General features: G+C 69.2%; 62 protein-coding genes, 1 tRNA gene and 1 pseudogene (2 of these 64 only partly in view). 44 read left to right on the top strand and 20 right to left on the bottom strand.

Annotated features, from left to right (window positions below; all coding sequences use genetic code 11):
- Positions 1-362: the 3' portion of an HNH endonuclease gene (locus tag BLQ61_RS12000; protein ID WP_091570489.1), read on the top strand. Its footprint begins 196 nt before the window's first position; the window shows 362 of its 558 coding nt (coding positions 197-558); its start codon lies beyond the left edge, outside the window; the stop codon is at positions 360-362.
- 28 nt (positions 363-390) lie between these two features.
- On the opposite strand, the gene BLQ61_RS11995 is transcribed toward BLQ61_RS12000, so the two are convergent.
- The 3 genes from BLQ61_RS11995 to BLQ61_RS11985 form a co-directional block, all read right to left on the bottom strand.
- Positions 391-1506: an acyl-CoA dehydrogenase family protein gene (locus tag BLQ61_RS11995; protein ID WP_091570487.1), complete on the bottom strand. Its 1116-nt coding sequence runs from the start codon at positions 1504-1506 to the stop codon at positions 391-393.
- Positions 1507-1525: 19 nt separating this feature from the next.
- Complete coding sequence (locus tag BLQ61_RS11990) at positions 1526-2731, bottom strand: acyl-CoA dehydrogenase family protein (RefSeq protein WP_091570484.1); 1206 nt, start codon at positions 2729-2731, stop codon at positions 1526-1528.
- Between the two features lie 88 nt (positions 2732-2819).
- The gene (locus tag BLQ61_RS11985) at positions 2820-3500 is read right to left on the bottom strand and encodes a YceH family protein (RefSeq protein WP_091570481.1); all 681 of its coding nucleotides are present in this window, start codon (positions 3498-3500) and stop codon (positions 2820-2822) included.
- A 30-nt stretch (positions 3501-3530) separates the two neighbouring features.
- On the opposite strand from BLQ61_RS11985, the gene purN reads away from it, so the two are divergent.
- Positions 3531-4127, top strand: coding sequence for a phosphoribosylglycinamide formyltransferase (gene purN, locus BLQ61_RS11980; RefSeq protein ID WP_091570479.1), 597 nt, complete (start codon positions 3531-3533; stop codon positions 4125-4127).
- A 61-nt stretch (positions 4128-4188) separates the two neighbouring features.
- Here purN and BLQ61_RS11975 read toward each other — a convergent pair whose 3' ends face one another.
- Positions 4189-4743, bottom strand: a complete 555-nt coding sequence (locus BLQ61_RS11975; protein WP_091570476.1) for a hypothetical protein — start codon at positions 4741-4743, stop codon at positions 4189-4191.
- Positions 4744-4785: 42 nt separating this feature from the next.
- The gene (locus tag BLQ61_RS17380; RefSeq protein ID WP_175488279.1) at positions 4786-4941 is read right to left on the bottom strand and encodes a hypothetical protein; all 156 of its coding nucleotides are present in this window, start codon (positions 4939-4941) and stop codon (positions 4786-4788) included.
- A 71-nt stretch (positions 4942-5012) separates the two neighbouring features.
- On the opposite strand from BLQ61_RS17380, the gene BLQ61_RS11970 reads away from it, so the two are divergent.
- Entirely contained in the window at positions 5013-6338 is a 1326-nt protein-coding gene (locus BLQ61_RS11970) for an RsmB/NOP family class I SAM-dependent RNA methyltransferase (RefSeq protein WP_091570473.1), read from the top strand.
- A 121-nt stretch (positions 6339-6459) separates the two neighbouring features.
- Here BLQ61_RS11970 and rpmG read toward each other — a convergent pair whose 3' ends face one another.
- The 3 genes from rpmG to trxB all read right to left on the bottom strand — a co-directional run bounded on the left by rpmG (position 6460) and on the right by trxB (position 8063).
- Positions 6460-6630: a 50S ribosomal protein L33 gene (gene rpmG, locus BLQ61_RS11965; protein ID WP_091570471.1), complete on the bottom strand. Its 171-nt coding sequence runs from the start codon at positions 6628-6630 to the stop codon at positions 6460-6462.
- A gap of 30 nt (positions 6631-6660) precedes the next feature.
- A complete protein-coding gene (gene rpmB / locus BLQ61_RS11960) occupies positions 6661-6894 on the bottom strand; it encodes a 50S ribosomal protein L28 (RefSeq protein WP_091570468.1) in 234 nt (77 codons plus the stop codon).
- Between the two features lie 206 nt (positions 6895-7100).
- On the bottom strand, positions 7101-8063 hold the full coding sequence (gene trxB, locus BLQ61_RS11955; RefSeq protein WP_091570466.1) for a thioredoxin-disulfide reductase: 963 nt from the start codon (positions 8061-8063) through the stop codon (positions 7101-7103).
- Positions 8064-8213: 150 nt separating this feature from the next.
- On the opposite strand from trxB, the gene BLQ61_RS11950 reads away from it, so the two are divergent.
- Together BLQ61_RS11950 and lolA are read left to right on the top strand one after the other, a co-directional pair.
- Positions 8214-10658 carry a DNA translocase FtsK gene (locus BLQ61_RS11950; protein WP_091570463.1) on the top strand — a complete coding sequence of 815 codons (2445 nt, stop codon included), beginning with the start codon at positions 8214-8216 and terminating at the stop codon, positions 10656-10658.
- 12 nt (positions 10659-10670) lie between these two features.
- Complete coding sequence (lolA, locus tag BLQ61_RS11945; RefSeq protein ID WP_091570462.1) at positions 10671-11303, top strand: outer membrane lipoprotein periplasmic chaperone LolA; 633 nt, start codon at positions 10671-10673, stop codon at positions 11301-11303.
- A gap of 43 nt (positions 11304-11346) precedes the next feature.
- On the opposite strand, the gene BLQ61_RS11940 is transcribed toward lolA, so the two are convergent.
- Complete coding sequence (locus BLQ61_RS11940) at positions 11347-11988, bottom strand: uracil-DNA glycosylase family protein (RefSeq protein WP_175488278.1); 642 nt, start codon at positions 11986-11988, stop codon at positions 11347-11349.
- A gap of 84 nt (positions 11989-12072) precedes the next feature.
- On the opposite strand from BLQ61_RS11940, the gene BLQ61_RS11935 reads away from it, so the two are divergent.
- The 8 genes from BLQ61_RS11935 (at position 12073) to BLQ61_RS11900 (ending at position 19604) form a co-directional block, all read left to right on the top strand.
- Positions 12073-13413 carry a replication-associated recombination protein A gene (locus BLQ61_RS11935; protein WP_091570457.1) on the top strand — a complete coding sequence of 447 codons (1341 nt, stop codon included), beginning with the start codon at positions 12073-12075 and terminating at the stop codon, positions 13411-13413.
- Between the two features lie 304 nt (positions 13414-13717).
- Positions 13718-14647, top strand: coding sequence for a branched-chain amino acid ABC transporter permease (locus BLQ61_RS11930; RefSeq protein WP_091570454.1), 930 nt, complete (start codon positions 13718-13720; stop codon positions 14645-14647).
- A 14-nt stretch (positions 14648-14661) separates the two neighbouring features.
- Positions 14662-15741 carry an ABC transporter permease subunit gene (locus tag BLQ61_RS11925; protein WP_091570594.1) on the top strand — a complete coding sequence of 360 codons (1080 nt, stop codon included), beginning with the start codon at positions 14662-14664 and terminating at the stop codon, positions 15739-15741.
- A 24-nt stretch (positions 15742-15765) separates the two neighbouring features.
- The gene (locus BLQ61_RS11920) at positions 15766-16551 is read left to right on the top strand and encodes an ABC transporter ATP-binding protein (protein ID WP_091570452.1); all 786 of its coding nucleotides are present in this window, start codon (positions 15766-15768) and stop codon (positions 16549-16551) included.
- A gap of 18 nt (positions 16552-16569) precedes the next feature.
- Positions 16570-17325, top strand: a complete 756-nt coding sequence (locus tag BLQ61_RS11915; RefSeq protein ID WP_091570591.1) for an ABC transporter ATP-binding protein — start codon at positions 16570-16572, stop codon at positions 17323-17325.
- A 102-nt stretch (positions 17326-17427) separates the two neighbouring features.
- Positions 17428-17790 (top strand): DMT family protein, encoded by a 363-nt coding sequence (locus tag BLQ61_RS11910; protein ID WP_091570449.1) that lies wholly within the window; start codon positions 17428-17430, stop codon positions 17788-17790.
- Between the two features lie 114 nt (positions 17791-17904).
- Positions 17905-18552: a DUF47 domain-containing protein gene (locus BLQ61_RS11905; RefSeq protein WP_091570447.1), complete on the top strand. Its 648-nt coding sequence runs from the start codon at positions 17905-17907 to the stop codon at positions 18550-18552.
- A 41-nt stretch (positions 18553-18593) separates the two neighbouring features.
- A complete protein-coding gene (locus tag BLQ61_RS11900) occupies positions 18594-19604 on the top strand; it encodes an inorganic phosphate transporter (protein WP_091570444.1) in 1011 nt (336 codons plus the stop codon).
- A 203-nt stretch (positions 19605-19807) separates the two neighbouring features.
- On the opposite strand, the gene BLQ61_RS11890 is transcribed toward BLQ61_RS11900, so the two are convergent.
- Complete coding sequence (locus BLQ61_RS11890; RefSeq protein WP_091570439.1) at positions 19808-20254, bottom strand: NINE protein; 447 nt, start codon at positions 20252-20254, stop codon at positions 19808-19810.
- Between the two features lie 9 nt (positions 20255-20263).
- Positions 20264-20803: a GNAT family N-acetyltransferase gene (locus BLQ61_RS11885; RefSeq protein WP_091570422.1), complete on the bottom strand. Its 540-nt coding sequence runs from the start codon at positions 20801-20803 to the stop codon at positions 20264-20266.
- A 150-nt stretch (positions 20804-20953) separates the two neighbouring features.
- Between BLQ61_RS11885 and rpsP the strand changes: the two genes are divergently transcribed.
- The 6 genes from rpsP (at position 20954) to BLQ61_RS11855 (ending at position 25132) form a co-directional block, all read left to right on the top strand.
- On the top strand, positions 20954-21235 hold the full coding sequence (gene rpsP / locus BLQ61_RS11880; protein ID WP_091570421.1) for a 30S ribosomal protein S16: 282 nt from the start codon (positions 20954-20956) through the stop codon (positions 21233-21235).
- Between the two features lie 118 nt (positions 21236-21353).
- Complete coding sequence (gene rimM, locus BLQ61_RS11875) at positions 21354-21929, top strand: ribosome maturation factor RimM (protein WP_091570420.1); 576 nt, start codon at positions 21354-21356, stop codon at positions 21927-21929.
- A 21-nt stretch (positions 21930-21950) separates the two neighbouring features.
- Positions 21951-22727 carry a tRNA (guanosine(37)-N1)-methyltransferase TrmD gene (gene trmD, locus BLQ61_RS11870; protein ID WP_091570418.1) on the top strand — a complete coding sequence of 259 codons (777 nt, stop codon included), beginning with the start codon at positions 21951-21953 and terminating at the stop codon, positions 22725-22727.
- A gap of 161 nt (positions 22728-22888) precedes the next feature.
- Positions 22889-23275: a 50S ribosomal protein L19 gene (gene rplS, locus BLQ61_RS11865; protein ID WP_091570588.1), complete on the top strand. Its 387-nt coding sequence runs from the start codon at positions 22889-22891 to the stop codon at positions 23273-23275.
- A 121-nt stretch (positions 23276-23396) separates the two neighbouring features.
- Entirely contained in the window at positions 23397-24086 is a 690-nt protein-coding gene (locus tag BLQ61_RS11860) for a CoA pyrophosphatase (protein ID WP_091570416.1), read from the top strand.
- Positions 24087-24142: 56 nt separating this feature from the next.
- Positions 24143-25132, top strand: coding sequence for a CobD/CbiB family protein (locus BLQ61_RS11855; RefSeq protein ID WP_091570586.1), 990 nt, complete (start codon positions 24143-24145; stop codon positions 25130-25132).
- Between the two features lie 88 nt (positions 25133-25220).
- Here the strand turns inward: BLQ61_RS11855 and rsgA are convergent, their stop codons facing one another.
- From rsgA to BLQ61_RS11840, 3 genes are read right to left on the bottom strand one after another with little or no spacing between them, the layout of a single operon-like run.
- Positions 25221-26171, bottom strand: coding sequence for a ribosome small subunit-dependent GTPase A (gene rsgA, locus BLQ61_RS11850; RefSeq protein ID WP_091570414.1), 951 nt, complete (start codon positions 26169-26171; stop codon positions 25221-25223).
- Positions 26168-26530, bottom strand: coding sequence for a 4a-hydroxytetrahydrobiopterin dehydratase (locus BLQ61_RS11845; RefSeq protein WP_091570411.1), 363 nt, complete (start codon positions 26528-26530; stop codon positions 26168-26170). The genes rsgA and BLQ61_RS11845 overlap by 4 nt, the downstream gene beginning before the upstream one ends.
- On the bottom strand, positions 26527-27840 hold the full coding sequence (locus BLQ61_RS11840) for a M48 family metallopeptidase (RefSeq protein ID WP_175488277.1): 1314 nt from the start codon (positions 27838-27840) through the stop codon (positions 26527-26529). Before BLQ61_RS11840 ends, BLQ61_RS11845 begins: the two co-directional genes overlap by 4 nt.
- A 68-nt stretch (positions 27841-27908) precedes the next feature.
- Here BLQ61_RS11840 and orn point away from each other — a divergent pair, with 68 nt between their 5' ends.
- From orn to BLQ61_RS11820, 4 genes are all read left to right on the top strand, one after another.
- Positions 27909-28514: an oligoribonuclease gene (gene orn / locus BLQ61_RS11835; protein ID WP_091570408.1), complete on the top strand. Its 606-nt coding sequence runs from the start codon at positions 27909-27911 to the stop codon at positions 28512-28514.
- An 88-nt stretch (positions 28515-28602) separates the two neighbouring features.
- Positions 28603-29736 carry a branched-chain amino acid ABC transporter substrate-binding protein gene (locus BLQ61_RS11830; protein WP_091570406.1) on the top strand — a complete coding sequence of 378 codons (1134 nt, stop codon included), beginning with the start codon at positions 28603-28605 and terminating at the stop codon, positions 29734-29736.
- Between the two features lie 286 nt (positions 29737-30022).
- Entirely contained in the window at positions 30023-31924 is a 1902-nt protein-coding gene (locus BLQ61_RS11825) for a DEAD/DEAH box helicase (protein ID WP_091570404.1), read from the top strand.
- A gap of 135 nt (positions 31925-32059) precedes the next feature.
- A complete protein-coding gene (locus BLQ61_RS11820) occupies positions 32060-33535 on the top strand; it encodes a sensor domain-containing diguanylate cyclase (protein ID WP_245704017.1) in 1476 nt (491 codons plus the stop codon).
- A 31-nt stretch (positions 33536-33566) separates the two neighbouring features.
- Here BLQ61_RS11820 and BLQ61_RS11815 read toward each other — a convergent pair whose 3' ends face one another.
- The 4 genes from BLQ61_RS11815 to BLQ61_RS11800 form a co-directional block, all read right to left on the bottom strand.
- On the bottom strand, positions 33567-34799 hold the full coding sequence (locus BLQ61_RS11815) for a multidrug effflux MFS transporter (protein WP_091570401.1): 1233 nt from the start codon (positions 34797-34799) through the stop codon (positions 33567-33569).
- A gap of 141 nt (positions 34800-34940) precedes the next feature.
- On the bottom strand, positions 34941-35438 hold the full coding sequence (locus tag BLQ61_RS11810) for a copper chaperone PCu(A)C (protein WP_091570398.1): 498 nt from the start codon (positions 35436-35438) through the stop codon (positions 34941-34943).
- Positions 35439-35551: 113 nt separating this feature from the next.
- On the bottom strand, positions 35552-35902 hold the full coding sequence (locus tag BLQ61_RS11805; protein ID WP_091570397.1) for a hypothetical protein: 351 nt from the start codon (positions 35900-35902) through the stop codon (positions 35552-35554).
- Between the two features lie 93 nt (positions 35903-35995).
- Positions 35996-36760: a Crp/Fnr family transcriptional regulator gene (locus BLQ61_RS11800; RefSeq protein ID WP_091570396.1), complete on the bottom strand. Its 765-nt coding sequence runs from the start codon at positions 36758-36760 to the stop codon at positions 35996-35998.
- Between the two features lie 73 nt (positions 36761-36833).
- Here BLQ61_RS11800 and BLQ61_RS11795 point away from each other — a divergent pair, with 73 nt between their 5' ends.
- From BLQ61_RS11795 to BLQ61_RS17230, 21 genes and pseudogenes are all read left to right on the top strand, one after another.
- Positions 36834-38990, top strand: coding sequence for a TonB-dependent receptor family protein (locus tag BLQ61_RS11795; RefSeq protein WP_091570395.1), 2157 nt, complete (start codon positions 36834-36836; stop codon positions 38988-38990).
- 14 nt (positions 38991-39004) lie between these two features.
- Entirely contained in the window at positions 39005-40027 is a 1023-nt protein-coding gene (locus BLQ61_RS11790) for an ABC transporter substrate-binding protein (RefSeq protein WP_245704015.1), read from the top strand.
- A complete protein-coding gene (locus BLQ61_RS11785) occupies positions 40024-40833 on the top strand; it encodes an ABC transporter permease (RefSeq protein WP_091570393.1) in 810 nt (269 codons plus the stop codon). The genes BLQ61_RS11790 and BLQ61_RS11785 overlap by 4 nt, the downstream gene beginning before the upstream one ends.
- A gap of 9 nt (positions 40834-40842) precedes the next feature.
- On the top strand, positions 40843-41721 hold the full coding sequence (locus BLQ61_RS11780; RefSeq protein WP_091570392.1) for an ABC transporter ATP-binding protein: 879 nt from the start codon (positions 40843-40845) through the stop codon (positions 41719-41721).
- Positions 41722-42130: 409 nt separating this feature from the next.
- Positions 42131-43348 (top strand): NnrS family protein, encoded by a 1218-nt coding sequence (locus tag BLQ61_RS11775; RefSeq protein WP_245704013.1) that lies wholly within the window; start codon positions 42131-42133, stop codon positions 43346-43348.
- A gap of 665 nt (positions 43349-44013) precedes the next feature.
- Positions 44014-44232: a hypothetical protein gene (locus tag BLQ61_RS11770; protein ID WP_091570379.1), complete on the top strand. Its 219-nt coding sequence runs from the start codon at positions 44014-44016 to the stop codon at positions 44230-44232.
- A 35-nt stretch (positions 44233-44267) separates the two neighbouring features.
- A complete protein-coding gene (infA, locus tag BLQ61_RS11765) occupies positions 44268-44531 on the top strand; it encodes a translation initiation factor IF-1 (RefSeq protein WP_091570377.1) in 264 nt (87 codons plus the stop codon).
- Between the two features lie 90 nt (positions 44532-44621).
- Positions 44622-44912, top strand: a pseudogene (locus BLQ61_RS11760) (RNA recognition motif domain-containing protein); the annotation flags it as partial.
- A gap of 381 nt (positions 44913-45293) precedes the next feature.
- The gene (locus tag BLQ61_RS11755; protein ID WP_091570372.1) at positions 45294-46613 is read left to right on the top strand and encodes a tyrosine-type recombinase/integrase; all 1320 of its coding nucleotides are present in this window, start codon (positions 45294-45296) and stop codon (positions 46611-46613) included.
- 27 nt (positions 46614-46640) lie between these two features.
- Entirely contained in the window at positions 46641-46970 is a 330-nt protein-coding gene (locus BLQ61_RS11750; protein WP_091570369.1) for a type II toxin-antitoxin system RelE/ParE family toxin, read from the top strand.
- Complete coding sequence (locus tag BLQ61_RS11745; RefSeq protein ID WP_091570367.1) at positions 46967-47296, top strand: helix-turn-helix domain-containing protein; 330 nt, start codon at positions 46967-46969, stop codon at positions 47294-47296. Before BLQ61_RS11750 ends, BLQ61_RS11745 begins: the two co-directional genes overlap by 4 nt.
- 36 nt (positions 47297-47332) lie before the next feature.
- The gene (locus BLQ61_RS11740) at positions 47333-47632 is read left to right on the top strand and encodes an addiction module antidote protein (protein WP_091570364.1); all 300 of its coding nucleotides are present in this window, start codon (positions 47333-47335) and stop codon (positions 47630-47632) included.
- A 109-nt stretch (positions 47633-47741) separates the two neighbouring features.
- The gene (locus tag BLQ61_RS17235) at positions 47742-48374 is read left to right on the top strand and encodes a hypothetical protein (protein WP_139182746.1); all 633 of its coding nucleotides are present in this window, start codon (positions 47742-47744) and stop codon (positions 48372-48374) included.
- 94 nt (positions 48375-48468) lie between these two features.
- A complete protein-coding gene (locus BLQ61_RS11735) occupies positions 48469-48678 on the top strand; it encodes a hypothetical protein (protein ID WP_091570578.1) in 210 nt (69 codons plus the stop codon).
- Positions 48675-48866 (top strand): hypothetical protein, encoded by a 192-nt coding sequence (locus tag BLQ61_RS11730; protein ID WP_091570362.1) that lies wholly within the window; start codon positions 48675-48677, stop codon positions 48864-48866. Before BLQ61_RS11735 ends, BLQ61_RS11730 begins: the two co-directional genes overlap by 4 nt.
- A 52-nt stretch (positions 48867-48918) precedes the next feature.
- Positions 48919-49251: a hypothetical protein gene (locus BLQ61_RS11725; protein ID WP_091570359.1), complete on the top strand. Its 333-nt coding sequence runs from the start codon at positions 48919-48921 to the stop codon at positions 49249-49251.
- Positions 49248-51368, top strand: coding sequence for a bifunctional DNA primase/polymerase (locus BLQ61_RS11720; RefSeq protein WP_091570357.1), 2121 nt, complete (start codon positions 49248-49250; stop codon positions 51366-51368). The genes BLQ61_RS11725 and BLQ61_RS11720 overlap by 4 nt, the downstream gene beginning before the upstream one ends.
- Positions 51369-51571: 203 nt before the next feature.
- Positions 51572-52000, top strand: coding sequence for a DUF5681 domain-containing protein (locus BLQ61_RS11715; protein WP_091570354.1), 429 nt, complete (start codon positions 51572-51574; stop codon positions 51998-52000).
- Positions 51987-52211 carry a hypothetical protein gene (locus tag BLQ61_RS11710; RefSeq protein ID WP_091570352.1) on the top strand — a complete coding sequence of 75 codons (225 nt, stop codon included), beginning with the start codon at positions 51987-51989 and terminating at the stop codon, positions 52209-52211. The genes BLQ61_RS11715 and BLQ61_RS11710 overlap by 14 nt, the downstream gene beginning before the upstream one ends.
- Positions 52208-52429 carry a hypothetical protein gene (locus tag BLQ61_RS11705; protein WP_091570349.1) on the top strand — a complete coding sequence of 74 codons (222 nt, stop codon included), beginning with the start codon at positions 52208-52210 and terminating at the stop codon, positions 52427-52429. The genes BLQ61_RS11710 and BLQ61_RS11705 overlap by 4 nt, the downstream gene beginning before the upstream one ends.
- A gap of 124 nt (positions 52430-52553) precedes the next feature.
- Positions 52554-52868, top strand: a complete 315-nt coding sequence (locus BLQ61_RS17230; protein ID WP_139182745.1) for a hypothetical protein — start codon at positions 52554-52556, stop codon at positions 52866-52868.
- Between the two features lie 560 nt (positions 52869-53428).
- On the opposite strand, the gene BLQ61_RS11700 is transcribed toward BLQ61_RS17230, so the two are convergent.
- Positions 53429-53504: transfer RNA gene (locus BLQ61_RS11700), tRNA-Lys, on the bottom strand.
- A 92-nt stretch (positions 53505-53596) separates the two neighbouring features.
- Positions 53597-53621, bottom strand: partial view of a GMP reductase gene (locus BLQ61_RS11695; RefSeq protein WP_091570346.1) — the 3' end only. It continues 953 nt past the right edge of the window; 25 of the gene's 978 nt are visible here — the last part of the coding sequence; the start codon falls outside the window, past its right edge; the stop codon is at positions 53597-53599.

Genomic DNA, 53621 nt, shown 5'->3' with positions numbered 1-53621 from the left:
CGCCGGGCATCAACCCGTTCGAGATGACGCCCAGCCTCACCAACCCCAAGCTGTTCGCGCGCGACCGCAACCTGTGCGCCTACTGCGGCGGGCAGTTCCACGAGTCGCTGTTGACGCGCGAGCACATCGCCCCGGTGGCGCGCGGAGGTCTGAACCACTGGATGAACGTGGTGACGGCCTGCCGCGCCTGCAACCACCGCAAGGGCGCGCGCACGCCCGAGCAGGCGCGCATGCCGCTTTTGTACACGCCGTATCAGCCCAGCCTGTGGGAGGACTTCATCCTGCGCAACCGGCGCATCCTGGCCGATCAGATGGAATTTCTGCTGGCGCATGTGCCCCGGTCGTCGCGCCTGTTGAGCTGATCGCCCGGCGGCGCGGCCCGCGAGGCCGTCAGTCGAACACCCCAGCCTTGTCCTGCATGCGCGCCGACACCTCGCCCAGGTGGTGCAGTGTGTCGCCAAACGTCATCTCCAGCTGCGTCAGCGCCTTGAAGTAGTGGCTGCCGACGTACTCGTCGGTCACCCCGATGCCGCCGTGCAGCTGCACCGACTGCTGGCCGACGAAGCGCATCGACCGGCCCAGCTGTACCTTGGCGCGCGCCAGGGCCTGGCGGCGCTCCTCGGGCGGTGCATGAAGCTTCAGACTGGCGTAGTAGCTCATCGAGCGCGCCAGTTCCAGCTGCATCTTCATGTCCGCCACACGGTGGCGCAGCGCCTGGAAGCTGGCGATCGGCACGCCGAACTGCCGGCGCTGGTTCATGTAGTCGGTGGTCAGGCGCAGGGTTTCTTCCATGGCGCCCACGCCATAAGCGCAGGTGGCGGCGATGCCGACGTCCAGCGCCAGCTCCAGCGCCGCCAGGCCGTCAGCGGTGACCAGCTGCGCCGGCGCATCCTGCAGCTGCAGCTCGGCGGCGCGGCTGCCGTCCTGCGTCAGATAGCCGCGCGTGGCCACGCCGGGGGCGCTGGCCTCGACCAGGAACAGGGCGATGCGACCGTCCAGCTGCGCCGGCACCAGGAAGGCGGCGGCCCGGTCACCGGCGGGCACTATGCTTTTGATAGCTGCAAGCCGGTATTCCCCCTGGGCTGGAGCCGCTTTTGCATCGCAAACATCAGGGCGGTAGCGCGCGCCGCGTTCCTGCCAGGCCAGCACCACCAGCGCCGCGCCGCTGGCGATGCGCGGCAGCCAGGCCTGCTGCAGCGGCGCGGGCGCATGTTCGGCCAGCACGCGCGTGGCGATGAAGGTCTGCGCCAGCGGCTCCAGCACGATGCCGCGCCCGAGTTCTTCCAGCGCCACCATGGCGTCCACCGCACTCAGGCCCAGGCCGCCGTGCGCCTGGGGCACCGTCAGGGCGGTGAGGCCCAGTCCGGCCAGTTCGTCCCAGGCCGCGCGGTCGAAGCCGCCGGCGGCGACGATGGCGCGGCGCCGCTCGAAGCCGTAGCCCTTGTCCACCCAGCGGCGCACCGCGTCACGCAGCTGCTGCTGGTCGTCGGAGAAGTCGAAGTCCATGGCGTTTCCTTCGCTGGCGTCAGCCCAGCACGGTCTGCGCGACGATGTTGCGCTGCACCTCGTTGCTGCCGCCATAGATGGTCGTCTTGCGCAGGTTGAAATAGCTGGCGGCCAGCGGCGCGTTGGCCACCTCGCCACCGGGGAAGCCGCCGAGCGCCCCTGCGCTAGCGTCACCCTGCCAGCCGGCCTCCATGGCCTCTTCGATGAACGGCAGGGCGAATGGGCCGGCGGCCAGCATCATCAGCTCGGCGTAGCGCTGCTGGATCTCGCTGCCGCGGATCTTCAGCAGGCCGGCGATGTCCAGCGAATTCTTGCCGCTCTTTTGCGCCGACAGCACGCGCAGCACCAGCATCTCCAGCGCCACGATGTCCACCTCCAGCAGCGCGATCTGATCGCGAAAGCGGGTGTCCTGCCACACGCCCTCGGTGCGGGCGATGCGCTTGAGGCGCTCCAGCTCGCGCTTGGCGCGGTTGACCTCGGCGATGTTGCTGCGCTCGTGCGCCAGCAGGTACTTGGCGTAGGTCCAGCCCTGGTTTTCCTCGCCGACGAGCTGGTCGGCCGGCACCTTGACGTTGTCGAAGAAGACCTCGTTGACTTCGCACTCGCCGTCCAGCAGCCGGATCGGCCGCACGCTGATGCCGGGGCTCTTCATGTCCATCAGCAGAAAGCTGATGCCCGCCTGCGGCTTGCCCTCTGTGCTGGTGCGCACCAGGTTGAACATCCAGTCGCCGTGCTGGCCCAGCGTGGTCCAGGTCTTCTGGCCATTGACGATGTAGTGGTCGCCGACGCGCTCGGCTCGGGTCTTCAGGCTGGCCAGGTCGGAGCCGGCGCCGGGCTCGCTGTAGCCCTGGCTCCACCAGACCTCGCCACTGGCGATGCCGGGCAGGAAGCGCCGCTGCTGCTCGGGCGTGCCGAAGGCCATGATGACCGGCGCCACCATCACCGGCCCGAAGGGCAGGATGCGCGGCGCGCCGGCCAGCGCCAGCTCTTCCTCGAACAGGTGCCGCTGCACCGCGCTCCAGCCCGGGCCGCCGAACTCCGTCGGCCAGGCATAGGCCAGCCAGCCCTGGCGGCCGAGCACCTTTGCCCAGCCCTGCAAATCATCCTTCGTCAGGCGCAGGCCCTGGTGCACCTTGTGCGCCAGCTCAGGCGCCAGGTGGCTGCGGACCCACGCGCGCACCTCGGCGCGAAAGGCCTGCTCCTCGGGGGTGAATGCCAGATCCATCGGGTGTCTCCTGTGCAGCGCAGGCGGTTGTAGCACGGGCGTTCGCGCCGGTGCTGTCAGGCCTGGGACACGCCCGCGGTCGGGTGAGTCAGCCGGCGGGCAAATCCACGCCCAGTTGCGCGCACAGCTGGGCCAGGGCGGAGCGTAGCGCGGCGACCTCTGCCTCCAGCGCCTGCACGCGCTCGTGCAGCACCGCATCGCCAGTTGCCGGCGCGCTGCGCGGCGCGGCCGCGGCCAGGGCCTGCACATCCACCGGGCCACACAGCAGCTGCGCCCAGCGGCTTTCGCGCGCGCCGGGCGCGCGCGGCAGCAGCACCGCCAGCGGGCCGCCGCGCTCGTCGCTGCGCTCGGCCAGTTCGTGCAGGAAGGCCTCGACCGAGGAGATGTCGGCGAAGCGGTGCCAGCGCTCGGCGTTGATGCGCAACTCGCCGGCGGTCTGCGGCCCACGCAGCGCCAGCAGCGCCAGCAGCACCGCCGACTGGTCCGGCACGCCCGCGCCGCGCGGGAAGTTGTGCTCCCAGCGCGCCGTGCGGGCGCCGCCGATCTCGACCACCAGCGCGCGGCTGCGCAGCGCGTCCAGGGCGTCCTGCGCCTCGCCCTCAGTCAGCTGCATCACCGGCTCGCGGCTGGACTTCTGGTTGCAGCCGGCCAGCAGGCTGTTCAGGGTGAGCGGGTAGCTGTCGGGCACGGTGCGCGACTTCTCCATCAGCGTGGCGAGCACGCGCGCCTGGATGGCGGTCAGGGGCTGGGTACGGGTGTCGAAGGGCATGGCAAAAGGCGACGCGGATAATCCGCGCCGATGAACAACAGGAACGTGGTGATTTTGATCTCGGGCGGCGGCTCGAACATGGCGGCCATCGTGCGCGCGGCCGAACAGCAGCGCTGGCAGGCGCGCCACGGCATCCGCATCGCGGCAGTGGTCAGCAACCGTGCCGACGCCGGCGGCCTGGCCTTCGCGCGCGAACATGGCATCGCCACCGAGGTGCTGGACCACCGGGCCCACAGCTCGCGCGAGGACTTCGACGCCGCCCTGGCGCGCACCATTGACGGCCACCAGCCGGCGCTGGTGGTGCTGGCCGGCTTCATGCGCATCCTGACGCCGGCCTTCGTCACGCACTACGCCGGGCGGCTGGTGAACATCCACCCCTCGCTGTTGCCGGCCTTCACCGGCCTGCACACGCACCAGCGCGCGCTGGACGCGGGCTGCCGCTTCGCCGGCTGCACGGTGCATGAGGTGACGGCCGAGCTGGACGCCGGGCCCATCCTGGAGCAGGCGGTGGTGCCGGTGCTGCCGGGCGACGATGCGCAGACCCTGGCCGCGCGCGTGCTGAGCCAGGAACACCTGATCTACCCGCGCGCCGTGCTGGCGCACCTGCTGCGCCAGCCAGCCGGGTGAGCGACGCAAAAAAGCGCCGCGTGCGCAGGGCACGGGCGCTTGTGTCGGAGCCAGGGGCCGGTCAGAGCGTGCGCAGCACCTTGGCGCCGCTGCCCTCCAGCAACTCCTGCGCCTGCTGCGTCTGGTGCGAATCGGTGGGGTGCACCACCAGGGCCCAGCGGCCCTTGCGCAAGGCCGAGCGCACCTGGGTAATCACGCGCACGTGGTCGGGCCGCAGCGTCACCAGCCCGCCCAGCAGCAGGCCGAAGGTGGTCGAGAAGCCGACGATGGCGATGAAGGCCAGCAGCGGGCTGCTGGTGACCATGACATGGCCGGTGTTCATCCAGTAGGCGTACAGCAGCAGGCCGAGCACGAAGCCGCAGAAACCCGCCACCAGGTGCGCGCGGAAGGCGGTATGGAAGATGCCGCGCTGCTCGGGTTCCATCTTGCGGCCGAACAGGTCGGCGCGGTGTGTCTTGAGGTCAGCCTGGCTGAGCAGGCGCACCTGCGTCGGCTCCATGCCGGGCAGGCGCAGCACGCGGCCGACCATGGCCTCGGCGCTGGCTTTGTCGTCGTACAGGGCCACGACCTTGGTGAGCGATTTCTCACCGAACATGCCTTGCAGAAGATAGTCCATGGGGTGCTCCTTTTCGCGGCGGACCTGGAGCCCGGCCGCCTTTCAGGGGTTGAATGACGGGATGGCGCCACCGTAGCCCCACGCACCCGGGGGTGTCGTAGGACGGTGCTGCGCGGCCTTGACGGCGCAGGTGTGCTGCTCGCGCAGTGCTACAAAAAAAGTAGCCACCAGTGGATAGCCCATAAGGGCTGGGGCCATATTTGATGCGGGTCAAGAATAAGCCGTCCTTGTCGTGGCGGTGCCTTCGCCGCCGATGGGACAATGGGCCCATGCATTCCAAAGCCCTTGTCGACGCCTGCGCCACGCTGCTGGCGCAGGTCCTGACCTTCGAGCATCCCGCCGACGCCGTCGTGGCGCGGCATTTCCGTGAACAGCGCCAGCTCGGCCCGCGCGAGCGCGCCACGCTGGCCGACGTCACCTACGCGGTGCTGCGCCGCAAGCTGCTGCTGGAGCAACTGGCGCGCTCGGGCAGCGGCCCACGCGAGCGGCGCCTGGCCATCCTCGGCCTCGCCGCCGTGCAGGACGAGCAGGCGCGCGCCGCTGACCCGGCCGCCACGCGCGGCCCGCGCGACTTCCTGAACAGCGCGTTGAACGACACTGAACGCCAGTGGCTGGCGCAGTGCGACGCCGTGCGCGCCGAGGACTTGCTGGCCCCGCACCGGTACAACCTGCCCGAGTGGCTGGCGACGGCGCTGCGCGAGCAGCTGGGCGACGAGGCGCAGTTCGGCGCGCTGGCCGAGGCGCTGCTGCAGCCGGCTCCGCTGGATTTGCGGGTCAACGTCATGAAGTCCAAGCGCGACCAGGCCCTGAAGGAGCTGGCGCAAGCAGCTATCAAAACCGAAGCAACGCCGTATTCGCCCTGGGGCCTGCGCGTGGCCGGCAAGCCGGCGCTGGCGCGCGTGCCGGCGTTCGCCAGCGGCGCGGTGGAAATCCAGGACGAGGGCTCGCAGCTGCTGGCGCTGCTGCTGGACGCCAAACGCGGCGAGATGGTGGCCGATTTCTGCGCCGGCGCTGGCGGCAAGACGCTGGCCATCGGCGCGACCATGCGCGGCACCGGACGGCTGTACGCCTTCGACGTGTCGGCGCACCGGCTGGAGGGCCTGAAACCCCGGCTGGCGCGCAGCGGGCTGTCCAACGTGCACCCGGTGGCCATCGCCCACGAGCGCGACGAGCGCATCAAGCGCCTGGCCGGCAAGATGGACCGGGTGCTGGTGGATGCTCCCTGCTCGGGCCTGGGCACGCTGCGGCGCAGCCCGCACCTGAAGTGGCGTGTCAAGCCCCAGGCGATCGCCGAGCTGGCGGCGCTGCAGGCGTCCATCCTGGCCAGCAGCGCGCGGCTGGTCAAACCCGGCGGACGGCTGGTATACGCCACCTGCAGCCTGCTGGCCGAGGAGAACGAGGCCGTCGCCGAGGCCTTCTCGGCCGCGCAGCGCGACTTCGAGCCAGTGCCGGTGGCCGGGCTACTGGCGCAGCTGAAGGTGGAGGGCGCCGACCAGCTGACCAGCGGCGGCGCGGATGGCGGACAGTTCCTGCGCCTGTGGCCGCATCGGCACCAGACCGACGGATTCTTTGCCGCCGTGTGGCAGCGGCGCTAGCCGGGCAGGGCATGCGGGCCGTACGCGGCCCGCTGCGCGACGGGAGCGCGCAACAAAAAACCGCCAGGGCGGCTGCCGCTGGCGGTTTTTTTGCTGTGCCGTCAGGCAGCCTGCAGCCGAATCACTTCAGCTTGGCTTCCTTGTATTCGACGTGCTTGCGCGCCTTGGGGTCGAACTTGATGATGCTCATCTTCTCGGGCATCGTCTTCTTGTTCTTGGTGGTGGTGTAGAAATGCCCGGTCGCAGCCGAGGACACCAGCTTGATCTTTTCGCGTCCGCCTTTGGTAGCCATGGTGGTACTCCTTCAGTTCGATTCTGCGGCTCAGGCCTGGCCGCGGGCGCGCATGTCTGCGAGCACGGACTCGATGCCGTTCTTGTCGATCAGGCGCAGGGCGGCACCGGAGACGCGCAGGCGCACCCAGCGGTTCTCGCTCTCCACCCAGAAACGGCGGTACTGCAGATTGGGCAGGAAGCGGCGCTTGGTCTTGTTGTTGGCGTGGGAAACGTTGTTCCCGCTCATGGGCTTCTTGCCCGTTACTTCACATACGCGTGCCATGGGGACACTCCGGTAGTTGTCGACGGCCTGCCTGCCCTGCGAACCCGGTGCTGCAAGGAGCCCGGGCGGGGCCGGCGGGCCTCACCTCGCCAGTTGGATTCGGGTGGCGGTAGCCCGTTGCCGCCTGCAAAAAGCAGCAAAGCCGCGCATTATAGCGCGGCCTGTCAAATCCTCGGGGGCCGCCCTCGCGCGTGGCCCCGGGCGCCTTATTCCACCTGTTCCAGGAAGCGCTGCGCGTCCAGCGCCGCCATGCAGCCGGTGCCGGCGCTGGTGATGGCCTGGCGGTAGATGTAGTCCTGCACGTCGCCGGCGGCGAACACGCCGGGCACGCTGGTCTGGGTGGCGAAACCCTTGTGCCCGCCCTGGGTGACGAGATAGCCGCCCTCCATCTCCAGCTGGCCCTGGAAGATGTCGGTGTTGGGCGCGTGGCCGATGGCGATGAAGCAGCCCTGCAGGGCGATGTCCTCGGTGCGGCCCGCGTCCTGCGTGCTGCGGATGCGGATGCCGGTGACGCCGGAGTCGTCGCCCAGCACCTCGTCCAGGGTGAAGTGGGTCTTGAGCTCGATCTTGCCCTCGGCGGCCTTTTCCATCAGCTTGTCGATCAGGATGGGTTCGGCGCGGAATTTGTCGCGGCGGTGCACCAGCGTGACCTTGCGGGCGATGTTGGACAGGTACAGCGCCTCCTCGACGGCGGTGTTGCCGCCGCCGATCACGCACACGTCCTGCTCGCGGTAGAAGAAGCCGTCGCAGGTCGCGCAGGCCGACACGCCGCGGCCCATGAAGGCCGCCTCGGACGGCAGGCCCAGGTACTTGGCCGAGGCGCCGGTGGCGATGATCAGCGCGTCGCAGGTGTAGGTGCCGCTGTCGCCGGTCAGGGTGAAGGGGCGCTTGGACAGGTCCACGGCGCCGATGTGGTCGAACACCACCTGGGTCTTGAAGCGCTCGGCGTGCTCCAGCATGCGCTGCATCAGGTCCGGGCCCTGCACGCCCAGCGGGTCGCCGGGCCAGTTGTCCACCTCGGTGGTGGTCATCAGCTGCCCGCCCTGGGCCATGCCGGTGATGAGCAGCGGCTGCAGGTTGGCGCGCGCGGCATAGACGGCGGCGCTGTAGCCGGCCGGGCCGGAGCCAAGGATCAGGACTTTGGCGTGCTGGGTTTGGGTGCTGGACATGGGCAGTTCGTCAGGTTCTTCAGAAGGCGGATGGCACAGTGGCAGGCGGCAGGCGCACGCCGTTGCGCGGCCGGGCCATTGTAGGGATGGCCCGCCGACCCCTGCCGGCGCGCGGGGCATGGGGTAAGCTTGGCGCGCTCGTTTTCCCGTATGACCTATTCTTTGAATACCCTGAACGGATCGCCACCAGCCAAAGGGGCGGTGCGCAGCGGGGTGGCGCGCTTCAGCCACGAACTCGTCCTGGTGGTGGCCCTGCTGCTGCTGCTGCTGTGGCTGCTGGCGCTGGTCAGCTACTCGCCGCAGGATGCGGCCTGGTCGACCACCGGCGCCGCCGGCGGCCGCGTGCAGGTGAACTGGATCGGTCGCCTGGGCGCCTGGACCGCCGATGCCAGCTACTTCCTGCTGGGCTTCTCCGCCTGGTGGGCAGTGGCCGCGGCCGTGCATGCCTGGCTGGCGTCGCTGGCGCGCTGGATGCGCGGCGGCGGGGACGCCGCCGAGCGGCCCTGGCGCCAGCGCGGCCTGTTCTGGGCCGGCTTGGTGCTGCTGCTGGCCGCCAGCTGCGCGCTGGAGTGGTCGCGCCTGTACCGTTTCGAGGACCTGCTGCCCGGCCACGCCGGCGGCATGCTGGGCTATGCCACGGGCCCGCTGGCGGTGCGCTGGCTGGGCTTCACCGGCTCGGGGCTGGCCGGGGTGATGCTGGTGGTGCTGGGTGCGGCGCTGGTGTTCGGCTTTTCCTGGGGGCATCTGGCCGAGCGGCTGGGTGGGCGCATCGACGCCCTGGTGCTGGCCGGGCGGGCGCAGCGCGAGCGCGTGCGCGACGCGGCCGTGGGCAAGCGCGCCGCGCGCGAGCGCGAGGCACGCCAGCGCGAGGCTGCGCAGGAGCGCGAGGAGCCGCGCCACGAGCCGCTCGACCTGCCGGCGTCCCTCCCCACCGCCGCCATGGCGGACGAGCCGGCCTTCGCCGCGCCGCCGCGCGCGCGCAAGGAACCTGCCGGCACCGCCGCCGCGGCGTCCGCGCCGCTGCCAGCCGCCGCCGCACCAGACGCGGCGGCCGCGCCGCGCGCCGCGCGTGCGCAGCAGCAAAAGCCCCTGTTCACCGAAGCCGCCGACAGCACCCTGCCGCAGGTCAGCCTGCTGGACGCGGCGCAGTCGCGCCAGGAAACGGTGACGCCGGAAACGCTGGAGATGACCAGCCGGCTGATCGAGAAGAAGCTCAAGGACTTCGGCGTCGAGGTCGAGGTGGTGGCCGCCGCGCCCGGCCCGGTCATCACGCGCTACGAGATCGAGCCGGCCACGGGCGTCAAGGGCTCGCAGATCGTGAACCTGGCCAAGGACCTGGCGCGCTCGCTGTCGCTGGTGTCCATCCGCGTGGTCGAGACCATCCCGGGCAAGACCACCATGGCGCTGGAGCTGCCCAACGCCCGGCGCCAGACCATCCGCCTGTCGGAAGTGCTGGGCTCGCAGGTCTACCACGACGCACGCAGCCTGCTCACCGTGGGCCTGGGCAAGGACATCGTCGGCCAGCCCATCGTCGCCGACCTGGCGAAGATGCCGCACTGCCTGGTGGCCGGCACCACCGGCTCGGGCAAGTCGGTGGGCATCAACGCGATGATCCTGTCGCTGCTGTACAAGGCCGAGGCGCGCGACGTGCGCCTGCTCATGATCGATCCCAAGATGCTGGAGATGAGCGTCTACGAGGGCATCCCGCACCTACTGGCGCCGGTGGTCACCGACATGAAGCAGGCCGCGCACGGCCTGAACTGGTGCGTCGCCGAGATGGAGCGGCGCTACAAGCTGATGAGCAAGCTGGGCGTGCGCAACCTGGCCGGCTACAACACGAAAATCGACGAAGCGCGCTCGCGCGAGGAGTCCATTCCCAACCCCTTCAGCCTGAACCCCGAGGCGCCCGAGCCCCTGGAGCGGCTGCCGCACATCGTCGTCGTCATCGACGAGCTGGCCGACCTGATGATGGTCGTGGGCAAGAAGATCGAGGAGCTGATCGCACGCCTGGCGCAGAAGGCCCGCGCCGCCGGCATCCACCTGATCCTGGCCACGCAGCGCCCGAGCGTCGACGTGATCACCGGCCTGATCAAGGCCAACATCCCGACGCGCATCGCCTTCCAGGTCAGCAGCAAGATCGACAGCCGCACCATCCTGGACCAGATGGGCGCGGAGGCCCTGCTGGGCATGGGCGACATGCTCTACATGCCCAGCGGCACCGGCCTGCCGGTGCGCGTGCACGGCGCCTTCGTGTCGGACGAGGAAGTGCACCGCGTGGTCGATTACCTCAAGACGCAGGGGGCGCCGGACTACATCGACGGCGTGCTGGAGGGCGGTACCGTCGACGGCGAGGACAGCGGCTTCGGCGCGCTGGACGGCGAGGGCGGCGGGGGTGAGAAGGACCCCATGTACGACCAGGCTGTCGAGGTGGTGCTGAAGGACCGCAAGGCCAGCATCTCCTACGTGCAGCGCAAGCTGCGCATCGGCTACAACCGCTCGGCGCGGCTGCTGGAGGACATGGAGAACGCCGGCCTGGTCAGCGCCCTCACGTCCAACGGCCAGCGCGAGGTGCTGGTGCCCGCACGCAGCGAATAGGAACCCAAGGCTTTGAAAAGACTACTGACGACTCTCGTGATTGCCGCCAGCGCCTCGTGGGCCTGGGCGGATGGCCTGTCCAGCCTGGAAGGCTTCATGAAATCCGCCCAAAGCGGCAGCGCCCAGTTCACACAGACGGTGACCTCGCCCCCGAAGGACGGCCAGACTGCGCGCAGCAAGACCAGCAGCGGCACGTTCGACTTCCAGCGCCCCGGGCACTTCCGCTTCATCTACCAAAAGCCGTTCGAGCAGACCATCGTCGCCGACGGCAAGACGCTGTGGCTGTACGACGCCGACCTGAACCAGGTCACGCGCCGCGCGCAGGACAAGGCGCTGGGCTCCACGCCGGCGGCGCTGCTGGCCTCCGCGCCCAACCTGGCGGCGCTGCGTGCCGACTTCACGCTCGAATCCGCACCCGACGCCGACGGCCTGCAGTGGGTGCTGGCCACCCCGAAGGCGCGCGACGGCCAGCTGAAGAGCGTGCGCGTGGGGTTCGACGGCGAGACACTGGCGGCGCTGGACATCCTGGACAGCTTCGGCCAGCGCTCGCTGATCCGCTTCACCGGCATGCGCCTGAACCCGCAACTGCCCGCGGGCACCTTCACCTTCAAGCCGCCCGCAGGTGCGGACGTGCTCTCGCAGTAATCACCTATTGCTATTTTTTCGATAGCTGAAGGCCCGTGTTCCATCAGGACTGCGGGCCTTTTTTTGCCGAAGGCAGGGCCAGCGCCGCCGCCATGCGCGCGCGCACCACCGGCAGCCATTCCGCCTCGAACCACGGGTGGTGCTTGAGCCAGCCGTTGTTGCGCGGGCTGGGGTGGGGCAGGGCGATCACGGGGCTGTCCGGTGCGCCGCTGGTGCGCACGATGTCCGCCAGGGTCTGGCCGCGGCTGCCCGGCAGGTGCCAGCCGATGGCATGGCGGCCCACGGCTACGGTCAGCGCCACGTTCGGCAGGCGCGCGAGCAGCGGCGCGCGCCAGGTGGGCGCGCACTCCGGGCGTGGCGGCGCATCGCCCGACGCGGCCCGGCCCGGGTAGCAAAAGCCCATCGGCACGATGGCCACCCTTTGATCGTCGTAGAACACCTCGCGCGGCAGCTGCAGCCAGTCGCGCAGGCGCTCGCCGCTGGCGTCGTCGAACGGCACGCCCGAGGCATGCACCTTGGTGCCGGGCGCCTGGCTGGCGATCAGGATGCGCGCGCCGGTGCCCGCCTGCAGCACCGGGCGCGGGCCCAGCGGCAGGAAGGGCGCGCACAGCGTGCAGGCGCGCACGCGCTGCAGCAGCGGATCGAGGGGCAGGGAGGCGAGCGGTGGCGTGTGGGCAGGGGACATGCCTTGCATGTTGGGCGGGCGCGCGCCAGTGCAAGCCGGGCGCTGCGCCAGCCGCTACGATCGACCGTGCCGCCCGCGACCGCCATGAACACCAACACCTCCGCCTCCGCCGCCCACCACCAGCCGCTGGCCGAACGCCTGCGCCCGCGCACCCTGGGCGAGGTCATCGGCCAGCAGCACATCCTGGGGCCGGGCAAGCCGCTGCGTCTGGCGTTCGAATCCGGCCGGCCGCACAGCTGCATCCTGTGGGGCCCGCCAGGCGTGGGCAAGACGACCATCGCCCGCCTGATGGCCGAGGCCTTCGATGCGCAGTTCATCGCCATCAGCGCGGTGCTGGGCGGCGTGAAGGAGATCCGCGAGGCGGTGCAGCTGGCCGAAGGTGCCCGGGACGGACTGGTGCCGCAGCGCACCATCGTCTTCGTCGACGAGGTGCACCGCTTCAACAAGAGCCAGCAGGATGCCTTCCTGCCGCACGTGGAAAGCGGCCTGTTCACCTTCGTCGGCGCGACCACCGAGAACCCGTCGTTTGAGGTCAACTCGGCGCTGCTGTCACGCGCGACGGTGTACGTGCTGCACAGCCTGACCGACGAGGATTTGCAGCAAATTGTGGCCCGGGCCCAGGCGGAGCAAGCGCTGCCAGCTATCGAAAACGAAGCGCTGCAGCGGTTGATCGCCTATGCCGATGGCGATGCACGGCGGCTGTTGAACACGCTGGAGACGCTGTCGCTCACCGCCGCCCAGGCGGGCGTGGAGCGCATCGACGACGCCTGGCTGCTCAATGTGCTGGGTCAGCAGGTGCGCCGCTACGACAAGGGCGGCGAGCAGTTCTACGACACCATCAGCGCGCTGCACAAGTCGGTGCGCGGCTCCGACCCGGATGCGGCGCTGTACTGGCTGGTGCGCATGCTCGACGGCGGCGCCGACCCGAAGTACCTGGCGCGGCGCATCATCCGCATGGCCTGGGAGGACATCGGCCTGGCCGACCCGCGCGCCATGCAGATCACCAACGAGGCGGCGCAGACCTACGAGCGTCTGGGCTCACCCGAGGGCGAGCTGGCGCTGGCCCAGGCCGTGATCTACCTGGCCGTCGCGCCCAAGAGCAATGCCGGCTACGCGGCCTACAACAAGGCGCGCGCCTTCGTCAAGGGCGACGCCACGCGCCCGGTGCCGCTGCACCTGCGCAACGCGCCCACCAAGCTGATGAAACAGCTGGACTATGGCCGCGGCTACCGCTACGCCCATGACGAAGAAAGAGGCTTCGCCGCCGGCGAGAGTTACCTGCCCGACGGCATGGCGCCGCCGGGCTTCTACCAGCCGGTGCCGCGCGGGCTGGAGATCAAGATCGGCCAGAAGCTGGACGAGCTGCGCGCGCGCAATGCGGCAGCAGCGTCGGCGGACGACGTGCCGCCGGGCGACCCGGCCTGACACGCGGCAGCGCTGGCGCGGAGTGTCTGGCGGAGGCCATCGGCACATACCCTGCGGCCGCGACGACATTCCGGCCACGGCTGCCACCGGCGAATCTTTGCCGCTGGCTTGATCAAGGGAAAACCCCGCTGAAGCCGTGCCGTGGCGCGCGCACAAGCCGTGACAGAATTTCGCAGCCGAACCCGCACAGCAACCATCTGGCGGGTTTTTTGTTAGCAATGCGGCGGCCCACAAGGCTGCATCCCCGGGTGCCTGCCGCGGCCGCGGGTCATGCCGACTGCGCCACAGCGAAGGAACGCACGTTATGGACATCCTGCTGCAGCAGATCATCAATGGTCTGGTCCTGGGCAGCATGTACGCCTTGATAGCCCTGGGCTACACCATGGTGTACGGCATCATCCAGTTGATCAACTTCGCCCACGGCGAGGTGCTGATGATCGGCGCGCTCACCAGCTGGAGCTGCATTGGCCTGATGCAGGAGGCGATGCCCGACGCCCCCGGCTGGTCCATCCTGCTGCTGGCCACGCTGATCGCCTGCGTCGTCGCCGCGGTGCTGAATTTCACCATCGAGAAGGTGGCCTACAAGCGGCTGCGCAACAGCCCGCGCCTGGCGCCCTTGATCACCGCCATCGGCATGTCGCTGCTGTTGCAGACGCTGGCGATGATCATCTGGAAGCCCAACTACAAGCCCTATCCGACGCTGCTGCCGACCACCCCGTTCCAGCTCGGCGGCGCCGTGATCACGCCCACGCAGGTGCTGATCCTGACAGTGACGGTGGTGGCGCTGGCGGCCATGGTCTATCTGGTGAACTACACCCGCCTGGGCCGCGCCATGCGCGCCACCGCCGAGAACCCGCGCGTGGCGGCGCTGATGGGCGTCAAGCCGGACATGGTGATCTCGGCCACCTTCATCATCGGCGCGGTGCTGGCGGCCATCGCCGGCATCATGTACGCCTCCAACTACGGCACGGCGCAGCACACCATGGGCTTCCTGCCGGGCCTCAAGGCCTTCACCGCGGCGGTATTCGGCGGCATCGGCAACCTGGCCGGCGCGGTCATCGGCGGCATCCTGCTGGGGCTGATCGAGGCCATCGGCTCGGGCTACATCGGCCAGCTCACGGGCGGCGTGCTGGGCAGCCACTACACCGACATTTTCGCCTTCATCGTGCTCATCATCATCCTCACGCTGCGCCCCTCGGGCCTGCTGGGCGAGCGCGTGGCGGACCGGGCGTGAAGGGGCCGAACACCATGAGAACCAACCGCACGCTGCAATGGATCGTGGGCGGCATCGCGCTGCTGGTGCTGCCGCTGGTGCTGCAGTACTTCGGCAATGCCTGGGTGCGCATTGCCGACCTGGCCCTTTTGTACGTCATACTGGCGCTGGGCCTGAACATCGTGGTCGGCTACGCCGGCCTGCTGGACCTGGGCTACGTGGCGTTCTACGCCGTGGGTGCCTACATGTTCGGCCTGCTGGCCTCGCCGCACCTGGCGGAGAACTTCGCCTGGTTCGCCCAGCACTTCCCGGAAGGGCTGCACCTGTCGCTGTGGGCGGTGATTCCGCTGGCGCTGCTGCTGGCGGCCATCACCGGCGTGCTGCTGGGCATCCCGGTGCTGAAACTGCGCGGCGACTACCTGGCCATCGTCACGTTGGGCTTCGGCGAGATCATCCGCATCTTCATGAACAACCTGGACCACCCGGTCAACATCACCAACGGCCCCAAGGGCCTGGGCCAGATCGATTCGGTCAAGGTGTTCGGGCTGGACCTGGGGCGCCGGCTGGAGCTGTTCGGCTATGACATCAGCTCGGTCACGCTGTACTACTACCTGTTCCTGGCGCTGGTGCTCGTCACCATCGTGATCTGCTACCGGCTGCAGGACTCGCGCATCGGCCGCGCCTGGATGGCGATCCGCGAGGACGAGATCGCCGCCAAGGCCATGGGCATCAACACGCGCAACATGAAGCTGCTGGCCTTCGGCATGGGCGCGTCCTTCGGCGGCGTGGCCGGGGCCATGTTCTCGGCCTTCCAGGGCTTCGTCTCGCCCGAGTCGTTCAGCCTGATGGAGTCGATCATGATCGTCGCCATGGTGGTGCTGGGCGGCATCGGCCACATTCCCGGCGTGATCCTGGGCGCGGTGCTGCTGTCGGCGCTGCCCGAGGTGCTGCGCTATGTCGCCGGGCCGCTGCAGGCCATGACCGACGGGCGGCTCGATGCCTCCATCCTGCGCCAGCTGCTGATCGCGCTGGCCATGATCAGCGTGATGCTGCTGCGCCCGCGTGGCATCTGGCCCGCGCCCGACCACGGCAAGAGCCTGGCCCACAAGGCTTGATTCCCGCCACCAGCGAAGACATCCATGGCAGAGACAAACGACAACGAGGTGGTGCTGCAGGTCGCGGGCATCTCCAAGCGCTTCGGCGGCCTGCAGGCGCTGTCGGACGTGGGCATCACCATCCGCCGCGGCCAGGTCTACGGACTGATCGGCCCCAACGGCGCGGGCAAGACCACGTTCTTCAACGTCATCACCGGCCTGTACACGCCCGACAGCGGCAGCTTCGCGCTGGCCGGCCGGCCCTATGAGCCGCGCGCCGTGCACCTGGTGGCCAAGGCCGGCATCGCCCGCACCTTCCAGAACATCCGCCTGTTCGCCGAGATGACGGCGCTGGAGAACGTCATGGTCGGGCGGCACATCCGCACGCGGTCGGGGCTGGCGGGCGCCATCTTTCGCACAAAGGGCTTTCGCGACGAGGAGGCGCAGATCGCCGCCCGCGCGCGCGAGCTACTGGACTATGTCGGCATCGCCCGCTACGCCGACTTCAAGGCGCGCACACTGTCCTACGGCGACCAGCGCCGCCTGGAGATCGCCCGCGCCCTGGCCACCGACCCGCAGCTGATTGCCCTGGACGAGCCCGCCGCCGGCATGAACGCCACCGAGAAGGTGCAGCTGCGCGAGCTGATCGACCGCATCCGCAACGACAGCCGCACCATCTTGCTGATCGAGCACGACGTGAAGCTGGTCATGGGCCTGTGCGACCGCGTCACGGTGCTGGACTACGGCAAGCAGATCGCCGAGGGCACGCCGGCCGAGGTGCAGAAGAACGAGAAGGTGATCGAGGCCTACCTCGGCACCGGAGGACACTGAGCGATGACGCAGACGCAGATGGCACACACGCCGGCCCCGGCACAGCCAGACCCGCAGACCCGCCCGGTGCTGCTGCAGGTGCAGGGCCTGAAGGTTGCCTACGGCGGCATCCAGGCCGTCAAGGGCGTGGACCTGCAGGTGCGCGAGGGCGAACTGGTCACGCTGATCGGCTCCAACGGCGCCGGCAAGACCACCACCATGAAGGCCATCACCGGCGGCCTGGCGATGAACGACGGCGACATCCAGTACCTGGGGCGCAGCATCCGCGGCCAGGGCGCGTGGGACCTGGTGCGCCGCGGTCTGGTGATGGTGCCCGAGGGGCGCGGCGTGTTCGCGCGCATGACCATCACCGAGAACCTGCTGATGGGTGCCTATACGCGCACCGACAAGGCCGGCATCGCCGCCGATGTCGAGCGCATGTTCGGCATCTTCCCGCGCCTGCGCGAGCGCCGCGACCAGCTGGCCGGCACCATGAGCGGCGGCGAGCAGCAGATGCTGGCCATGGCCCGGGCGCTGATGAGCCAGCCCAAGGTGCTGCTGCTGGACGAGCCGTCGATGGGGCTGTCGCCGATCATGGTCGACAAGATCTTCGAGGTGGTGCGCGACGTGTACCAGCTCGGCGTGACCATCGTGCTGGTCGAGCAGAACGCCAGCCGCGCGCTGGCCATCGCCGACCGCGGCTACGTCATGGAGTCGGGCCTGATCAGCATGTCCGGCGCCGGGCGCGAGCTGCTGGAGGACCCGCGCGTGCGCGCGGCCTACCTGGGCGAGTAGGGCGGCGCACGGCAGCGGCCCCGGAGGCTACGTTTTTGATAGCTTCAGGCCCTTGCATCAAAAGGGCTACAGTGCGATTTCATTGAAATTTTCGCTGTTGCCATGCAATCCCTGCAATCCCTGCCCATACCCTTGCAGACCATCGCGTTGCTGGCCGCCAGCAACGTCTTCATGACGTTCGCCTGGTACGGCCACCTGCGCAACCTGGCCAGCGCGCCGTGGTACGTCGCGGCGCTCGTCAGCTGGGGCATCGCGTTGTTCGAATACCTGCTGCAGGTGCCGGCCAACCGCATCGGCCACAGCCAGTTCAGCGTCGGGCAGTTGAAGATCATGCAGGAGGTCATCACCCTCACGGTGTTCGTGCCGTTCGCCGCGCTGTACCTGGGCGAACCTCTGAAGTGGGACTACCTGTGGGCCGGCCTGTGCCTGGTCGGGGCGGTGTATTTCATCTTTCGCGGCGCCTGAAGGGGCGTTTCGGGCGCGGTTAAACTCGCGCCCATTCCGCGCTCCGGGTCACACGATGGGCCGTGCGGCGCGGCACCGTCCCCGTATTCCCCGACTATTCCACCAGGAAACCTGATGCTGTTTGGCAAGCTGTTGCCGCGCGAAGGCAATTTTTTTGACATGTTCAACCAGCATGCCGAGCGCATCGTCGAGGCCGCGCGCGCGTTCTCGCAGCTGGTGGCCAACTACAACGACCAGCACCTGCGCGACCGTTACAACCTGGACGTGGACAACGCCGAGCGCGCCGCCGACCGCGTCACGCACGAGGTCAACCGCACGCTGCACAAGACCTTCATCACGCCCATCGACCGCGAGCAGATCCACTCGCTGATCAACACCATGGACGACGTGGCCGACCTGATCCAGGACGCGGCCGAGACCATGGCGCTGTACGACGTGCAGCACATGACCGAGGAAATCACCCGCCTGACGGACCTGAGCCTGAAGTGCTGCGAGCGCGTGCAGGACGCCGTCAAGCTGCTGGCGCGCATCGCCGACCCGGCCGTGGCCGAGGCCGCGCTCAAGACCTGCGAGGAGATCGACCGCCTGGAGGGCGACGCCGACCGCGTGCTGCGCAGCGCCATGAGCAAGCTCTTTCGCGAGGAAGTGGACGTGCGCGAGCTGATCAAGCTCAAGGCGATCTACGAACTGCTCGAAGGTGTGACCGACCGCTGCGAGGACGTGGCCAACCACATCGAGGGCATCATCCTCGAGAACTCCTGAGCCCGGTCGGCGCCACCGCCGCCCGGTTCAGCCCCCTTCCCATGGAAACCATGCAAACCGCCCTGTGGGTCGTCGCACTGCTGGTGGCGCTGGCCATCCTGTTCGACTTCATGAACGGGTTCCACGACGCCGCCAACTCGATCGCCACCGTGGTCTCCACGGGCGTGCTCAAACCCACGCAGGCCGTGGTGTTCGCGGCGTTTTTCAACTTCGTCGCCATCTTCGTCTTCCACCTGAGCGTGGCGGCGACGATAGGCAAGGGCATCGTCGACCCGGGCGTGGTCGACACGCACGTCATCTTCGGCGCGCTGGTCGGCGCCATCACCTGGAACGTCATCACCTGGTACTACGGCATCCCCAGCAGCAGCTCGCACGCGCTGATCGGCGGCATCGTCGGCGCGGTGATCGCCAAGGCCGGCTCCGGCGCGCTGGTGGCCAGCGGCATCCTGAAGACGGTGGCTTTCATCTTCATCTCGCCGGTGCTGGGCTTCTTGCTCGGCTCGCTGATGATGGTCGCCGTGGCCTGGACCTTCCGGCGCATGCGCCCGAGCCGCATCGACAAGTGGTTCCGCCGGCTGCAGCTGGTCTCGGCCGGCGCCTACAGCCTGGGCCACGGCGGCAACGATGCGCAAAAGACCATCGGCATCATCTGGCTGCTGCTGATCGCCACCGGCTACTCGTCGGCCAGCGACGGCGCGCCGCCCACCTGGGCCATCATCTCGTGCTACGCGGCCATCGGCCTGGGCACGATGTTCGGCGGCTGGCGCATCGTGAAGACCATGGGCCAGAAGATCACCAAGCTCAAACCCGTCGGGGGCTTCTGCGCCGAGACCGGCGGCGCCATGACGCTGTTCATCGCCACCGCCCTGGGCATCCCGGTCTCGACCACGCACACCATCACCGGCGCCATCGTCGGCGTGGGCTCCACGCAGCGCGCCAGCGCCGTGCGCTGGGGCGTGGCGGGCAACATCGTCTGGGCGTGGATCCTGACCATCCCGGCCAGCGCCTTCGTCGCCGCCATCGCGTACTGGGTCAGTTTGCAGTTGTACTAGAGAACAACCCCCTGAGCCGCTGCGCGGCTTCCCCCTTCTCTCGCCGCGCTGCGCGCGTCGGGAAGGGGGACGACGCTGGTGGACTGGCAAAGTCAGATCCACGGCGTCCGCTGGCATGACGGGGGGTCCGTCTCGACGGTTGCGCTGGATGCTATTTTTTAGATAGCTAAAGGCCTGCGTCCTTTATGGATTTCGGCCGTATTTCATTGAGAGATCTTGCGCGCCTCCTCAATCTGGTACTCGAAGTAGCGCTGGAAGCTGAAGGCCAGGCTGGCCATCAGCACGGCGGTGCCCACCATCAGCGCCAGGGCGATGGCGAAGATGGTGGGCCAGCCGGTGCGGCCCGGGGCGGCGTCGGGCTCGGCCCGGGGGTTGAAGCGGGCGTTCCAGCGCTCGGGTGTCATCAGGCCGTACAGGATGGCGCGCAGCGCGCAGCCGGCGATGGTGAAGCCCAGCAGCGGGATCAGCAGCCAGCTCAGGTGGTCGTCCACGCCCCACTGCTGCACGCGCTCGATGCCATAGACGCCCAGCGCGGTGGGCAGCGGCAGCAGCCAGCCGACGATGTCGCCCAGTCCGTGCAGGTAGAAGCGGTGCAGGCCCAGCGGGCCGCCGAGAAAGGCCAGCCAGGCGGCCACAGTCTTGTTTTTCATGGGCGCCGATTATTGGCCGGGTCCGTCGGGTGGCGTGGTGTCGCCCGGACCCAGGGCTTTCTCCATCAACACCACGTCGCGCCAGGCGCCCAGCTTCCATCCCGCTGAGCGCAGCACGCCCGCCTGGGTGAATCCGGCGGCGCGGTGCACGCCGATCGAGCCGGCGTTGGCCGAGTCGCCTATCACCGCCAGCAGCTTGCGCACGCCGCGCGCCTCGGCCTCTTCGGCCAGCGCTTGCAGCAACCGCCCGCCGATGCCACGCCCGCGCGCCGCATCCAGCACGTACACCGAGTCCTCGGCGCAGAAGCGGTAGGCCGGGCGCGGCTTGAACCAGTTGCAATAGGCAAAGCCCAGCAGCGTACCCTGTGCCTGGTCCTCGGCCACCAGCCAGGGCAGGCCGCGCGCCAGCACCTCGGCGCGGCGCGCTGCCATCTCGGCCGCCGTGGGCGGCTCGGTCTCGAAGGTGCCGGTGCCGTGCAGCACATGGTGGGCATATAGGGCGGCGATGGCCGGCAGGTCGGCATCGCGACTGGGGCGGATGAGGGGCATGGAACCAAGCACACGGTTGGGGATATAATCGCGGGCTTTGCTGCGTGTCGCTGGCCGGGTGGCCAGTCGCGTGTCTCAAACGCGGCAAGAACGCCGCGGCCCGTGCGGTGCATTGTCACTTGTAGGCCGCAACCACCCGAAGGATTCATCATGGTCGTGATTCGACTCTCGCGCGGCGGCTCCAAGGGCCGTCCCTTCTTCAACATCGTCGTCGCCGACAAGCGCGTGCGCCGCGATGGCCGCTTCATCGAGCGCCTGGGCTTCTACAACCCCTCGGCCAAGGGCGGCGAGGAAGCCCTGCGCGTCGCGCAGGACCGCGTGACCTACTGGAAGAGCGTCGGCGCCCAGGCGTCTCCCACCGTGGAGCGTCTGTTCAAGCAGGCCGCTCAGCAGCAGCCCGCAGCGGCTGCCGCCGAAGCTGCTGCTGCCTGATACGCCGCAATAGCGCCTGAAGGCGAGCGGGACCGGGACGACCGGCCCGGCTCGCCTTTTTCGTTTCTCCGCCCGACACTCGCCTGAGGCGCTTCGTTTCCCCTTTCTCTGACCGTCCATGCCCAACCTGCCCGTGCTGCCTGCCGCCGAACTGCCGCCTGATGCCGTCGAGGTCGGCCGCATCACCGATGCCTGGGGCGTCAAGGGCTGGCTCAAGGTGCTGCCCTACAGCAGCCAGCCCGAGGCGCTGCTGGGCGCGCGCAGCTGGCTGCTGCAACCGGCCGAGCGCGGTGCCAAAAGCTTTTTCACCGGCACGGTGGCGCTGGAGATCCGCCAGTCGCGCGTGCACTCGGACGCCGTCGTCGCCTGGGCGCAGGGCGTGGACGACCGCGACGCCGCCGAGGCGCTGCGCGGCGCGCGCGTGTTCGTGCCTCGCTCGGCCTTCCCGCAGACGCAGGGCGAGGACGAGTTCTACTGGGTCGACCTGATCGGCCTGGAGGTGGTGAACCGCGAGGGCGTGCCCCTGGGCGTGGTGCGCGAGCTGCTGCCCACCGGCCCGCAAACCACGCTGGTGCTGCAGTACGAGGAGGGCGGCAAGCCGCACGAGCGCATGATCCCCTTCGTCTCGGCCTTCGTCGACCAAGTGGACCTGGCCGGAAAACGCATCACCGTGGACTGGCAGCCCGACTTCTGAGCCTTCGGGCCGCGACCGCGCATGCGCTTCGACATCATCACCCTGTTCCCGGAGCTGTTCGCGCCGCTGCTGGCCAGCGGCGTGACGCGGCGTGCCTACGCCTCGGGCCAGGTCGAGGTGCGGCTGTGGAACCCGCGCGACCACGCCGAGGGCAACTACCGCCGCGTGGACGATCGGCCGTTCGGCGGCGGGCCCGGCATGGTCATGCTGGCCGAGCCGCTGGCGCGCTGCCTGGCGGCCATCCGCGCGGCGCGCTCTGAGGGCCCCGAGGGGCAGGCGCCACTGGTGCTGTTCTCGCCCATCGGCCAGCGGCTCGATCACGCGGGCGTGCAGGCCTGGGCCGGCAGCACCGGCGCCATCCTGCTGTGCGGCCGTTACGAGGGCGTGGACCAGCGCTTCATCGACCGGCACGTGGACGTGCAGATCAGCCTGGGCGACTTCGTGCTGTCGGGCGGCGAGATCGCTGCCATGGCGCTGCTGGACGCCGTGGCGCGGCTGCAGCCCGGCGTGCTGCACGACGCCGGCAGCCACCAGCTCGACAGCTTCAACCCGGCGCTGGACGGTCTGCTGGACTGCCCGCACTACACCCGCCCCGAGGTGTGGCAGGGCGAGGCCGCACCGCCTGCGCTGCTGTCCGGCCACCACGCGCAGATCGAGCGCTGGCGGCGCGAGCAGCGCCTGGCGATCACCGCGCGCCACCGCCCTGACCTGCTGGCCCAGGCGCGCGCGCAGGGCGCGCTCGGCCGCGCCGACGAGGCGTTCCTGGCGCAGCTGCCGCTTGCGGGCGGGGCCGGCTGAGCGCCCTTGCAGGCATTTTGCGCCGCCGGGCTATAATGGCGGGCTTTTCGATCCTCTATCCGGCCGCTGCGCACCACGCTTTCGAGCCGCACAGCCCACAGGCGCCAATCGGGGCGCCGCATGCCAATCATGGCGCGGACATGATCGATGCGAGTGCAACCATGAACCTCATCCAGACCCTCGAGCAGGAAGAAATCGCCCGCTTGAACAAAAAGGTCCCGTCCTTTGCCCCCGGCGACACCGTGATCGTCAGCGTGAATGTGGTCGAAGGCTCGCGCAAACGCGTCCAGGCCTACGAAGGCGTGGTCATCGCCAAGCGCAACCGCGGCCTGAACAGCGCCTTCACGGTGCGCAAGATCTCCAGCGGCGAAGGTGTCGAGCGCACCTTCCAGACCTACAGCCCGCTGATCGCCGGCGTCGAGGTCAAGCGCCGCGGCGACGTGCGCCGTGCCAAGCTGTACTACCTGCGCGGCCGCAGCGGCAAGTCGGCCCGCATCAAGGAAAAGCTGCCTTCGCGCGTCAAGGTCGCCCAGACCGAAGCCGCGTAAAGCAGCAGTCTCTGGCGGCGCGCAGCGCCGCTGGAACGAAACCGCTACAGTGCCCCGGCCTGTGGCGGTTTTTCTTTTTGTGCGCCCGCTGCCGGCGCCCTGACCGTTTTCTTCTCCTTCGATGCCGCCGCTGCCCCCCAGCCTGCCCGCGTTCGACCCACGCACCGTGCCCGTCGTCGGCGTGGACGCGCACCTGCCGCCGGTGCCGCCTGCCGCCCAGCAGCCCGAGGCGCTGCGCCGGCGCTTCGCCGCACCGCCGCCCTGGACGCCCGAGATCCGGCGCGAGCCGCAGTTCGTTACCGGCCGCACACCGGCGCGGGCGGCAGTGCTGGTGCCCATCGTGCTGCACGCGCGCCCGACAGTGCTGCTGACCGAGCGCACGGCGCACCTGTCCACGCATTCCGGCCAGGTGGCGTTTCCCGGTGGGCGCACCGATCCCGAGGACCGCGACGCCATCGCCACCGCGCTGCGCGAGGCGCACGAGGAGGTCGGCCTGGACCCTGGCGCGGTCGAGGTGCTCGGCCCGCTGCCGACCTACGTGACCGGCACCGCTTTCGTCATCACCCCGGTGGTCGGGCTGGTGCGCCCGGACGCGCCGCTCACGCCGAATCCGCACGAGGTGGCCGACGTGTTCGAGGTGCCGTTGGACTATTTGCTCGATCCGGCGCACCACCAGCGCCACCTGCTGCGCTGGGGCGACCAGCAGCGCGAATGGTTCGCCATGCCCTGGCAGGAGGGCGCCACCACGCGCTTCATCTGGGGCGCCACCGCCGGCATGCTGCGCAACCTGTACCGCTTTCTGCGCGCCTGAACGCGAGTAGGGCCGGGCGGCGCCGGCCCAAAAGTCGCACCGCTATGATCGGCCGCATGAGCTTCTTCGCCATCCTGTTGGCCCTCCTGATTGAGCAGGCGCGGCCGCTGGCGCGCAGCAACCCGATCCACGCCGGGCTGCGTGCCTGGGCGCTGTCTGTCAACCGCAGCTTCGACGCCGGCACGCCCGCGCATGCCTGGTTGGCCTGGTGCCTGGGCGTGCTGCTGCCGGCGGTGCTGGTGCTGGCGGTGCACGCAGCACTGACCTACTTCATCGGCTGGCCCCTGGCGTTGGTGTGGAGCGTGGCGGTGCTCTACGTCACCCTGGGCTTTCGCCAGTTCAGCCACCACTTCACCGGCATCCGCGATGCGCTGGAGGACGGCGACGCGGCCGCGGCGCGCGCGCGCCTGGCGCAGTGGCGGCAAGTGGACGCCAGCGAGCTGCCGCGCAGCGAGGTGGTGCGCCACGTCATCGAGTATTCGGTGATCGCCGCGCACCGGCACGTCTTCGGCGTGCTGGCCTGGTACTCGGTCGGCGCCGCGCTGGGGCTGGGCCCGGCCGGGGCGGTGCTGTACCGGCTGGCCGAGTTCGTCGCACGCTACTGGGCGCCGCGCACCGCCACCGCGCACCCGGCCAGTGCCGCGCTGCAGGCGGTGGCCGCGCAGGCCTGGACAGTGATCGACTGGCTGCCGGCGCGCCTGACGGCGCTGTGCTTCGCGGTGGTCGGCAGCTTCGAGGAGGCCATCGAGGGCTGGCGCTTCCACGCGCAGCGCTTTCCGAACGACAACGACGGCGTGATCCTGGCGGCCACCGCCGGCGCGCTGAACGTGCGCCTGGGTGGCGAGGCGTTGCGCAGCGCGGCCGGAGGCGATGGCCTGGTCAGCCCCGGCTTCGAGGCCGGCGCGGCGCTGGGCGACAGTGGCACCACGCCGGGGCGCGAGCCCGAGGTGGGCCACCTGCGCAGCGTGGTCGGACTGGTCTGGCGCTCGGTGGTGGTATGGCTGCTGCTGCTGGCGCTGCTGACCCTGGCGCGGTTGCTGGGCTGAGGGCTTTTGCTATGTTTTCAATAGCTGCAGGCCCTTTGTTGGTCAGGACAATCGCCCGATTTGGCTTGAAAACGCTGCAGGCTGGCGTTCAGTAGCGGCTCTGGCTGAGCTCGTCGAACAGCTCGCCGTAGATACGGTGGCGCTGCGCGCTGATGGCGCCGGGCGTGCGCGCATCGCTGCCGACGTGCGCCAGCACCGCGCAGCCCGGCTCGTGCAGGTGGGTGCAGTTGTAGAAGCGGCACTCGCCGGCGTGTGCGGCGATGTCCGGCATGCAGCGCGCCAGGTCGCTCGGCACCAAGTGGCGCAGACCGAATTCCTGGAAGCCCGGCGAGTCGATCAGCGCCGTGCGCCGTTCGTCGTCGATCCAGTACAGCTGGGTGCTGGTGGTGGTGTGCCGGCCCGAGTTCAGCGCCTGCGAGATCTCGCCCGTCTGCGCCTTCGCCTGCGGCACCAGCAGGTTGACCAACGTGCTCTTGCCCGCGCCCGAGGGACCCAGCACCAGCGTCGTCTTGCCCTGCAGCAGCGGCAGCAGCGCCTCGCGGTCCACGTCGCCGGACTGCGTCAGCGACAGCGGCAGCACGCCGTAGTGGTGCGCCGCCTGGCCGTCGCCGCCCATGTGCCGGTAGGGCCACAGCCGCTCCCAGGCGCGCGCGAAGGGCTCGACCAGGTCGCTCTTGTTCAGCGCGATCAGCGCCGGGATGTGCGCCGCCTCGCAGGCGATCAGCGCGCGCACCAGCTGGCTTTCCGAGAACACCGGCTCGGCGGCGATCAGCACCAGCACCTGGTCCAGGTTGGCGGCGAACGACTTGGTGCGCACCTCGTCCTGGCGGTAGAACAGGTTGCGCCGCGCCAGCACCTGCTCGATCGTGCCCTCGTCGCCCTGTCCTGGCGCGGCGGCGCGCCAGCGCACGCGGTCGCCGACCACCGCCTGGCTTTTCTTGCCGCGCGGGTGGCAGATGCGGCGCTCGCCATCCGCGGTCTCGACCACGCAGTGGCGGCCGTGGCTGGCTACCACCAGGCCCTCGTGCTCGGCGTTCATGCAGGCGCGCCCGGCGCCAGCAGCGCGTCGATGCGCGCGGCGCAGTCGATGTCGGTGGCGGAGATGCCGCCCACGTCGTGCGTGTTCAGCCGCACCGTGCAGCGGCCGTAGTGCACCGACAGGTCGGGGTGGTGGTCCTGCGCGTGGGCGATGAAGGCCACCGCGTTCACGAAGGCCATGGTCTCGTGGTAATTGGCGAACGTGAAGGTTTTCTCGATGGCGACGTCGGCGCCGTCGCCCGACAGGCGCCAGCCGGGCAGTTGCGCCAGCTGGCCGACGACCTGCGTCGCGGTCAATGCGTGCCGGCGCGTGGCCGACCAGTCTTGCTTCGGAAACATGGAAGGGGTGGCAGCGATCATGACAGGGCAGGGGTGGCAATGGGGACGGGAGCGGCGGGCAAGCGTGCCAGTCGCTCGGTCGCCGGGGGGTGGGAGTAATAAAAGCGCGCGTACACCGGGTCCGGCGTCAAGGTGGAGGCGTTGTCCTCGTACAGCTTGAGCAGCGCCGAGGCCAACTGGCCGCCATCGGCCTGCGTGCAGGCATAGGCGTCGGCCTGGAACTCGTGCCGGCGCGACAGGCGCGCCATCAGCGGCGTGACGAACACGGAAAACACCGGCGCGGCCAGCAGGAACAGCAGCAGCGCCAGCGCATCGTTCGGCGCCGAGCCGTCCAGATTCAAGTTCGGCACCACGCCCAGGCCGGTGTAGAACCAGCCGCGCGTGGACAGCCAGCCCAGCAGCGCGAAGCCGGCCAGACTAAGTGCGAACAGGCCCGCCATGCGCCGCGTGATGTGCCGGTGGTGGAAGTGCCCCAGTTCGTGCGCCAGCACCGCCTCGACCTCATCGCCCGTCAGCTGCTTGAGCAGGGTGTCGTAGAACACCACCCGCTTGGCAGCGCCGAAGCCCGTGAAGTAGGCGTTGGCGTGCGCACTGCGCCGACTGCCGTCCATGACGTACAGGCCGCGCGCGGTGAAGCCGCAGCGCTGCATCAGCGCCGCCACGCGCGCGCGCAAGGCCTCGTCCTGGAGCGGCTGGAAGCGGTTGAACAGCGGCGCGATCCACAGCGGGTAGACCACCATCAGCAGCAGGTTGAACGTGGTCCACGTGCCCCAGGCCCACAGCCACCACAGCGGGCCGGTGGCGTGCATCAGCCACAGCACCAGCGCCGCCAGCGGCAGGCCGATCAGCGCGCCCACCAGGGTGGAGCGCCCCAGGTCGGCCAGCCACAGGCGCCACGTCATCTGGTTGAAGCCGAAGCGCTGCTCCAGCACGAAGGTCTGGTACAGCTGCGCGGGCAGCTCCAGCAGGCCATTGAACAGCGCGAACGCCGCCAGCAGCGCCAGCTGCTGCCACATGCCGCCTCCCAGCCAGGCCAGCAGCGCCTGGTTCAGTGCATCCAGCCCGCCCAGCAGCGTCCAGCCCAGCAGCACGGCGCTGGCAAAGGCCAGCTGCAGCAGGCCGAAGCGCGCGCGGGCGAGCGTGTAGTCGGCGGCCTTCTGATGCGCGGCCAGCGGGATGCGCGCGGCAAAGGCCGGCGGCACCGCGCCGCGGTGGCGCGCCACATGGCGGATCTGGCGCGAGGCCAGCCACATCTTCAGCACCAGCCCAAGCACGAGCGCGGCGGCGAAGGCGTAGGTCAGGAGCAGCGAGGGCGAGAGCAGGGACGGCATGGCCGTGCAAGTTTAGAGGCGCAGCCAATGGCCGGCAGGGCGGCATGGCATCGGCGAAAATCGCCCGGATGCCTGATACCGCCACCGCCACCCCGACGCCTGCCCCCACCCTCGCCAAATCCGACCTGAACCTGGTCTGGCTGGACTGCGAAATGTCCGGCCTGGACCCCGACAAGGAGCGCCTGCTGGAGATCGCCGTGGTCGTCACCGGCCCCGAGCTCGCGCCGCGCATCGAGGGCCCGGTGTTCGTGATCCACCAGAGCGACGACGTGCTGAACGGCATGGATGCGTGGAACAAGGGCACGCACGGCCGCAGCGGCCTGATCGAGAAGGTGCGCGCCTCCAGCGTGACCGAAGCCCAGGCCGAGGCCGAGCTGATCGCCTTCCTGAAGCGCTACGTGCCCAAGGGCAAGGCGCTGATGTGCGGCAACAGTATCAGCCAGGACCGGCGCTTCCTGGTGCGCTACATGCCCAAGCTGGAGGCGTTCTTCCACTACCGCAACCTGGACGTGAGCACTCTGAAGGAGCTGGCCAAGCGCTGGAAGCCCGAGGCCTACAGCAGCTTCAAGAAGGCGCAGAAGCACACGGCGCTGGCCGACGTGTACGAGTCCATCGACGAGCTGGCGCACTACCGCACGCATTTCCTGGCGCTCCCGCCTGCTGCTGCAGAATGACGCCCGGCCGCCCACATCCGGGCGGCAGCGCCGCGCAGGCGGGCCTACCGGCCCATGCCTGCCCGGCATCCATAACGGAGACTTTCGCATGCCACATTTCCTCTACCGCACCACCCTGGCCAGCGCTGTGCTGCTGGCCTGCGCCGGCACCGCCCTTGCGCAGGAGCAGGTCGTCAAGATCGGCCACAGCGGCCCGCTGTCCGGCCCCAACACCTTCGCCGGGCGCGACAACGACAACGGCGTGCGCCTGGCGGTCGAGGAACTGAACGCGCGCAAGATCAAGGTTGGCGGCAAGACGCTGAAGTTCGAGGTGGTGTCCGAGGACGACCAGTGCGACGCCAAGACGGGCGTGGCGGTAGCGCAGAAGTTCGTCGACACCGGCGTGCGCTACGTCATGGGCCCGTACTGCTCGGGCGTGACGATCCCCGCCTCGCGCGTGTACGACAACGGCGGCACGCTGGTGTCCACCGTCGGCACCAACCCGAAGATCACCCAGGCCGGCTACAAGAACCTGTTCCGCATCGTCGCCAGCGACGTGCAGGCCGGCGCCAACATGGCCACTTATGCCGCCAAGGATCTGAAGGCCAAGAAAGTGGCCGTGATCGACGACCGCACCGCCTTCGGCCAGGGCCTGGCCGACGAGTTCGCGCGCGAGGCGCAAAAGCTGGGGCTGGCTGTGGTCGGGCGCGAGTTCACCACCGACAAGGCCACCGATTTCATGGCCATCCTCACCAACATCAAGGCCAAGCAGCCCGACGCCATCTTCTACGGCGGCTACGCGCCGCAGGCCGCGCCGATGGCGCGCCAGATCAAGCAGCTGGGCATCAATGCCAAGCTGCTGGGCGGCGACACCCTGTGCAGCCCGGAGATGCCCAAGCTGGGCGGCGACGCGGTGGACGGCGCCGTGTATTGCGCCTACGCCGGCATGCTGGTGGATGGCGACGCCGGCGCCAAGACCTTCCAGGACAAGTTCAAGCAGCGCTACGGTCAGGCGCCCGACGTGTACGGCCCGTTCTACTACGACCAGGTCATGAACCTCGGCCAGGCCATGGAAAAGGCCGGCAGCACCGACCCGAACAAGGTCGGCGCGTGGCTGCACCAGCACCCCTACAAGGGCGTGATGGGCGAATACGCCTATGACGACAAGGGCAACCGCGTGAAGGCGCCGGTGGTGGTCATGACGTTCGAGGGCGGCAAGGCCAAGCCGCTGGCCAGCTACTGAGGCACGCAGTACCCACGCACGGCATGCGGGAAAACCCGGTCCGTGCGATAATGCGCGGCTGCACCGCTCCGAGATGGGTGGTGCAGCTTTTTTTGCGCATCTCCCTTCACTCACGGGCTTGCACGCCACCCGCTCCATCTCTCGGCAGCGCGGCGCTCCTTGCAAACTGAATGCCCACCCGGGCCGTCCGCTACGGCCCCGGTTTCGTTTGATGGTTGATGTCTTGTAACCATCGACGAGACCCCCGCAGGTAGCGCCTGCGGCGCTCGTTGTCCGCTGAAAATCCATGACTGACCAACTGCCTGTGCAGGGCCACGCCGCGCCTGCCGATTCTTCCTTGCTGTCCGCTGCCGCCGACGTTGCCGTCGTCGCGCCCGAGGCCGTGCAAGCCACTGAAACTCCCGAAGCCGCTCCCGTCGCCGCGCTGCCCGAAGGCTTCGTGCGCCTGGGCCTGGCGCCCGAGCTCGTCCAGGCCGTGCACGACCTGGGCTATACCCAGCCCACCGCCGTGCAGGACCAGGCCATTCCCCTGGCCATGGGCACCGGTACCGAGGACGGCCGCGCCATCGACCTGATGGTCTCCAGCCAGACCGGCAGCGGCAAGACCGCCGCCTTCCTGCTGCCGGTGCTGCACACCTTGCTGCAGCAGCAGGCCGAGGCCGAGGCCGAGGCCCGCGCCGAGTACGAGCGTGCCGCTGCCGAAGCCGCCGCGCGCGGCGAGGCCGGGCCGAAGCGCGCCAAGCGCAAGAACCCCACGCACCCGCGCAACTTCAAGGCCGCCACCCCTGGCGCCCTGGTGCTGTGCCCGACGCGCGAGCTGGCGCAGCAGGTGGCGCACGACGCCATCGAGCTGGTCAAGCATTGCAAGGGCCTGCGCATCGCCAACGTGGTCGGCGGCATGCCCTACCAGGTGCAAATCGCCCGCCTGCAGAACGCCAACCTGGTGGTGGCCACGCCCGGCCGCCTGCTGGACCTGCAGCGCTCGATGCAGATCAAGCTCGACCAGGTGCAGTTCCTGGTGGTGGACGAGGCCGACCGCATGCTCGATCTGGGCTTCTCCGACGACCTGGCCGAGATCAACGAGCTCACGGCCGCGCGCAAGCAGACCATGATGTTCAGCGCCACCTTCGCGCCGCGCATCCAGCAGCTGGCCATGCGCGTGATGCACGACGGCGGCGCCGGCGTGAAGAAGATCCAGATCGACACGCCGCAGGAAAAGCACGCCAACATCAAGCAGATGCTGTACTGGGCCGACAGCGCCGAGCACAAGCGCAAGCTGCTGGACCACTGGCTGCGCGACACCGGCATCGACCAAGCCATCGTCTTCGCCAGCACCCAGATCGAGTGCGACGGCCTGGCCGGCGAGCTGCAGCAGGCGGGCTTTTCTGCCGTGGCGCTGCACGGCGCGCTGAGCCAGGGCCTGCGCAACCGCCGCCTGATGGCGCTGCGCAACGGCCAGGTGCAGATCCTGGTGGCGACCGACGTGGCCGCGCGCGGCATCGACGTGCCGACCATCACCCACGTCTTCAACTACGGCCTGCCGATGAAGGCCGAGGACTACACGCACCGCATCGGCCGTACCGGCCGCGCCGGCCGCCAGGGCCTGGCGGTGACGTTCGCCGAGTTCCGCGACCGCCGACGCATCTTCGACATCGAAGGCTACAGCCGCCAGCCGTTCAAGCCCGAGGTGATCGCCGGCCTGGAGCCGACGCAGCGCTTCCCGCAGGGCGGGCGCGGCGACTTCGGCGGCAACGGCCGGGGAGCGGGCGGTGCACGCGGGCGCGGCGGCGAGCGCTTCGGCGGCCGCGGCGACCGCGGCGGCTTCGGCGGCCATGGCGCTGGCAACCGCTTCGGCCATGCCGGCGAGCAGCAGCGCTTCGATCCGCGTTTCGACGACCAGCGCGGCGCACCGCGCCAGGACTTCGACGCACGCGGTGCGCGTGGCCCGGCCCGCGAGGGCTTCGGCGGTGGCGCCCGTGGCCACGCGCCGCACGGCCACGGCCCGCGCCGCGACGAGGGCGGCTATGGCCGCAAGGGCGGCTTCGGCGACGCCCCGCGCAGCGACTTCGGTCGTGGCGACTTCGCCCGTCCGGCCAAGCCGGCCTTCGCCAAGCCGCAGGGCGCCGGCCGCCCGTACGCTCCGCGGGGCGACGGCGCGCCGCGTCGCAACGAGCGCCCGGTCCGCTGATCGACCTTGGTCGCGGGTGCGCCGTGCGCACCCTTGCGGCCCCCGGCCTTGCCCAGCCAGCCCGCCTTGCCGCGGGCTGGCTTTTTTGTTGCGCGCGCCGGCCCGGATAATGCGGCACTCCCCACGAGGTGATCCATGGACCGTGCCGACCCGTCTTCCCACGCCGACTTCGAACACATGTTCGAACTGGCCCCCGTCTCGCTGTGGCTGGAAGACTACAGTGCGGTGCGCGCGCTGTTCGAGCGCTGGCGCGCCGACGGCGTGACTGACGTGGGTGAATTCCTGCGCCGCCACCCTGAACGCCTGGCCGACTACGGCGCCGCCATCCGCGTGCTGCGCGTGAACCGGCGCACGCTGGAGCTGCTCGGCGCGCACGACCAGTCGGCGCTGGAGGCCGCGCTCGGCCAGGTGTTCCGTGGCGACATGCTGGAGCATGCCATCGGCGAGGTCGAGCCGCTGTGGCGCGGCGAGCTGGAGTATTCCAACCAGACCGTGAACTACGCGCTGGACGGCCGGCGCCTGGACGTGCACATCCGCGTGCGCATCCTGCCCGGGCACGAAAAGGAATGGGACCGGGTGCTGGTCTCGCTGGAGGACAACACGCGCGAGCGGGAGGCGCAGCGCCAGCTGCAGCGCAGCGAGCAGTACGCGCGCGGCCTGTTCGAGCATTCGCCGGTGTCGCTGTGGGTTGAGGACTTCAGCCAGGTGCATCGCCTGTTGGGCGACCTGCGTGCGCGCGGCATCGAGGATTTCAAGACCTTCCTGAAAGTGCACCCGGAGTTCGTCGACCAGTGCATGCGCGAGATCCGCATCCTGGACGTGAACCAGCTCACCCTGCGCATCTTCGGGGCCGGCAGCAAGGCGCAGCTGGTGGACGGCGTGCACTCGATGTTCCGCGACGAGATGCGCGATTCGTTCCAGGAGGGCCTGCTGGACCTGTGGGCCGGCCAGCTGTTCCAGCAGCGCGAGGTGGTGAACTACACCCTGGCGGGCGAGACGCTGCACATGCACATGCAGTTCGCCGTGCTGCCGGGCCACGAGCACGACTGGAGCAGGGTACTGGTCTCGCTGGTGGACATTTCGGCGCGCAAGAAGGCCGAGGCCTACCTGGAATACCTGGGCAAGCACGACGTGCTGACCGGCCTGCGCAACCGCGCCTACTACGTCGAGGAGCTGAACCGCCTGTCGCGCAAGGGGCCCTGGCCGCTGGGCGTGCTGGTGGTCGACCTGAACGGCCTGAAGGTGGTCAACGACGAGCAGGGCCATGCCGCCGGCGACGCCCTGCTGCGCCGCGCCGGCGAGGTGCTGGGCAAGGCGGTGGACCCGCCGGCCTGCGCCGCGCGCATCGGCGGCGACGAGTTCTGCATCCTGCTGCCCGGCGGCGGCGACGAGCGTGCCGTGCACGCCATGGCCGAGCGGCTGCTGTCGCTGCAGGAGCTGAACAACCAGTTCTATCCGGGCCAGGCGCTCAGCCTGTCCATCGGCAGCGCGGTGGCGCACGCTGGCGACCAGTTGGAGGCGGCGGTGCACCAGGCGGATCACGCCATGTACGCGCACAAGGCGCGCTACTACGCCGACCGCGGCGTCGAGCGGCGCGGGCGCGGCGGCTGAGCCGCCAGCCCAGTGCCGGCGGGCGGGCGCATCAGCCCTGCGCCACGCGCCCGATCTCGGGCCAGCGGTGGTGCAGCCAGACCCAGGAAAACAATCCCACGCACAGCATCGCCAGCGAGCCAAACGCCAGCCAGCGCGTCGAGTGCATGACCAGCGGCGCCACCACGCCGGCCACCAGCCCGTTGGCCGTGGAGCCGACGAAGGCCTGCAGCGACGAGGCCATGCCGCGCCGGTGCGGGTACAGATCCAGCACCAGCAGCGTGACCACCGGCACCATCAGCGCCCAGCCGAAGGAAAATACCGCGATCGGCAGCATGGCCAGCAGCAGCGGTGGCGTGCCGAACACCAGGTTCAGCGCCAGGTTCAGCAGGCCCATGGCCAGCATGATCACGAAGCCGTGGCGGATCTGGCGCTTCGGCGCGATGCGCCCGGCCAGGCGCCCGCTGAACCAGGCCCCGCCCATGATGCCGGCGATGTTCAGCAGGAAAAACCAGAAGAACTGCGTCGGCGCCAGGTGCAGCAGGTCGCCCAGGAAGGCCGGCGCCGACAGCACGTACAGAAACATGCCGTTGAAGGGCACGCCGCTGGCCAGCGCCAGCAGCAGGAAGCGCGCGCTGGTGATCAGCTCGAAGTACCCGCGCAGCAGGTGGCCCATGCGCAGCGGCTGGCGTGCCGCCGGCGGCAGCGACTCGGGCAGCAGGCGCCAGTTGGCCAGCCACAGCGCCACGCCCACGGCGGTGAGGAACCAGAACACGCTGTGCCAGTTCAGGTGCGCCGACAGCCAGCCGCCGACCATGGGCGCGATCGCCGGCGCCACGCCGAAGAAGATGGTCACCTGGCTCATGACCTGCTGGGCCTGCGCCGGCGGGTAGATGTCGCGGATGACGGCACGCGAGACGACGATGCCGGCGCCTGCCGACAGTCCCTGCAGCGCGCGGAAGAGCACCAGCTGGCCGATGCTCTGCGCCAGCGCGCAGCCGGCCGAGGCCAGGGTGAAGATGGCCAGGCCCCACAGCACCACCGGCCGGCGCCCGAAGCCGTCGGACAGCGAGCCGTGGAACAGCGTCATGAAGGCGAAGCCGAACAGGTAGGCCGACAGCGTCTGCTGCATCTCCACCGGCGTGGCCTGCAGCGAGGCGGCGATGGCGCCGAACGCCGGCAGGTAGGTGTCGATGGAGAACGGCCCCACCATGCCCAGTAGCGCCAGCAGCACGGCCAGGGCCCAGCGGGGGCCGCGCCACAGGTCGGAAGCTGGAGAGTGCATGGGCAGGAAAGGGCAGGACGATAGGGCCGGCGATTATCCGCGAGATGCCGTGCCGGCGTTGCCGCCGACCGGCATTTTTGCTATCTTATAAATAGCTGCAGGCCCTTTATCCATAAGGGCCATTGGCCTAAAACGGTCAGATCAATGGCGCATGCCATGCGCGCCGTGTCCGCCTGCGTCATGACCGGTAGCGGCGCCCAGGGCGCGCACCGGGGCGCTGACCTGCAGCGTCTGGCGCTGGCCGTCCCGGCCTTCGACGACCAGCGACAAGGGCACACTGGCGCCGGCGGCCACGGGCTGCTTCAGGTCCAGCAGCATGATGTGGTAGCCGCCGGGCTTGAGCTCGACGGCCTTGCCGGCGGGCAGGTCCAGCGCCGGCACGGCGCGCATCCTCATCACGTCGCCCTCGAGCTTCATCTCGTGCACCTCGGCGATGCCGGCGACCGGGCTGCTGGTCGACACCAGGCGCGCGTCCTGCGCCGAGGTCAGGCGCATGAAAGCGCCGGTGGCCTTTTGCTGCGGCACGGCGGCACGCACCCAGGCGTCCTGCACCTGCACCTGGGCATGGGCGGCGCCGGCGGCGACCAGGGTGGCGGCCAGGGCCAGGCTGCGCAGCAGGGGGGTCTTGGAAATGGTCATGGAAGCAATCTCTCGCAAAAATCAGGAAGGGCGGGCAGGCGCCGCAGGGCGCGGCGCCCGCGGGCCTGGCAACGGGCGAGGGCGCGCGCTGGCCGGCCGATGGGACTGCAGCTTCAGGCTGGCGGCGCGCGCGGTGGGAAGGGCGCGCGGCTGAGCTGCGCCACCCGTGCCGGACAGTGGGCCGGCGCGGCAACCGGCTGCGGGGCGGCATGCACCGCCGGCGTCAGCCACGGCGGTGGGGCCGGCAACAGCGGCGGCAGGCACAGCGCACATTCCAGCGCGTGCGCCGACGCGGGCGCGCCCGGCCCGTCATCCGGTGCCCAGCGCACTTCGCCCGCTGCGCTGCACAGCTGCTGCAGCGCCGGGGCCTGCACCAGCGGCGCGGCCGAGGCCACGCCCAGCGCCAGCGCAAAGCACGCCAGCAGCAGGCGGGCCAGCCGGGGAGGGCAGTGCAGGACGGACATGGCGGCCGATTATCGGCATGTGGCGCAGCGCGGATGCAGACGCGCTTTTCTGAATCCGTGCGGCGCCGCCGCTGTGCCAGCGCCGCGCCGGCTTCAGAAGGCGCGCGCGCCCGGCTCGGCCAGCTGGCGCAGCCGCGCCGCGTCGCCCAGCTGCCAGCGGCGTTTTTCCCCGGCGATCCAGCCCTGCGCCTGCCACTGCGCCAGCAGCCGGTTCAGCGTCTCGGCGCGGATGCCCAGCTGCGCTGCCAGCTGGCGCTGGCTGGTCGGCAGCTGCACCTCGTCGCCCTGCACGCCGTGCTGCGCCAGCAGGTAGGCCGCCAGGCGCTGCGGCGCGCTGCTGGCCGTGAGCCACTCGACCTCGTTCACGCGCCGGTACAGGCGCTGGCTCAGCGCTTCCAGCAGGCGCAGCGCCAGCGCCGGGTGCGCCTCGCAGGCGCCGCGCAGCGCCGCGCGCGGCAGGCGCCAGACGCGTGCGGCGCCGTGCGCGCGCGCCGTCATCGGGTACAGGCCGTGCGGCATGAACATCGCCGCCTCGGCCACCAGCTCGCCCACGCCGAAGCGATGCAGCATGCGCTCGTCGCCACAGGCGGCGTAGCGCAGCACCTCGATCGCGCCGCGCTCGACCAGCAGGCAGTGGCTGGCGGCCTCGCCTTCGTGGAACAGCACCTGCCCGTCGCCGTGGCTGCGCAGCAGCGCCTGGCGCGCCAGCGCGTCCAGCGCCGCCGCCGGCGTGCCCTGCAGCAGCCGGTTGCCGGCCAGCAGCGCCAGCGCGGCGGCATGTGCGGCAGGCGCAGGCGGTGCGCCGGCGGCGCGCGGCGCGCACGCAACACCTGTCCCGGGCGCATTGATAAAAGTCATTCCGGATTCCCGTTCAATGCTGGCATGCTCACGAATAAGAATTAGTTGCATTTATTGTATGGCGAGCCGCTGCATGTCCTCCCTTCCCCCTTCCTCCCGTTGTCCCCTGCCGGCGCGTGCGCTGGTGCTGTCCCTGGCAGGCATGCTGGCGCCCTGGGGCGCGCTGGCACAGTCCGGCGCGGCGCAGTTGCCCGCCGTCACCGTGCGTGCGGACAGTGCCGATGCCGCCGCCGCCAGCGCGCCGCTGCGCCCGTCGGTGCAGGCCGAGCGCGAGCGGCTGGAGCGCGTGCCCGGCGGCACCAACCTGGCGCTGCCGCAGCAAGAGGCCCGCCTGGCCACGCTGCGCGATGCGCTGGACTACCAGCCCGGCATCGTGCTGCAGGACTTCTTCGGCGCCACCGACCAGCCGCGCCTGTCGGTCCGCGGCTCGGGCATCCAGAGCAACCCGGTGAACCGCGGCGTGCTGCTGCTGCAGGACGGCCTGCCGCTGAACGAGGCCGACGGCTCCTTCGTCATCGGCCTGATCGAGCCGCGCAGCGCCGCCCTCATCAGCGCCCGGCGCGGCGCCAACACCCTGTCGCCCGGCGCCACCACGCTGGGTGGCGAGCTGGACTTCCAGTCGCTCACCGGCGCCGACGAGCGCGCCGCCGTGCGTGCCGAGGCCGGCAGCTTCGGCCGCCAGGCGCTGCACGGCGCCCTGGGCCTGCAGGGCGCGCAGTGGGACGGGCGCATCGCCGTCAGCGGCGACCGCTTCGACGGCTATCGGCACCACTCGGCCTCGCGGCGCGACGCGCTGCACGCCAACTGGGGCTTCCAGGTCGGCAACGGGCTGGAGAACCGCACCTACCTGTCATGGACGGATCTGGACTTCGACATCCCCACCGTGGTGCCCAAGGAGCGCGTGCACAGCAACCCGCGCGGCGTGATGGGCGAGGGCAACACGCCGCAGGACAAGCTGATCAACGTGCTGCAGCGCGACCCGCGCCGCGAGGCGCGCCAGTGGCGCCTGGCCAACCGCGCCCGCTGGGGCAGCGACGCGCTGCGTCAGGAAGTGGGCGTGTACTGGCAGGACACCGACGACTTGTTCAACAACCAGACCAGCTACAGCATCACCCACAGCCGCACCACCGGCGCCCAGTGGCAGGCCCGCGGCGACACCGGCGGCCCCCTGGCCTGGCGCGCCGGCCTGTCGTGGGCCCGCAGCCGCATGGACCGCGACCTGGACGCCACCAGCCCGGCCACCGGCGCGCCGCTGCAGCGCTTCGGCGCCTATGACCTGAGCGCCGACAACCTGCAGGCCCAGGCAGGCGCCGACTGGCGCCTGGCGCCGGCCTGGACACTGGTCGGCCAATGGGCTTGGAGCCGCCAGAGCCGCGACTCGGACAGCCGCCAGGACGGCAGCGCGCTGGACCAGCAGTGGTCGTTCTCCACGCCGAAGATCGGCGTGGTTTGGACGCCGGCCAGCAGCGTGCGCTGGTGGGCTAACCTCAGCCGCAGCCAGGAGGCGCCCACGTTCTGGGAGATCGTCGCAGCCACCGTCGCGCCCAATGCGCCGGCTGCCGCGCGCAGCGAGCTGGTGCGCCTGCGCCTGCAGCGCGCCACCACCGCCGAGGTCGGCGGTGCCGGCCACTGGGGCGAGGGCGCGCGCGCCCTGCACTGGCAGTTGGCCGTGTACCGCAGCCACGTGGCCGACGAGCTGATGAGCACTACCGACGAGAACGGCGTCAAGGTCGGCACCTACAACTACGCCGGCGGCACGCGTCACCAGGGCATCGAGGCCGGCCTGTCGGGCAGCTGGCCATTGGGCAGCATGGGCGCGCTGGACTGGCGCGGCTCGTGGACGGTGAGCGATTTCCGGTTCAAGGACGGCCTCTACGCCGGCAACCGCATCGCCGGCGTGCCGCGCCACCTGCTGAACGCCGAACTGCTGTGGCGCGTGGCCGCGGGCAGCGGCACCTGGCGCTTCGGCCCGAACCTGCGCTGGATGCCGCTTTCCACGCCCACCGACCACGCCAACACCCCCGGCAGCGGGCAGGACGCCTATGCGCTGCTGGGCCTCAAGGTCGAATACCGCCAGGGCCCGTGGAGCGCCTTCGTGCTGGCCGACAACGTCACCGACCGCCGCTACGCCAGCGCTTTTGCCATCCGCAACCAGGCCAGCGCCGCGCAGCCGGGCTACCTGCCGGGCCTGGGGCGCAGCGTCTCGGCCGGCCTCAGCTACCGCTTCTGACCATGACCGCATCCATGCCCTCCACCCGCCGCGCCGTGCTGCGCGCCGCTGGCGCCCTGGCGCTGGCCACCCCCGCGCTGCGCCCCGCGCATGCCGCTGCCACCGCAGCGCCGCTGCCGCGCATCGTGCTGTCCGGCCCGCCAGCGCTGGTCTCGGCGCCGCTGATCCACATGGCCGAGACCCAGGCGCTGGCCGGCGTCGCCGCGCAGACCGAATTCACTGCCTGGCGCGACCCCGACCAGCTGCGCGTGATGGCGCTGGGTGGCAAGGCCGACGTGCTGGCCATGCCGAGCAACGTCGCGGCCAACCTGCACAACCGCGGCGCCGGCGTGGCGCTGTTGACGATCTCCACCTGGGGCTCGCTGTGGATCGTCACGCGCGACGCCGGGCGCACCACCCTGGCCGACTACCGCGGCCAGGAGGTGGCGGTGCCGTTCCGGGGCGACATGCCCGACCTGCTGCTGCAGCTGCTGGCCGCCAAGCAGGGCCTGGACGTGCGCCGCGACCTGCGCGTGCGCTACGTGCCCACGCCGATGGAGGCGCTGCAGCTGCTGCTGACGCGCCGCGTCGACCATGCGCTGCTGGGCGAGCCGGCGATCTCCATGGCGCTGCAGCGTGCGCAGACGCTGCCGGTGAGCCTGGTGGCGCCGCAGCTGCACCGTGGGGCCGACCTGCAGCAGGAGTGGGGCCGGGTGTTCCAGCGCGCGCCGCGCATCCCGCAGGCCGGTATCGCCGCCGTGGGCACGGTGCGCGCACGTGCCGACGTGCTGGCCGCCGTGCAACAGGCGCATGCCGCGTCGCTGGCCTGGTGCCGCGCGCACCCGCAGGAGTGCGGGCGCATGGTGGCCGCGCGCATCGGCCAGCTGACGCCGGACGCCGTGGCCGGCGCCATCGGCGCCAGCCACCTGGAGGCCGTGCCGGCGCAGGCCGCCCGGCCCGAGCTGGAATTCTTTTTCCAGCAGCTGCTGGCGCGCGATGCGGCGCTGGTTGGCGGGCGCCTGCCGGACGCGGCGTTCTACTACGCCGGCGCCGCATGAAGCTGCTGGCGCGATGGCTGCGCGGCCTGCCGGCCTATGTCTGGAGCGGCTGGGGCGCGGCCGCCAGCCTGCTGCTGTTCGTCGCGCTGTGGGAGCTGGGCGCGGGCCTCTACGGCCCGCTGATCCTGCCCACGCCGCTGGACACCCTGGCCACGCTGCGCGGCCTGATCGCGGCCGGCAGCGCCTGGACCGAACTGGCTACCACCGCGCGCCGCGCGCTGGCCGGCTTGGCGCTGGCGGTCAGCGTCGGCAGCGCGCTGGGATTGCTGGCCGGGCTGTCGATGACCGCGGCGATGATGGCGCGCCCCTGGGTCACGCTGCTGCTGGGCATGCCGCCGATTGCCTGGCTGGTGCTGGCCATGCTCTGGTTCGGCGCGGGCGACGGCACGCCCGTTTTCACGGTGTTCGTCGCCTGCCTGCCGGTGGTGTTCATCGGCGCGCTGCAGGGCACGCGCACGCTGGACCATCACCTGAAGGACATGGCGCGCGCCTACCGCCTGCCGTGGCGCATGCGGCTGCTCGACCTGTACCTGCCGCACGTCGCGGCCTACCTGTTCCCGGCGTGGATCACCGCCCTGGGCTCGTCGTGGAAGGTGGCCGTCATGGCCGAGCTGCTGGCCACCAGCGACGGCGTGGGCGCGGCGCTGGCGGTGACGCGCGCGCACCTGGACACCGCCGCGTCGCTGGCCTGGATCGGCGCCGTGGTCGGCAGTCTGCTGGTGCTGGAATATGCGCTGCTGGAACCCGTCAAGCGCGAGCTGGAGCGCTGGCGCCAGGCCGGCGCTGGCACGCCGGCGCACGGATGAAACCCTGCCATGCCGACTGACGCCGATCGCCCCAGCCCCGACACCCTGCGCGTGCGCGGCCTGCGCCACGCCTATGGCCCGACCGAGGTGCTGCAGCCCATCGACCTGGAGGTGCCCGCCGGCCGCGTGGTGGCGCTGATCGGCCCGTCGGGCTGCGGCAAGACCACGCTGCTGCACCTGTGCGCCGGCCTGCTGGCGCCGCAGCAGGGCCGCATCGAGCAGCCTTTCGCGCCGGCGGCGGTGATGTTCCAGCAGCCACGCCTGCTGCCCTGGATGTCCACGCTGGACAACATCGCCCTGGGCCTGAAGGCGCGCGGCGTGGGAAAAGCCGAGCGCCACGCCCGCGCCCGCGCGGCGGCGCTGCAGCTGGAGCTGCCGGCCGAGGCCCTGGCGCAGTACCCGGCGGAGCTGTCCGGCGGCATGCAAAGCCGCGCCGCGCTGGCGCGCGCGCTGGTGCTGCAGCCGGCGCTGCTGCTGATGGACGAGCCGTTCTCGGCCCTCGACGTGGGCCTGCGCGGCCAGCTGCACCGGCTGCTGCTGGCGCGCCAGGCCGACACCGGCATGGCGGTGCTGCTCATCACCCACGACCTGATGGAGGCCGTGCGCCTGGCCGACGAGGTGCTGGTGCTGGCCGCCGCGCCCGGGCGCATCGTCGCGCGCTACGCCCCACCCGGCGCGGCGCGCACCCGCGGCGAGGCGCTGGTACACCACTGCGCCGCCGAGCTGCAGCAGCACCCCGCCGTGCGCGCCGCGTTCGGGCTGCCGCGGCTGGAGGCAGGGCAGGGGCAGGCGGAAGACCGATCCCGTCCGCCCGCGCAGGTGGCGGGCGCCTGGCTGGCGGCCCCGGCCAGCGCGGCCACGCCGGCCGGCATGGCGGATGAATGCTGACGCGCCGCTGCCCGGACGGACACCTGCGCAGGCCGTCTACCCTCACCCTGGCCCTCTCCCGCACGCGGCAGAGGGGGCGCGCCCGGCCGGGCCTGGGGTTTGGCTTGCCCGCGCGCACCGATCGACAGCCCCTGCGGCGCTGCAACTCCCTTGCCCCCTGGAGGGGAGAGGGTGGGGATGCGGGATGCGTGTCGGCGCCGCGCCCGCGTGGATACGCTGGTCCGGCACGGGTTTTTTGCATCAAATCGGCCGGCAGCCCATATGAATAAATGGCTTGCAGCTCCTTTTTCCATAGTAAAGGCCAGCGGGTTGCCCGGTTGCACCGTCTTGAATGCCAAAACCCCTTGAAGCCCGCGTGAATCAATGGTCTGCAGCTCCTGTTTTTGAAGTGATCTCCTCCCTCAACCCCTTGCGCGCCGCCCACCCCGTGTGGATGTGCGGCATGCGCCCGTTCTTCCTGCTGGCCCTGCTGTCGGCGCTCGGCCTGCTAGGCCTGTGGGGCCTGGTGCTGGGCGCCGGCGCGCCGCCGCCGCGCGTGGCCGGCGGGGCGGTGGTCTGGCACGTGCACGAGCTGGTATTCGGCTTCGCCATGGCCGGCGTGGCCGGCTTTGCGCTCACCGCGCTGCCCGAGTTCACCGGCCAGCCCGGCGCCACGCGCGCCCAGCTGCGCGCGCTGGTGCTGCTGTGGCTGCTGGCCCGCGCGGGCTTCTGGGCCTCGGGCTGGGCGGGCACGCCGGCGCTGTGGCTGGCCGGGGCGGCGCAGGTGGCGCTGCCGTTGGCCACGGCGGCGGCGCTGGCGCGGCCGCTGCTCTCGGCCGCCGGGCGCGCGCACCAGTCGTTTGGCTGGGCACTGCTGGCGCTGGCCGGCACGGCGGCGGGCTTCTATGCCGACGCGCTGGCCGGCGCGCCCGGCCTGCGCTGGCTGCATGCCACGCTGGGCGTGCTGATGCTGCTGATCGTGGTGGCAGCCAGCCGCATCTCGATGCGCATGGTCAACCGCGCCATCGAGCAGGTCACGCCCGGCGCGGCGCCGTATCTGGCGCGCCCGCCGAAGCGTCACCTGGCGACGCTGTGCATCGGCCTGGCGACGCTGGCGCATTTCGTGCGCCCGGGCAGTGCCCTGGCCGGCTGGCTGCAGCTGGCCGCCGCCGCGGCTGTGCTGCACCTGATGGGCGACTGGCACGTCGGCCCGGCGCTGTGGCGCCGGCGCTTTCCGCTGCTGCTGTACGCAATGTATGCCTGCATGGCGCTGGGCTGGGGCGCGCTCGGCCTGGCGCAGCTGGGCGCGCTGCCGGGTGCCGGCGCCGGCTGGCACCTGCTGGGCGCGGGGGCGGTGGGGCTGGGGGTGTTCATCGTCATCGCCATCGCCGGGCGCGCGCACGCCGGGCTGCTGCCCGACCCGGGGCCGTGGGTGCCGCTGGGCGCGGCACTGGTGCTGGCAGCGACGCTGCTGCGCGCGCTGGCCGGGTGGAACGGCTGGGGCGCCGCGGCGCTGGCAGCCAGCGCGGCGCTGTGGTGTGCCGGCTATGGCGTGCTGGCCTGGCGCATCGCACCGGGACTGTGGCGCCCGCGCACGGACGGCGGCACCGGCTGCGAGGGACCGATGGTCCACAGCACGCCAGGCTGAGCTGCCGACCCCTGGAACGGGCGCGGCAGTTCGCAGCCGATCGGACTCGGTGCGCGCCGTGCGGATGATGCAGAGCGGGACTTCGCCCCAAGGGTAGGTATTGGCTATGGCGTATTGAACCCCGGCGGTAGCGGCGCGGCGATCCAGCTTCCACACGTCGTGGCGCCGCCGCAATGCAGGGCAGTCTGATGAAATTCCTCCCGCCCAGCCTCATGCAGGCCTGCATGCCGGCGTCCAGTCAGCGCGGTCACTTGCCCTGCATACCCATACCTTCTTTCGCCTCTGCTGCTTCGCGCAGATCCTGCCACTTGCATCCCCGTGACGCTGCTGTCGTGCTGGCGATGGCCGGGCTCCCGCTGGAGCAGCCAGAAATATGCGTTGCTCGAATAAAAATAAAAAAATTTATAAAATAGAAATATAATGCTCGGCTGCGCTGCCTGTTTGCTCGCTTCAAGGCAGCGCTTGTTTGACAGCCTACCGGTTAACCTACCGCGCGTTCCTCCCAAGTCTGCCGGCTGACATTCCCAGACTCTACGGCGAGCCCACCGCGGATCCGCACCTTCAAGTCCAAGGTCCGCCCGGCCCCTCCAGCGCTTGGCGTCGCAGGGACTCTTCCCTTCATTTCCCGGTGCGCTGCCTGTGCGGTACGTGCCGCCGGGCTTGCAATGTCAGACCTATCCAACATCGAGCGTATTGGCCCCTATGTGGTCACTCCGCTTACCTGTTCCTCCGATGGCGGCTTATTTGCTGCTTCGGTTTCCATCCGCCGCGGCGTGCACGACCGGATTTTCCGGTTTCTGCCGCGCTTTGCCTGCGATGCGCAGGCGGTTCAGTACGCCCTGGCGCAGGGCCGCAGCCTGGTGCTGCATGGCCAGCTGGGCTGAAAGGCCTTTCTTTCCACCACTCACGAAGGAGATCCGTGGCCAAAGAAGAATTAATCGAAATGCAGGGCAAGGTCGATGAAGTCCTGCCCGACGCCCGCTACCGTGTGACGCTGGACAACGGCCACGCACTCGTGGCCTATACCGGCGGCAAGATGCGCAAGTTCCGCATCCGCATCCTGGCAGGTGACTTGGTTACCCTGGAGATGTCGCCCTACGACCTGACCAAGGGTCGCATTACTTTCCGCCACATCGAAAACCGTACACGCACCGGCCCGCCGGGCGCGCGTCGGCGCCGCTGAGGCTTTTTCCTCCCTCGCGGGTCCCTTGCCTCAAGACCATGCCGGGTTCACTCTTGCACCCGGTCAGCTTTTTTTACGAAATTCCGACACATGAACAACCGACTCTACGTAGGCAACCTGGCTTACTCCGTGCGCGATGAAGCGCTGCTGGAACAGTTTTCCCAATACGGCACCGTCAACTCTGCCAAGGTGATGATGGAACGCGACACCGGCCGCTCAAAGGGCTTCGGCTTTATCGAGATGGCCAGCGATGCAGAAGCTCAGAAGGCCATCGATGGCCTGAATGGGCAGCCGCTGGACGGCCGCGCGCTCACGGTCAACGTCGCACGCCCGATGGAAGCGCGCTCCGGCGGCGCCGATCGCGGCGGCTACCGCGGCGGTCGCTACTGATCGATTGCCCGGCAGCTTGCACGTCTGTGGCCCCCGGTGACGGGTGGCCGCAGCAGCGGGCCAAGCGCCAAGCTTTCCGCAAGAACCGGCTGCATGCCGGTTTTTCTTTTTGCGCACGCAGCAACGAAAAACCCGCTACGGCCGGCTGGCGGTAGCGGGTGAACTGGGTTGGTGGGCTCTGAGGGATTCGAACCTTCGACCAACGGATTAAGAGTCCGGCCTAGTGGGTGTTTGGTGATGTTGATTGGCGTAGCTATAATCTATGCAAATCAACAACTTATGCGATTTTGACAGGGTGCAGGCGTTGATTGGGATTCGCCTGTTTTTGGCAAATCTGCCTACAGATTGCCTACAACCTGCCTACAAGCCGCCATGCCCACAGTGCCCAGCCGCGCCAGACTGACCGCCGCCCGCGTTGAAGCCTTCGCCTGCCCGCCGGGCAAGTCCCAGGCCTTCCTGTGGGACACCGACGCGCCCGCCCTGGCCGTTCGCGCGACACCGACAGGGCGCAAGACCTACACCTTCGAATCACGCCTGCACGGCAAGACGCTGCGCCTGAGTATTGGCGACGTGCGCGCCTGGACCCTGGCCGCTGCACGGGCTGAGGCAACCCGGCTGACGCTGCTGGTGGACAGTGGTACCGACCCGCGCGAACAAAAGCGCCAGCACGAAGCCGAGCAAGCCGCGCAAGCTGCCGCGCTGGCTGCCCAGGCCGTGACCGTGGGCGAAGCATGGGCTGCCTACCTGGCAGACCGCCGCCCGCACTGGGGCGAGCGCCATTACAGCGACCATGAAGCATTGGCCCGCGCTGGTGGGCAATCCGCCGTTCGTGGCACCCGTGGCCGTGGCGTAACAGTGGCCGGCCCGCTGCATCCGCTGATGTCCCAGCCCCTGCGGGAGCTGACAACGCCCGCTATCGAAGCATGGGCGCAGCGCGAAGGGCGAACCCGCCCGACAGTGGCCCGGTTGGCGTGGCGCCTGCTGCGTGCCTTCCTGGCGTGGTGCAGCGAGCATCCCGACTACCGCGCCGCCGTGCCTGAGCGCAACCCGGCCAAGAGCCGCCGCGCGCGTGAGGCATTGGGCAAGCCCCAGGCAAAGGACGATGCCCTGTTGAAAGAGCAACTGCCGGGCTGGTTCGCTGCCGTGCAGGCCATCCGCAACCCGGCGCAGTCGGCCTATCTGCAAGGCCTGCTGCTGGTGGGCGCACGTCCTGGCGAGCTGCTGGGGCTGCGCTGGGACGATATGAACACGCAATGGCGCGGGCTGACCATCCGGGACAAGGTAGAAGGCGAGCGCGTCATTCCCCTGACTCCCTATGTCTGGCACCTGCTGGCCGGCCTGCCGCGCCGTGGGCAGTACGTGTTTGCCGGCGAGGATGGCGACAAGCCCATGAGCAAGCCGCACAAGGCGCACGCCAGCGCCTGCGCCGTGGCCGCAATCGACGGGCTGACGCTGCACGGGCTGCGCCGCAGCTTTGGCACCTTGTCCGAGTGGCTGGAACTGCCTGCCGGCGTGGTGGCGCAGATTCAAGGCCACAAGCCCAGCGCGACGGCAGAAAAGCACTACCGCGTGCGGCCCCTGGACTTGCTGCGCCTGCACCATGAGCGGCTGGAAGCGTGGATTCTGGAACAGGCCGGGGTGCAGTTCGATGCTGCCCAGCAACCGGGCAAGCTGCGCGCCGTGGGTGGATAAATATACAAGTATCGATATAATTACAGCATGAAGCCCATAGCCTTCAGGGGCAGCGCCCTAGCTGACCTGCGCAGCTTTCCGCAGAGTGCCATGCGCGAGGCGGGCTACCAACTGGACCGCGTGCAGCATGGGCTGGCGCCAAGTGACTGCAAGCCTATGCCCAGCATCGGCGCCGGCGTGACAGAGCTGCGCATATGGGATGAGGCAGGCACCTTTCGCGTTGTCTACATCGCCAAGCTAGCCGAAGCCGTCTATGTGCTGCACTGCTTTCAGAAAAAGACCCAGCAGACTGCCAAGCGCGACATAGAGCTGGCCCGCGCCCGCCTGAAAGAGCTGATGAAGGAGATTGCACCATGACCAGCCAGCAGAAATTTTCCAGCGTTTGGGATGCTCTGGAGGACACGCCGCAGCAAGCTGCGAGCATGCGCGCGCGCTCCAAGCTGATGATGGAACTGGCCGAAGCCGTGCGTCAGCAGGACATGACGCAGGCACAGGCCGCAGAGCTGTTTGGCGTGACCCAGCCCCGTGTCTCAGACCTGGTGCGCGGCAAGGTGGCCCTGTTTTCCTTGGATGCGCTGATGGACATGGCCGCTGCCGCAGGTATGGCTCCCTCTATCCGCGTCACCAAGCCCAAAGCCCTGCGGGCTATCCGTGCCAAGCGAAGTGCGAACGTTTGCGCGTGAATGGGCCTGAGCTGACCACAAGGAAAGGGGCAGACCATGAACGCGCCGCGCGATACAAGCTATACGGCTTGGCTGACTGAATCACTGCAAGACCCGCAAGAAGCCGCCGCCTACATCGAAGCCGCCATTGAACTGGAAGACCCCGCCGCGCTGCTGCTGGCGCAGCGCCATGTGGCGAAGGCGCACGGCATGGCTGAGGTGGCGCGCCGGGCAGAGGTGGGCGAGAAATCCCTATTTCGCGCACTGAGCGAAAACGGTAATCCGACGATTGACACGCTGCACAAGGTTTTGCACGCAATGGGCCTGCGCCTGAGCGTGACCCCGATACACGCCTGAACAGTTTTGCCCCAGATAGGCCAGCTTCGAAACCTGGCCGAAAAGCGGGACACCTTCGCCCGCCTGCTGGGGCACCTTTTGCGAAGGCTGCACTTGAAGGGGTGCAATCATGAACAAGCACGACGAAAAGCTACTGTTGGAAATTGCCCGCGCGCGCTTGGCAAATCGTCCGGGGGCTTTTGAGAGATTCCAGCTTGACCTGCACGGGTTTGGTTTGGGCCACCTGCGTGCATGGGCCAGCCTGCAATTGGATGACATGAAGGACATGGTGACCGCCCTAGGTTCTGTATGTCCTAACGCGTTTAACAGCAGCGCGCGGCAGATGCGCATGGAACGCATCATTGACGAATGGGCTGCACTACAGCCAGCTCCGCGCCCCTTGAAGGTGGAAGCCTTGCCGCCCTTGCCTAGTGCTGTAGAAGGGGTTTCAGCAAGCCCTGCAACCGCGCCGCCGCGAAGCATTGCGCGCCTTGCACGAAAACAGCCAGCTTTGCGGCGCCGGGATTTGCTGACCCCGCTAATTGAGAAGGCCATTTCAGAGCATGGCGAAGACGTGCAAAGAGTGTTTGGCGCATTGCGTGTATGGGCAGAGCAGCCGCCGCCTGTCCCGCCCTTAAGAGGCGTCACTGAGGATGGGCGCGTGCAATGGCGAGACTCGAACGATGCACCGCAAGAGCTGAACATAGGTGCCTTGCGCGACCGTATGCGCCGTCTGAGGAAAGCGCCAACCAACGCGCGATAACGCGCGCCAGCACGCGACAGCGCGCGGCAAATTGCAGCGCCGCGCTTTATGCAAATGATGGGCAACCATGTTCAACACCCGAGAGGGAAACGACATGGCTGCAAAGACCATTCAAACCGTGCCCTTGGCACAAGAGACGCGGGACACGCTTCCGACCCGCGAAGCTGCACGGCACCTGAACCGCGCTGAACAGACGCTGAGGCTTTGGGCCATGCGCGAGCATCCCATTGCACCCGTTCGCGTTCATGGCCGCTTGGCATGGCGCACTGCCGATATCCGCCGTCTGCTGGGGGTGGCGCAATGATGGCCGCCCCGATTTACCGTCACCCGGACGGCGAAGGCACCATTCAATTTGACGCTGCCAATTCCCGCCTGTTTTTGTTCAACGCCGCTGAGGGGCCGAGCGCCTATGCGCTGATTGGCCCGTGGGGCTTGCGCGAGGTGGCTGCAAAGCTGCTGGCGCTGGCTGAGGAAATGGGGGTGCAGCAATGATGGCCGCCGCGTTCTATTTGCTGCTGCGCTGGCGCGCGTGGAAGGGGGCCAAATGAAAACGCCCGAGCCTTCCAAAGAAAACCCGAGCGCCCCGAACAGCGCGAAGTTTACTGGCACCGACAACCCGCGTCACCTGCGTGCGATTGCCGCGCTGCTGCGCCGCCCCATGCCGCGTGAAAACCTGGACAGCGAAGCCGGGTGCAGCAATGGGCCGGAACTGGTGGCAGCGCTGCGCCGCCGTGGCCTGGAAGTGCCCTGCAAGCGCATCAACTTTGTTGACCGCGACGGGTTCATTTGCCGGCCCGGCGTGTATTTCCTGACGCCTGCCGACCGCCGCAAGCTGCACCAGTGGCAGGCCCGCTGTGCGAAGGGGGATGCCGTATGAGCGCCGCAGACGCCCTGCAACACGCCGCCGCTGGCTACCCTGTCTTCCCGCTGGTGGCCGGGGGCAAGCGCCCGGCCACCGCCCACGGGCTGAAGGATGCCAGCACCGACCCGGACACCATCCGCGCGTGGTGGCACCAGCAGCCCAGCGCCAATATCGGCATGGCGCTGCCGGCTGACGTGCTGGCCGTCGATATCGACGTGAAAGACGTTGACGGTTTCGCAACGCTTGCCGCCCTGACTGCCGAGCATGGCAAGCTGCCCGAAACCCGCACCGTGCAAACCGCGTCCGGGGGCTGGCACCTGCTGTTTCGCAAGCCCGCCGATGTGCGGGTGAAGAACCGCGCCGGCCTGCGCCCTGGCGTTGACGTGCGCGCCACTGGTGGCTATCTGGTGGCCCCAGGCAGCACCATCAACGGCACACCCTACCGCCTGCTGAACGACTGCGAGCCGGCAGAGTGCCCGCGCTGGCTGCTGGACGTGCTGACCGAAGAAAAGCCCGCGCCAGCAAGCCCCGTAGCAGCCGCGCCAGCGCTTCAAAAGCACCAGCACGACCCCTACACCCAGCGCGCCATTGAACGCGCCGCAAGCGACGTTGTGGCCGCTGGTGAAGGTGAGCGTAACCACAAGCTGAACGCCGCCGCCTATGGGCTGGCGCGGTTGGCTGGGGCTGGCCGTCTGGACTGGCACCATACCGCCGCTGTGCTGGAACGTGCTGCCCTGGCTGCCGGCCTGGCACCCGCTGAAGTGCGCCAGACGCTCAAAAGCGCCCACGCTACCGGCTTGGCCAGCCCCAGCTATGAAGGGCTGCCGAAAGCGTCCGCGCCGCGCTTGCCGGTGGCTTTCGAGCCGCAGCATTTCGACACCGCAGGAGCTGAAGAAGCGGAACACCCGTTGGCGCGCATCGTGCAGCCCTGCACTGCACTGCAAGCGCCCGAATGGCTGCTGCCGGGCTTCCTGGCCGCTGGCCTGACGCTGATTGCTGGTGGGCATGGCGTGGGCAAAACAACCGCGCTGCTGCCGCTGGCCGCTGGGGTTGCCGGTATCCATGAACCGGGCTGGCCGCTGGCACCGAAGCACTGGCGAAGCGTGGTGTACATCTGTGAAGACACAGCCCAGGCGCAGCGCATCCTGCACGGGCTGGCCGGGCACCTGCAAACGACAACCGCTGCCATTGCCGAGCGACTGCACTTGGTGGACGCGCGCCGCCTGCCCGCTGCCGTGCTGGTGCAAGTGGGCGGCACCTACCGAGAGCGCTACAGCCGCAGCGTGCAAGGCGTGGAATTGCTGCCGCTGGTGGTGCTGGACACCCAGGCCGCCACGATTGCGCTGAAATCGGAAAACGACAACAGCGAAGCATCCGCCGCCGTCGCCATGCTTAAACAGCACTTTGCCGGGCTGCCTGTGTGGCTGGTGGCGCACCTGGCAAAGCAGAACTTGAACCGCAGCGACGTGCAGCACCTGACAAGCCGGGGGGCCAGCGCATGGGAAGCCGACGCGAACGCTACCGCGTTTTTGGTAAAGGAAGGCGAAGGCATGAACGCTTCCCGCTGGCTGACGTTGGGAAAGCGCCGGTTTGAACCCCGCTGGCCTGAGCTGCAATTGCAAAGCCACTGCACCGACACGATGGGCTATGACCGGTTTGGCGAGCCTGAGCCGCTGGCGCTGCGATGGGCCATTGCCCAGCCCCAGGAAGGCAGCCGGCAGGAACTGGCCGCCAAGGCACGCGAAGCCCAGGCGCTGCAAGACGAAGCCGAGCTACGGCAGGAAGTGCGCGATGTGGTGCAGATTGCGTGGCAAGAGGGGCACCCGCTGAACCGTGCTGGCGTGAAAGCGAAGGTGCGCCGCAAAGCGTCCGAAGTGGTGGCGTGTATCGAGCGGCTGTTGTCGGAAGGCTGGCTACAGGAAATCCACGTTCCGCGCGACGTGCGAACGCATCCCCGGAAAGACAGTTTCTTGGTGAACTTGGACACGTCAGAGCGCGATGCCGTGCGCCGGGGTGAGCCATTGCCCCAGGACAAGGCCGCCATTCCTGAGAGCTGGAAGAGGCCCATTTCATCCGTTCCCGAAGAAACGCAAGACGCTACAGAAACAGTAGCGATTCCTGATGAGCCGTGAGCAACTTTTCATCCGTTCCCGTTTCATCCGTTCCCTTAGAAAAAAACATTGGGAATGCATGGGAATGGGCTGGTTGCCCCATTCCCCATGCCATCCGTTCCCGCAGCCGTGGGAACGCATGGGAACGGTTGGGAATGATTGGGAACGCTTGAAGAGCTGCCGCGCCTGCTGGCCCCTGATTGAGCAAGAAAGGAACACCGCCCATGAGCGAACCAAAGCGAACGAAGGCCGCGCCCTGGAAGCCGGGACAGTCCGGCAACCCGGCAGGCCGCCCGCGTGGAACGAGCAAAGCCCAGGCTATGCGCGATGCCATCGCGCAAGACGTGCCCGCCATCGTGGCCGTGCTGGTGCAGCAAGCAAAAGCAGGCGACGTACAGGCCGCCCGCGTGTTGCTGGAACGCGCCCTGCCGGCGTTGAAGCCGCAAGAGCTGCCCCAGGCCGTGCCCCTGCCCGAAGGCGGGACGCTGGCCGCGCAAGGCGCTGCCATCCTGGCCGCTGCTGGGGCTGGTGAGCTGGCACCCGCACAGGCCGCCGCGCTGCTAGGGGCCGTGGGCACGCTGGCAAAGATTGTCGAGACGTGCGAGCTGGAACAACGCATTGCCGCACTGGAAGCGCAGCATGGCCGCGCGTGAGCTGCGCGCCCGCCTGGCGCGGCTGACGGCATCGCACGGCGCGCAGTATCTGCCCGTGGTGCTGGTGGTGCCAGACGAAGCCGGCCCGGCGCGCGATGCAGTGCAAGCCCAGGTGCAGCGCCTGCGCCAGCAAGGCCGGCACGTCATCGAGCTGAGCGAATCGGATAAGCACCTTGCGCTTGCCGAGCTGGCAGAGGTGTTCGCGCCATGAGCATCAAAGCCCGTTTGCAGCGCCTGGAAGATGCCGCCGCCGCAGCGCCTGAGCTGCTGCGCTTGTTCGTCACCATCGTAGGACGCGAGCCGCAAGGCTTTGCCGCGCAGCACCCGGCAGGCCCTACTGTGGCGCGGCTGGCTGGCGAGACTGTCGAGGCGCTGCAAGCGCGCTGCACGGCAACAGCGCCCGCCGTGACCGTCTGGCGCAGCGTCTGAGCTGGGTAGGGGCAGGTGCAAAGTCTGGCGATGGCGCTTGCTGACCGGCCAGTTCTTGCCACACGCGTGTCCGCGCAATGGCAGCTTTTTTGTGGTGCAGCCCTAGGCCGGGGGGGTGGCCTAAATGTTCAAAGGCAACGCCGCCCGGACACCCCGCCGTTTCGCACGCGCACAAAATACCGCCCCATTGAAAGAATTCAGCAAATGGCCGGAATCAAAGGGCGCAGTGGAGGCGCACGAAAGAAACGCAGGGGGCCGCCGCGCCGGGGCTGGAAGGCCGCGCAATCCGCCCGTGCTGGTGGAACTGCCCCGCACCGATTGCCCCATGCAATGGCTGCTGGCCGCGATGAACTGCCCAGCTTTGCCGGTGCCGCTGCGCCTGGACTGCGCCCGCGCACTGCTGCCCTACTGCGAGCGCCAGAAATCGCGGGAAGGTTGAAGTCCCAGACCGACCGGTTCCGCCTTTGCAATCGCAAGCTGCAAAAAAAGGCGGCACAGCGCGCGAAGCACCCGCCGGCACCTTTGCCCTTGATGCCACTGCCGCAGCGCCGCAGAGGCCCGAAAAACGCCCTGCCTGCGCAGCCTTTTTTCTGGACGCTTTGCGCTGGTGCATGAGCTGGCCGGTCAGCAAGCCGCAGGCATCAACTTTTGACAGCCCCGCCCCTGGTGGCAGGACATGGCCCGCAGTTTTGGGGTATGGGCAAGGGTGCAACTTCAAATGCGACCCCTGAGCCTTTCTCTACGAATGTGCAGAGTTTCAGGGCCAGCGCGCGCAGGCCATCAAAGGCAGGAAGGGGGTGAACCTGATTCACACCCTGGCAGGTTTCCGCAGCGCGCGTAGCAACGCCCTATGTCGAACATAGACCGCGCCCGCTGAACCGCCCCAGCTTGCCGCGCTTGCCCGCCGCAGAAAAAGCAAAAGTGCCTACAGATTGCCTACAAGCTGCCGGAAAACAAAAAGGCCAGTCCCGAAGAACTGGCCTAAGTGCTTGATTTGTTTGGTGGGCCCTGAGTGACTCGAACACTCGACCAACGGATTAAGAGTCCGCTGCTCTACCAACTGAGCTAAGAGCCCTTGTTCCTTGCGGAACGTCGCTGCAGCCTGTGCAGCGAAGTCCGCGATTATGCACGAGTTTTTTGCCCGGCTGGATCAGCCCAGGCAAAAAATCACATCAGCAGATGCTCGCCGGCG

The organism is Oryzisolibacter propanilivorax, from assembly GCF_900103645.1.
In the GTDB taxonomy this organism is placed as follows: domain Bacteria; phylum Pseudomonadota; class Gammaproteobacteria; order Burkholderiales; family Burkholderiaceae_C; genus Melaminivora; species Melaminivora propanilivorax.
The sequence above is the reverse complement of the archived record's forward strand: the minus strand, read 5'-3'. Positions and strand labels throughout refer to the sequence as shown.

Coding starts and splice junctions, on each gene's coding strand:
- BLQ61_RS11845 (WP_091570411.1), bottom strand. CDS start 26,530: ATGATCGCTGCCACCCCTTCCATGTTTCCGAAGCAAGACTGGTCGGCC.
- trmD (WP_091570418.1), top strand. CDS start 21,951: ATGCGCTTCGACATCATCACCCTGTTCCCGGAGCTGTTCGCGCCGCTG.
- BLQ61_RS11710 (WP_091570352.1), top strand. CDS start 51,987: ATGGCCGCGCGTGAGCTGCGCGCCCGCCTGGCGCGGCTGACGGCATCG.
- rpmG (WP_091570471.1), bottom strand. CDS start 6,630: ATGGCTACCAAAGGCGGACGCGAAAAGATCAAGCTGGTGTCCTCGGCT.
- rimM (WP_091570420.1), top strand. CDS start 21,354: ATGCCCAACCTGCCCGTGCTGCCTGCCGCCGAACTGCCGCCTGATGCC.
- BLQ61_RS11915 (WP_091570591.1), top strand. CDS start 16,570: ATGGCACACACGCCGGCCCCGGCACAGCCAGACCCGCAGACCCGCCCG.
- orn (WP_091570408.1), top strand. CDS start 27,909: ATGCCTGATACCGCCACCGCCACCCCGACGCCTGCCCCCACCCTCGCC.
- BLQ61_RS11735 (WP_091570578.1), top strand. CDS start 48,469: ATGGCTGCAAAGACCATTCAAACCGTGCCCTTGGCACAAGAGACGCGG.
- BLQ61_RS11970 (WP_091570473.1), top strand. CDS start 5,013: ATGCATTCCAAAGCCCTTGTCGACGCCTGCGCCACGCTGCTGGCGCAG.
- rpsP (WP_091570421.1), top strand. CDS start 20,954: ATGGTCGTGATTCGACTCTCGCGCGGCGGCTCCAAGGGCCGTCCCTTC.
- BLQ61_RS11750 (WP_091570369.1), top strand. CDS start 46,641: ATGAAGCCCATAGCCTTCAGGGGCAGCGCCCTAGCTGACCTGCGCAGC.
- BLQ61_RS11995 (WP_091570487.1), bottom strand. CDS start 1,506: ATGGACTTCGACTTCTCCGACGACCAGCAGCAGCTGCGTGACGCGGTG.
- rplS (WP_091570588.1), top strand. CDS start 22,889: ATGAACCTCATCCAGACCCTCGAGCAGGAAGAAATCGCCCGCTTGAAC.
- BLQ61_RS11755 (WP_091570372.1), top strand. CDS start 45,294: ATGCCCACAGTGCCCAGCCGCGCCAGACTGACCGCCGCCCGCGTTGAA.
- BLQ61_RS11990 (WP_091570484.1), bottom strand. CDS start 2,731: ATGGATCTGGCATTCACCCCCGAGGAGCAGGCCTTTCGCGCCGAGGTG.
- BLQ61_RS11815 (WP_091570401.1), bottom strand. CDS start 34,799: ATGCACTCTCCAGCTTCCGACCTGTGGCGCGGCCCCCGCTGGGCCCTG.
- BLQ61_RS11715 (WP_091570354.1), top strand. CDS start 51,572: ATGAGCGAACCAAAGCGAACGAAGGCCGCGCCCTGGAAGCCGGGACAG.
- BLQ61_RS11840 (WP_175488277.1), bottom strand. CDS start 27,840: ATGCCGTCCCTGCTCTCGCCCTCGCTGCTCCTGACCTACGCCTTCGCC.
- trxB (WP_091570466.1), bottom strand. CDS start 8,063: ATGTCCAGCACCCAAACCCAGCACGCCAAAGTCCTGATCCTTGGCTCC.
- BLQ61_RS11825 (WP_091570404.1), top strand. CDS start 30,023: ATGACTGACCAACTGCCTGTGCAGGGCCACGCCGCGCCTGCCGATTCT.
- BLQ61_RS11720 (WP_091570357.1), top strand. CDS start 49,248: ATGAGCGCCGCAGACGCCCTGCAACACGCCGCCGCTGGCTACCCTGTC.
- BLQ61_RS17235 (WP_139182746.1), top strand. CDS start 47,742: ATGAACAAGCACGACGAAAAGCTACTGTTGGAAATTGCCCGCGCGCGC.
- BLQ61_RS11785 (WP_091570393.1), top strand. CDS start 40,024: ATGAAGCTGCTGGCGCGATGGCTGCGCGGCCTGCCGGCCTATGTCTGG.
- BLQ61_RS11770 (WP_091570379.1), top strand. CDS start 44,014: ATGTCAGACCTATCCAACATCGAGCGTATTGGCCCCTATGTGGTCACT.
- BLQ61_RS11890 (WP_091570439.1), bottom strand. CDS start 20,254: ATGAAAAACAAGACTGTGGCCGCCTGGCTGGCCTTTCTCGGCGGCCCG.
- BLQ61_RS11705 (WP_091570349.1), top strand. CDS start 52,208: ATGAGCATCAAAGCCCGTTTGCAGCGCCTGGAAGATGCCGCCGCCGCA.
- BLQ61_RS11920 (WP_091570452.1), top strand. CDS start 15,766: ATGGCAGAGACAAACGACAACGAGGTGGTGCTGCAGGTCGCGGGCATC.
- BLQ61_RS11930 (WP_091570454.1), top strand. CDS start 13,718: ATGGACATCCTGCTGCAGCAGATCATCAATGGTCTGGTCCTGGGCAGC.
- BLQ61_RS11725 (WP_091570359.1), top strand. CDS start 48,919: ATGAAAACGCCCGAGCCTTCCAAAGAAAACCCGAGCGCCCCGAACAGC.
- BLQ61_RS17230 (WP_139182745.1), top strand. CDS start 52,554: ATGTTCAAAGGCAACGCCGCCCGGACACCCCGCCGTTTCGCACGCGCA.
- rpmB (WP_091570468.1), bottom strand. CDS start 6,894: ATGGCACGCGTATGTGAAGTAACGGGCAAGAAGCCCATGAGCGGGAAC.
- rsgA (WP_091570414.1), bottom strand. CDS start 26,171: ATGAACGCCGAGCACGAGGGCCTGGTGGTAGCCAGCCACGGCCGCCAC.
- BLQ61_RS11860 (WP_091570416.1), top strand. CDS start 23,397: ATGCCGCCGCTGCCCCCCAGCCTGCCCGCGTTCGACCCACGCACCGTG.
- BLQ61_RS11800 (WP_091570396.1), bottom strand. CDS start 36,760: ATGACTTTTATCAATGCGCCCGGGACAGGTGTTGCGTGCGCGCCGCGC.
- BLQ61_RS11780 (WP_091570392.1), top strand. CDS start 40,843: ATGCCGACTGACGCCGATCGCCCCAGCCCCGACACCCTGCGCGTGCGC.
- purN (WP_091570479.1), top strand. CDS start 3,531: ATGAACAACAGGAACGTGGTGATTTTGATCTCGGGCGGCGGCTCGAAC.
- BLQ61_RS11805 (WP_091570397.1), bottom strand. CDS start 35,902: ATGTCCGTCCTGCACTGCCCTCCCCGGCTGGCCCGCCTGCTGCTGGCG.
- BLQ61_RS11885 (WP_091570422.1), bottom strand. CDS start 20,803: ATGCCCCTCATCCGCCCCAGTCGCGATGCCGACCTGCCGGCCATCGCC.
- BLQ61_RS11810 (WP_091570398.1), bottom strand. CDS start 35,438: ATGACCATTTCCAAGACCCCCCTGCTGCGCAGCCTGGCCCTGGCCGCC.
- BLQ61_RS11790 (WP_245704015.1), top strand. CDS start 39,005: ATGCCCTCCACCCGCCGCGCCGTGCTGCGCGCCGCTGGCGCCCTGGCG.
- BLQ61_RS11745 (WP_091570367.1), top strand. CDS start 46,967: ATGACCAGCCAGCAGAAATTTTCCAGCGTTTGGGATGCTCTGGAGGAC.
- BLQ61_RS11940 (WP_175488278.1), bottom strand. CDS start 11,988: ATGTCCCCTGCCCACACGCCACCGCTCGCCTCCCTGCCCCTCGATCCG.
- BLQ61_RS11925 (WP_091570594.1), top strand. CDS start 14,662: ATGAGAACCAACCGCACGCTGCAATGGATCGTGGGCGGCATCGCGCTG.
- BLQ61_RS11935 (WP_091570457.1), top strand. CDS start 12,073: ATGAACACCAACACCTCCGCCTCCGCCGCCCACCACCAGCCGCTGGCC.
- BLQ61_RS11795 (WP_091570395.1), top strand. CDS start 36,834: ATGTCCTCCCTTCCCCCTTCCTCCCGTTGTCCCCTGCCGGCGCGTGCG.
- BLQ61_RS11855 (WP_091570586.1), top strand. CDS start 24,143: ATGAGCTTCTTCGCCATCCTGTTGGCCCTCCTGATTGAGCAGGCGCGG.
- BLQ61_RS17380 (WP_175488279.1), bottom strand. CDS start 4,941: ATGGCCCCAGCCCTTATGGGCTATCCACTGGTGGCTACTTTTTTTGTA.
- BLQ61_RS11730 (WP_091570362.1), top strand. CDS start 48,675: ATGATGGCCGCCCCGATTTACCGTCACCCGGACGGCGAAGGCACCATT.
- BLQ61_RS11985 (WP_091570481.1), bottom strand. CDS start 3,500: ATGCCCTTCGACACCCGTACCCAGCCCCTGACCGCCATCCAGGCGCGC.
- BLQ61_RS11975 (WP_091570476.1), bottom strand. CDS start 4,743: ATGGACTATCTTCTGCAAGGCATGTTCGGTGAGAAATCGCTCACCAAG.
- BLQ61_RS11950 (WP_091570463.1), top strand. CDS start 8,214: ATGACCTATTCTTTGAATACCCTGAACGGATCGCCACCAGCCAAAGGG.
- BLQ61_RS11830 (WP_091570406.1), top strand. CDS start 28,603: ATGCCACATTTCCTCTACCGCACCACCCTGGCCAGCGCTGTGCTGCTG.
- BLQ61_RS11820 (WP_245704017.1), top strand. CDS start 32,060: ATGGACCGTGCCGACCCGTCTTCCCACGCCGACTTCGAACACATGTTC.
- BLQ61_RS11910 (WP_091570449.1), top strand. CDS start 17,428: ATGCAATCCCTGCAATCCCTGCCCATACCCTTGCAGACCATCGCGTTG.
- BLQ61_RS11905 (WP_091570447.1), top strand. CDS start 17,905: ATGCTGTTTGGCAAGCTGTTGCCGCGCGAAGGCAATTTTTTTGACATG.
- BLQ61_RS11900 (WP_091570444.1), top strand. CDS start 18,594: ATGGAAACCATGCAAACCGCCCTGTGGGTCGTCGCACTGCTGGTGGCG.
- BLQ61_RS11740 (WP_091570364.1), top strand. CDS start 47,333: ATGAACGCGCCGCGCGATACAAGCTATACGGCTTGGCTGACTGAATCA.